Consider the following 50,174-nt stretch of genomic DNA (forward strand, 5'->3'; position numbering starts at 1 on the left):
AGCTTGATGGTGATGGGGTAGCACCACATCTCCATCAAGCTAATAAGAAGAAACTACCCCAAAACGATAAAAATATATAATAAATTTTTCAATTTAATACAAATTTATTTTAGAATCCAATAGAGTGCCTCTCAATTTAAGCGGATTTTAAGTGTTAATATTTACCTGGTAATATTATAATTTATATATCGAAAATATATAAGAAACGGAGAATTATCATGCTGAATATAGATATTAATCGTTTAACTGATATTTGTTTAGAATATCAGCAGTCTAGATTTTATGTTACTAGAATACCTGAAGATTTCTTATCAATTGCAAAAAAACGTTTCTCTATACCAACGGATGATCGAATTATTGCTTTTTTAAGTTGCAATTTATTTGGCTCAGGAAAATATGGTGTTTATTTTACAAGTTCGGGTTTATATTGGAAAAATTGGTTATTAGGTAAAAGAAATATGAAATGGGATAAATTAAATGAAGTGCAACAAATCGAAATTGATAAAGATGGTTTTTTATCTTTTGATGCACAAAAAAGTTTTAATATTAACGGCAGTGATTATCCACCGCAGTTATTTAAAGAATTACTTATAGCTCTTACAAATTCGTTCCATAATTCAAAGCAAAATGATATACATCCAGTTATAAAAATTGACGAGATAAAATCAACCTGCTCTTTGTTTGAGACGTACGATGAATTATTAGAACCTGATAATGGATTATTTGTAGACACTCATATTTCAGACAAAAAGCTAAAGGAAATTTGGGCACGATATATTGTTTCAAAAGAAGAAGAAATCATTGCTTTTTTAGATACCTCTGTTCTTGGTAATTTGAGTAAAGGATCGGATGGCGTATTAATTTGTCAATCGGGTATATATTTTAGAGAAACTTTTGTACACTTGTATTTTCCATGGCATATCTTTAGGAATATCCCTATTACATTGAATTCAAACGAGTTAGAAATCGGAAAAGGCAACATATTTCATCTTCAACATGCTAGAATGTCTAGTCAAGAGATTCTATTATTCATCAAAAATATAAAACAGCATATTAATACGCTATATGAGGAAAATAAGTGTTCACCCAACGCATAAGGATCTTAATATAATTTAATATTTCATTTAATCTAATATAAAAAAACGCTATACTTTTTGTAGGCATATATAGAAAGGATGGCGTTTTTTTATGTCTATTTCTGTGTCTGACGAATTACAACTATTTGCTCAAGAGATTCAAAGTTTTTTATCTCCAAATACCTTACGCGATCTTGCTAGAGATGTTGGTTTTGTACAACGAACCAGTAAGTACCAAGCAAAAGATTTAATAGCTTTATGTGTATGGATGAGCCAAAATGTAGCTATGACTTCTTTAACTCAGTTATCTAGCTGTTTAGAAGCATCAACAGCAGTACTTATCAGTCCTGAGGGACTGAATCAACGATTTAATAAGGCGGCCGTCCAACTTTTACAACGCCTACTAGCCGAACTACTAAGCAAAAAATTGGCCGCATCTATGCCGATTTCTTCTCCATACACTTCTATTTTCAAGCGTATTCGTATTTTAGATTCAACTGCATTTCAACTTCCAGATGTATTTTCATCGGTTTATCCAGGTGCAGGAGGATGCAGCCATACAGCTGGGATAAAAATTCAACTTGAGTATGATTTGTTAAGTGGACAGTTCCTACATATTCATACAGGTCCAGGTAAACAACATGATCGTACTTACGGCCCACTGTGTGCCCCAACTGTGACAGCGAATGATTTATGTATCCGAGATTTAGGTTATTTTCATTTAAAAGACCTTCAATATATCCAAGATAAAGAGGCCTACTATATCTCTCGTATCAAGTCGAATACACGTATTTATCAAAAAAACCCTAACCCTGATTATTTTCAAGATGGAAGAATTAAGAAAGGTACAGAGTATATACAGATAGATATGGAGACGGTAATGAACTCCCTTCAACCAGGACAAACATGTGAAATAGCTGATGCTTATGTAGGAATGATTGATAAAGTGCCAGCTCGTGTAATTGTTCATCGATTAACAAGACAACAGCAACAAAAACGATTACAAGATCAAGCTGTAAGAGAAAAAAAGAAAGGAATGAAGTATTCTCCTCGTAGTAAAAGACTCAGTGGTATCAATGTATATATGACAAACACCCCTACAGATATTGTCCCGATGGGACAGGTACATGACTGGTATTCTTTGCGTTGGCAAATCGAAATTTTATTTAAAACGTGGAAGTCATTCTTTCAAGTTCATCATTGTAAAAAAATAAAACCAGAACGATTAGAGTGCCATTTATATGGTCAATTGATTGCCATTCTACTCTGTTCCTCTATCATGTTTCAAATGCGCCAATTGCTCCTCATGAAGAAAAAATGAGAGCTTAGTGAGTATAAAGCCATATATATGATTAAAGACTATTTTCTTCTTCTATTCCAAACTATACAAAAAAACACCCAAGAGCTATCAAAGGTGTTACTTCGCCTGTTCAATCTCCTACAGCAAAACGGGCGGAAATCTCATCGATATGAGAAAAAAACGGTCTTTGATATATTAGGTGTCGTTTACAATTGTACCATGTCTGATAATCAAGCCGCTTAATTCAAAAAAGTGAAACCCGTTAGGGTTTATTTCGTATGCAAATCTTTCAATCATCTACACTTGCCCTTTAGAAAAAGAAACAATCTCGCCTAAAATTGACTTTGCATAAGCTTAGCTTGATAGCGATGGGGTAGCACCACATTACTATCAACCTAAGGTTTTAATATATCTCCTAAATGAACATTTTCTTTTTCTACAGGTAGTTACTTTGAGAATGTAGTTTATTTTTTCGTTTTGAGGGCGTTTATTTTTCTTAAGCTGATGGATATGGAGTATCTGCCCTAAGTTAAATAAATTTTGACTTAAAAACAAGTGATTTTAACAACGGTAGGAGTGTTTCATGTAGCACAATTTCATTTGTGTTGTATTGCAAGAAGAAAAATTACATTAGAAAAGAGCCAGAATTCATCCTGTTAAGGGTAAATCGACTCTTAATATTTAAAAGGATGGAAAAAAGAAACACAGAAGTAAAAAACCTCTGTGTTTCTTTTTGATTAATATATTTACTGACCCTTACGGCACAGATGCTCCTTCTACCCTATTATAAAAGCGATTTTGAATGTAAGTAATTTGTAAGAAATGGGTAAGAAAAAAGAAATTTTCATTGTGTATGATAAAAATATAAAGAGGCGTGAAAGGCGGAACAGATATGACTTATATATGAAAAACAGACCAGTAACAAGAGTATTTCAAAGAAAAGAAGTAATTTCTGTGGTTAACATATATGTGGAAAAAGAGGGATTTACCCAGGACAGAATGGCGTTTGTAAAAATAATAATTATGAAGATGATTACGAATTCAATGTTGACCTTTTTTCATTGGTGGAGATGGTAGCTGTGTGGTTAATACGAAATAGCAAGAAACCACCTATACAATATGAATAGAGGAGAGGAATGCCCTATGAAAACACATAGTCAAATTACATGTGCAAGTCTTGCCCTTTTAATAGCTGGAAGTGCCCTGTTATACACAACGCCAACCTTAATTGTAAAAGCAGAACCTACTCAAAGTGTATCTAGTTCGTTACAAACAAGTACTCAACGAGATCGTAATTCTGTCAAGCAAGCAGTGCGGGATACATTACAACTTGGATTCCCGGGGGTACTTGCTAAAACTTCTGAGGGTGGAAAAACATGGAGTTATGCCGCTGGGGTAGCGAATCTGAGCAGCAAGAAACCAATGAAAACAGATTTTCGCTTTCGCATTGGTAGCGTGACGAAGACGTTCACGGCAACAGTTGTACTTCAATTAGCCGAAGAGAACAGCTTGAGTCTAGACGACTCTATTGAAAAATGGTTGCCTGGTGTCATTCAAGGAAACGGGTATGATGATAAACAGATTACTATCCGGCAATTATTGAACCACACAAGTGGTATCGCTGAATACACAAGGTCAAAAGGCTTTAATCTTATGGATACTAAAAAATCGTATAGGGCTGAAGAATTAGTAAAGATGGGGATTTCGATGCCCCCAGATTTTGCTCCAGGAAAGAGCTGGTCTTATTCAAATACAGGATACGTATTACTAGGGATCCTTATTGAAACAGTAACCGGGAACAGCTATGCGGAAGAGATTGAAAATCGGATTATTGAACCGCTTGAATTATCGAATACATTCTTACCAGGCAATTCAAGCGTGATTCCAGGAACCAAGCATGCCCGTGGATATATCCAACTAGACGGAGCAAGTGAGCCAAAAGATGTTACTTATTATAACCCAAGTATGGGAAGCTCGGCTGGAGATATGATTTCTACTGCTGATGATTTAAACAAATTCTTCTCTTACTTACTTGGGGGTAAATTACTAAAAGAACAGCAACTAAAACAAATGCTTACTACAGTTCCAACAGGAGAAGATGCACTTGGCAGAAATGGTCTTGGAATCTATGAAACTAACCTTCCAAACGGTGTCTCAATATGGGGACACGGAGGTAGCATTCCAGGGTTTGTTACTTTTGCTGGAGGCAAGCATACATTAGCTGTCAATTTGAACAGCCTTAATGCTGATAGTCCTGATCCTTTTAAAAATATTTTACTTGCTGAATTTAGCAAGTAGGCCAAAAGGAAGAACGGATAAATTTTATCATATTTTCATAGTTAAACAAATAAATGATGAAATTGATCATTTATCTAAGGAGGCAATTCCCTCATGAAAAATAAACTAACTGGTGTATTAGCCGCTACATTAGCGCTAACTATGATTCTACCAACAGGGGCGAAAGCATTTTCTGACGGTAAGACTACAGTTGTATCTAACGCAGAAGTAGCTAGCCAAGAACTGAAGAAGATTGCAGCAGAAAAGGCTGCGCTACTCACGAAGTCCCATGGGACGACTAGCGTGCAGTATGCACTAATTGATAATGGCAAGCTTACTTTGTCGGGGCAGGCTGGAAAGAACGATATGGAAGGGGAACCGCCGCTAACCAAAGATACTCTATACGGGATTGGTTCAGTCAGTAAAATGTATACAACAGCGGCTGTAATGAAATTGGTCGACGAAGGAAAAGTCGATTTGGATGCTCCTGTGGTCAACTATGTTCCTGATTTTAAGATGAAAGATGGGCGGTACAAACGCATTACCCCACGTATGTTGTTGAATCACTCTTCCGGCTTTCAAGGTTCCACGTTAAGTAATGCATTTTTATTTAACGATAATGATACCTATTCCCATGATTTCTTGTTGCAGCAATTGTCCACCCAGAGCCTGAAAGCAGACCCTGGCGCGTTCTCGGTATACTGCAACGATGGCTTTACGCTGGCCGAAATTTTGGTGGAAAGAGTCAGCGGTATGAGCTTTACCGAATTTCTACATCAACGGTTTACAGAACCCTTAAAGATGAATCATACAAAAACGCCGCAGGACAAATGGAGAGACGAAAAGCGGGCTGGACTTTATTTTCCGGCGTACCAAGGGCAGCTTCCAATTGAATCGGTGAATGTGATTGGTACGGGAGGGGTCTCTTCCACGGCAGAAGATATGGTACGATTCTCACAATTATTTATGGGACAGGGAAAAGGGATCCTCTCTGATAAGGTAGTCAAGGCGATGGAGCAAGAGGAATATAAAAAAGGAATGTGGCCGGGGGATGGAGATAATATTTTTAACTATGGTCTTGGCTGGGATAGTGTGAAACTATACCCATTTAGTGAATATGGGATAAAAGGCTTGGCTAAGGGCGGCGACACGGCACTGCAACATGCTATACTGGTCGTGCTTCCGGAACAGAAAATGGCAGCGGCTGTGTTGTCATCCGGTGGACGAAGCGCTACAAATCAACTGCTGGCAACTGAATTGCTGCTCGCCGTGCTTAAAGAGAAGGGTACAATTAAGAACATCAAGCCGAACAAATCTTTTGGCAAGCCGGTCAAGGTCAAGATGCCTCAAGACGTGGCAAAGAAAGCGGGCTTTTATGGCAATAGCGAAACTCATTTCAAAATTGAAATTACGAAGAATGGAGAACTGTTCTTACCATCTAATCGAGAAGAAAAATATGTATATACTGCGGATGGAAGCTTTATTAATGAGAAGGGTACTTCTAAGCTCAACTTTGTCACCGAGAAGAATGGAAGAACTTATTTGAGGGAGAGCACATATAAATCGACACCAGACTTAGGGCAAGGTGCGATGACTCACTATTTAGCCGAGAAACTAGAAGACAATGTGCTATCAAAGAAAACCGCTGCCGCATGGGCGAAGCGGGAAGGTGTCAAGTTCTATCTCGTGAATGAGAAATTTAGTTCTATTGAATATCTCGTACAACCGAAACTTATTACCACACAAATTACTCGTAAGGAAGGCCTGGCGGGCTATTGGGAGGGCAGAAAAATTACAGGTCCGAACACCGCGACGCATCAGCTACAGATCCCCGTGATGAATGGCCGTGATACGACGGAAACGCATTTCTATACAGAAGGCGGCAATGAATATATGGAAATGGCCGGGTTGTTATACGTAAGTGGAACCAACGTAAAACCACTTGATGCTAGCCAATCATCCAAAGTTACGCTGCAAGCAAATGGGCATGCTAAATGGTTTACGATCCCGCAAGCGGCAGCAGGAAAAAGGATGACCGTGACATTGCCATCGAAGGGTGCGTTCGCGGTGTATGATGAGGATGGAGTATGCGTCAACTTTACCATCGTGAGCGGCAATAACAAAGTAAAACTGCCGAAGAATGGAACGGTTGTAATTGCTGGGGCACCGAACTCAGAATTTGCAATTACGTTGAACTAGCTACAATTCAAGATGGACATCAACAAAACCAGTACGACATAGGAACGGTGTTTTGCTGGTTTTGTTTGTATTTACGTATTATCTTTAAGAAGAGAATTTCAACGAATAATATCACGCTCAAACTCTGCAAAAACAGCTATCATACCAATTCAGGGCAATCATCATTTGCTCCATTAATCTTCTTGATGTAAATACGTTCGCAGCCGGTATTATGATGTACAAGCCCTATACGATACAGGAATTATCCGAGGTGTTTCAGCTACTAAGTTTACGCCATATGGCACACTCACACGTCAACAGGCTGCACTTATGTTAGAACGAACTCTAGAATATCTAGGTGTAGAAAAAGAGTCAAATATAGGGCCCTACCACATCGCTATCAAGCTAAGAAAAGTAAATACCCCCAAAACAAAAAAGCTCATTTTTTGTTTTGGGGTAATTCTGAATTCTTAAGTTAATGGGCATGTGTAGAGAAGGCCATTTTGATTAATCTTTATTCGAGATGCCTTCTTTTTGTTTGTAAAGAACCCCTTTATAAATAGTTTTTATTTTCATGCATCTTAAGATAAAAAGAATTCTCAATACGTCTGTGAAGTGTTTCGAAAGATACAAATTTTAAAACATGTATAACTTTCATATAGTGAAAATTAGTTTTTTAAAAGTATGAAAATAACAAATTATTATTATATATTTGTGTTTTCCTGTTGCAGAATCCTTATTATAAGGGTTCTTTTTTGTATTAAAGGTCTACAGCTCTCGATAAACTCCCGATTATCTCCATGTACACTCCAGATGCAGGACTTATAGTGAAAATATAAAGATGGAAATATCCAAGTGATATTAAGGGAGAAAGGAGTGTTCAAAATGGGACACTATGATACAAATCAAACAAGAAAAAACATGAATAGAGACGGTAAAAAAACAGGTTATTTTTTTACTGGAATGATTGGTGCAATTACAATCAGCTTGACCACTCCTTATATAGATGAAATTAAAGGAGGTGCAGGTCAATTCACTAAAAATAACGAGGTGAATCAGGTTACTCCTGTCTCGCACAAACCAGATGGTATGAGTAGTCTTCAAAATATGATTGAAGATGCAAAAGAAGTTGTAGTAGGTGTCATTAACTATCAAAAAAATTCAGATCCATTTGCTATGCAAGCACAATCAGAAGAAGCTGGTTCAGGATCAGGCGTCATATATAAAAAAGCAGGTAATAAGGTTTTCATTGTCACAAATAATCATGTGATAGACGGTGCAAGTAAAATAGAAGTGAAATTGAATAATGGTAAAAATCTTATTGCTAAAGTAGTAGGGAAAGATCCATTATTAGATTTAGCTGTATTAGAAATTGATGGAACAGATGTGAAAAAAGTAGCAACTCTAGGAGATTCAGAAAAAATTCGTACGGGGGAATCTGTGATAGCTATTGGTAATCCATTAGGGTTAGAAGGAAGTGTAACAAAGGGGATTATTAGTAGCAAGGATCGAGTAATACCTGTTAGTACACTTGGAAATCAGCAAGTGGATTGGCAGGCACAGGTGATTCAAACAGATGCAGCTATTAATCCTGGGAATAGCGGCGGAGCTTTGTTTAATGAGCAGGGTGAGGTCATTGGAATTAATTCAAGTAAAATTGCACAACAAGCAGTTGAAGGAATCGGATTCGCAATTCCGATTAATATAGCTAAAACAGTTCTAGAGTCTCTTGAAAAAGAGGGGATAGTTAAACGTCCAATGATAGGTGTACAACTATTTGATGTAGAGAAAATTACAAATTCTGCACGTGATCAATTAAAATTGCCAAAAGAGATAACAAATGGTGTTGTTTTGGGGAATATCTCAAATCAGTCACCAGCAGAAAAAGGAGGATTACAACAGCATGATGTTGTGATTGCATTGGATGAACAACAAATAGAAAATGTTGTTCAATTCCGCAAGTATTTATATGGAAAGAAAAAATCGGGGGACACAATTAAAGTAACAGTTTATCGTAATGGTGAAAAAATAACAAAAATGGTGAAATTAACGGATCAAAAATAGTCTGATTTTGAACAGACTAATCAGGTAAATTGATTAAACCCTTTTTGATTATATACAAATGAATTCAATTCTAGTTCAAACTATTTTAGGATCATCTGAATCTGGTAAAGTTAAAACTCATAGCTAAGTTTGTAAGTGGGATACATCTAAAAATGGGTATTCGTGTTTTTCCAATCGTGTAATCTATTCATCTGAAAAATGTTCTTCAGAATGTACTAATAGAAATGGGAATTACAGGTGTAAAGGGTACAAAATAAAAAGGTAAGCGCACTAAAATTGTTAGAGAAACTAGTAGTAAGAGATGTTAGTAAACTCTAATAAACAACCTCCCGAATTGGTAGGGGAGGTTGTTTATTGTTCAGATATTGGAATGCTAAAAACAAATTGTACACCTTGTTCTACATTATTAATAACGTACTCTAAACCTAGTGCTTCAAAAATTTGTTTTACAATATATAATCCTAAGCCACTCCCACCAGTATTTCGATTTCTTGACTTTTCAATTCGATAAAATGGTTCGAAGACATGTTGTATATCATTTTCTTTAATTTGTACACCTGTATTGATAATTTGAATTAAGATACAATTTTGTTTTGAGTCCTGAGTTAGCTGTATATATACCTTCTCATTATTCGGTGAATACATAATTGCATTATGAATAATATTTTTACAGGCTTTTTCTAAAAGAGCCCGATCTGTATAGACAGAAAGATTAGAATCAATCTGTTTTATGATTTGAATGTCTTTTTGAGAAGCAAAAAAACTGAGATCTTTTGTGATTATATCCATTAACTCGGAGAGATTTATTTCTTTTAATTGTAGTTTAAATGTATGTTGTTCTAATTTAGACATACTTAAAATCTCGCGAACTAGATCTTCCATCTTTTCGATAATTTGGTGGTTTTTCTTTAAGTATTGGTCACGATCTTGATAAGGACCAATATTATATATCATCCCCTCTAAGTATCCTTTCATAATAGTGAGAGGGGTTTTTAATTCATGTGATACAGTTGCAAAAAATTCTCTGCGTTTTGTTTCTATTTCTCTTTCTTTTTCAATATCACTTTTTAATTGCTGATTTGCTTTTTGTAAATCAAACATAGTTTGTTGTAAATTAATGGACATATCATTCAAGCTATTAGATAGTTCCCCTAATTCATCCATAGAACGAATCTCAATTTTTTCGGAAAAGTCTAAGTCCGCCATTTTTTGTGCCCCTCGATTAATATAAATGAGTGGCTTTGTAATGAACCTTGAAAATAAATAAGCACTTCCTATCCCAATAACAACTACAATAATACTGATATAGGGAAGGAAACGTACCAAAACTTTGGAAGCCTCATCAATAGGTTGAAATGTTGCGTATACTATGACGGTTTGGTTACCATCCTGAAATGGAATATCATATGATTTGTTCAGGCTATTTGAACTCCCTATTCGTGCTGTTTGAGTAACACTTCCTTGAATAAATGTATAAGGAGTAGAATAAACGTTTACTCTTTCGTAATCTGGAAATCTGAGTATTGCATTATTTTTTTGCATATACTCCTCAAAAAGCGGTTGTGCATTTTGAAAAGTAAGATTCTTAGATTTATCAATTATTTCTTCCATTCCGTTTTCAAGCTGCTCTGTTTTATATTGCTCATAAAATGTAGGAAGAAAGAAGTATAAAGTTAAATAAATTAGGACTGCAAAGGCTAACAAAATGAGGGATGTAGTCATAAAGAGTTTATAAGTAATTCGCTTCATCTTCATGATTTTTACGATCCTATTCATCGATTTTATAACCTATACCCTTTATGGTTTTAATATAAGGGATATCTAATTTCTTTCGTATGTTTTTAATATGCGTATCGATTATTCGGGATTCCCCAATATAATCGTAGCCCCAAACTTTTTCTACGATGCTTTCTCTTAGGAGTACTTTTCTCTCATTTTGTAGTAGTAGTTGCAGAATTTCGAATTCTTTCGTTGTTAAGGAGATTTCAACTTCATTTACATATACTTTATAGGCGTCGACATCGACACGCAATTCTTTAAAGACGAAATGATTATCTAAGCTTTTATCATTGCTTCTTCTTAGTACTGCTTCGACTCGTCTAATCAAAACATGAAAAGAGAATGGTTTTGTAATATAATCATCGATTCCAAGATCAAATCCTTTCATTTGATCTTGTTCTTCTTCTAACGCAGTCAGCATAATAACTGGCACATTTGATTGACTTCGAATCATTTTCGCAACTTCAAATCCGTTAAGGTTTGGCATCATCACATCCAAAAGAATCAAATCAAAGGATTGCTTATTAAATTGTGTCATTCCTTCTAATCCATCTGATGCAACTTCAACTGTATACTGTTGTGTCAATAAAAATTGTTTAATTAATTCCTGAATTTCTTGGTCGTCTTCTATTACAAGAATATGATGGTTGATCATTATATCACCTCTAGTAGCCATTATAACTTTACTATCTGGAGTTTGTATGGAGAATTACTAGAAAACAATTTGAACTACCCCCACTTTCACTTCGTTTAGAAGTGAGGGATTCCTAAGTAAAGAGTTCTAACGAACTCTAATTGATTAGGCTAGCTCCACAGTCCTTGTGGTTAGAAGCCTTATCGCTTCATTCTTTAGATTAATACTTGCGTTAATATCCCTATCATGGTGTGTACGACAAGAAGGGCAGTCCCATTTACGTAGGTTTAGATTTTTAACGTCTTTGTTTTGATATCCACAACAAGAACATAATTGGCTGGAAGCAAATGTTTTCGATACGACAATGACTTGTTTGCCATACCATTTTGCTTTGTATTCTAACATGGATCGAAATTGCGACCATGATACTTCACTAATGGCTTTTGCTAACTTATGATTCTTTAACATATTTGATACTTGCAAATCCTCTATACCGATAACATCGTGGTTTTTGATGATTTCAGTTGAGACTTTGTCCAAGTAATCTTTTCTAGCATTCGTCATGTATTCATGAATTCTAGCTACTTTTACTCGCTGTTTATTCCAGCGAGAAGATCCTTTTATTCTTCTAGAAAGAACACGCTGCGCTTTCGCCAACTTCTCTTCTAATGACCGAAAAAACTTCGGATTTTTATAGGTTGTTCCATCTGACAAAATGGCGAAATCTTTTAGTCCCACATCCATTCCGATGTAAGATTGTGTTTTTGGAAGTTCTTGCACTTCTGTTTCAACTAACAATGATACAAAGTATCTGCCAGAAGGGTTCCGTCTAACTGTAGCATTTACAATACGTCCCTTTACTTCGCGACTCTTGGCAAATCGAACAAGACCTAGTTTCGGCAACTTTATCTTTTTTCCTACAATGGCAATGTTTTTATTTGTTTGTTTTGTGGTGTAAGATTGTACGTTGTTTTTCTTAGATTTGAAACGCGGGGCACTAGTTTGTTTTTTGAAAAAGCGTGTATAAGCATCCGCAAGGTTGCGAACAGACGACTGAATCGCAATACTATCCACTTCTTTGAGCCAAACAAACTCTTTCTTCATGGCAGGAAGTTTGGCAGAGCATGTACCATATGTCAAACCTTTCCCTGTCTCTTTGTATGCGTTATCCCATAGAGATAGGAAATGATTGAATACAAAACGAGAACAGCCAATCGTTTTATTAATTAGGGTTGCTTGTGTTTTATTTGGATAGATACGAAATTTATATGCTTTATTAATCATCATTCATTTCACCTCCATTTCGGCATGTGTCTATTATATAACAAACATACATTCGGTAGATAGTGAAGTAACAGTTTATGTATGTCGAACAATTAAGATGGCTTCCTGCCATCTCTTGTCCGAAGCCAATTCATCTCCCACCTACTCACTTCGCGTTCCTTGAGGAAGGAGTCTTCTTGGCTAAAATGATAAAAATAAAAATAAAAAAACAAAAAGTAAAATCATCACCGTATCTATATAAGTACGCAAGTGTAAATAAAAGAAACCTATATAAACCGAGTTAACAAAAATCCAGAAATTAGTTCCTTATCTCTATCAGATGTGAGTTAAACGTTAAAATACTTTTCAAAAGGAATGAAGCCAGAGTAAGAACAGATATCGTTTTTGTAAGAGGGATTAACTTAATTCAAATGGGTAAAGAAACTTTTGAAAGGCCAGAGAGGAATAGCTGAGAAATATCATCCAACGTTAAATATGATGATAAAAAACATATATTGGAAGACCCTATATATACAGGATATAGGGTCTTTTCATTATAAGAATACCTTTAAATTTGTGTATATAGTTTAGATTGAAGAAAATGAAATTTATGAAATCGGAAAATAGTCCATTTTCCCTAAAATTTGTTCATATTGTATATATTCCTGAGTGGCATTGATTTCTGGACTATTTTTTAAAGTTGTTAAAGCACTTTCAATTAAAAATTTTCTTGAATCTGCTTTATTATACATAATCTCTTCTTGAATAAAGTACAACAGGTTTAAACATGTTGTCATTTTCTGCTTTTCGAAACCATTTTTTTTCTCAATCACTTTTTTTAAGTTTAGCGTAGCAATTGAAAATTCATTGTTAAAAAAACCATTATAATCTGATTGAGGTAAAAATTCATTTATATATGCGGGTGTAAATAATTGAATGCTCTTTTCACTAATATCTTCCAAAATTATAATTATCCGATCCATACAATAAGTTACAATTTGCTTTATGGTAATTGTTTGATTCCATGCATTACTGGTATGAAGAATATTCTGCATCATACCTATGAAAATAACCGCACAATCCACTAAATAATTTGATTTATCCTCGGGGAAAATATTTGTAAAGCGTTTATACACCCAACTTAAAAATAAGTATTTAGAGTGCTTAATAAATTGTATGAGATCTGGATCGTTTGATACAAGCACATCTTCAATTAATTGCATTAACTTGTTTTTTTTATTAAGTTCCATCATGAGGCTGACTTGTTCTATATAGATAGCAATATCTTTACAATCTTCTCCAATAAGTAATTTGTCTCTTTCCACTTGCATCTCTTCTTGGATAAGTTTAAATACAGCTTTGAATAGTTCGCCTTTGGAAGAAAAATAATTATAAAAAGAACCTTTGGAAATATTGCTATGATTTAAAATATCTTGAATAGATGTCGCGTGATATCCCTGTTCTATAAATAGCGCATGTGCTTTATCTAAAACGTCTCTTTTCTTCTTATTCATATTCTAAGCTCCTTTAGAGGTAATGCTCTTATATTAATAAATATATTGTAACAAAGAAAAAACAACTAGTACAATTTTGGACAACCGGTACATTTTTGTTGATAATTAATTGCTAATGAGATATCATTAACCTTGTTGGACTTGAGGTATAAAAATAAACCGATAGTACAGAAGGGGGCATATACATGAAAGAAAAACAAACAAAAGCTTCTTTTAGCTTATTAGCGATTTTAATGATAGGAGCATTTGTAGCGTTATTAAGTAATACATTGCTCAATATAGCTTTACCATCTATCATGAAGGATTTTGATGTGAGTGCTTCAACCGTACAATGGTTATCGACAGGATATATGCTAGTAAATGGAATTTTAATTCCCACTACTGCATTTTTAATAAAAAAATATACGGCTAGACGATTATTTTTAACCTCTATGGGGTTGTTTACAATTGGTACATTAATAGGTGGATTTGCACCAAGTTTTTCAGTCTTACTTTCGGCTCGTATGATTCAAGCTTCAGGAGCGGCTTTAATTATGCCACTACTAATGAATGTTTTATATACAACATTTCCACCTGAAAAACGTGGCTCAGCAATGGGGATTTTTGGTTTAGTAATGATTTTTGCACCTGCTATTGGACCAACATTATCGGGATGGGTTATCCAACATTATGATTGGTCGGTACTTTTCTTAATGATGGCTCCTATAATGGCTTTAGTCTGGATTTTGGGTTACTTTAAATTACATGATCACAAAGAAAAAAGCAATGACAATATTGATGGATTATCTGTTGTCTTATCAGCCTTGGCTTTTGGTGGTATTTTATATGGATTCAGCTCTGCTGGTAACAGTGGATGGAGTGCACCTAATGTTTATTTAACCATTATTATTGGACTAGCATCGTTGGTAGGGTTAATTGTTCGTCAATTTAATCTTGAGGAGCCTATGCTCGACTTTAGAGTATATAAATACCCAATGTTTGCTTTATCGTCAATTATTTCAGTGGCTTTAAACATGGCGATGTTCTCTGCCATGCTGTTATTACCGATTTATTTACAAAATATCCGTGGTATTTCCGCAATGGATTCTGGTTTACTAATGTTACCTGGCGCATTAATCATGGGGATTATGATGCCTATTACAGGAAAATTATTCGATAAATATGGTCCGAAATTGTTGGCGTTTATTGGCTTAGCTATTGTAATCGTTACAACATTTTTATTTAGTCAACTAACGGGATCCACTGAGTATACACATTTAGTTGTGTTATATGCAACTCGTATGCTTGGTATCTCAATGGTTATGATGCCGATTATGACGAATGGTTTAAATCAATTACCACCAGAATTCACACCACACGGAACAGCAATGAATAGTACGATTCAACAGGTTTCAGGAGCAATCGGTGGTAGCCTACTCGTTACAATTATGTCTAATCGAACAGCAATACATGTAGAAGAAATGATGTCTAATGCTATAAATAAGCTAACAAATGCACCTACTGGTGAAGCCTTAGCAAAAATACAGCAGCAGATCTCCATGGAAGCAACTATTTCAGGAATCAATGATGCATTTTTAGTATCAGCTGTTATTGCTGGTGTAGCATTTATTCTATCGTTCTTTCTTAAAAGAACAACAGTTCCAATTTCAAATCAAGTAGATGATCGACTTGAGAACATAAATTAGTTGTTTAAAAAATGAAGAATTTTTAGAGTTAAGGCATCTTCTTTCTGTCTATCTGATGAACGTTTTTAATGTGATTGATTCAATTGAACAATACATGTGAAAAGTTGAAATAAGAGGGGGATTAACATGGAAGATGTAAGAAAATGGGGTCAATTTTTACTACCATATAAGTTTGCTTTAGATGAAATGACAACCAAAATTAATATAATAGCTGAAGAAGCAAAGTATTTAAAAAACCATAATCAAATTGAGCATATTAAGACGAGACTTAAATCATTCGAAAGTATTCAACTAAAACTTGATAGAAAAGGAATTTCTCCTACAATGTCAAACTCAAGAGAAAAGTTGTATGATATTGCAGGTATGAGAATCATTTGTTCTTTTGTAAATGACATTTATGATATATATTCTCAGCTATCCAAACGAAATGATATTAAAATTGTACAGGTGAAAGACTATATTGAAAATCCAAAATCAAATGGGTATCAGAGTTTACATGTAATTGTACAAATACCTGTAACACTATCCCAAAAAGTAGAGACTGTTTATGTTGAAATACAGCTTCGAACCTTAGCGATGGATTTTTGGGCTAGCCTAGAACATAAAATTTATTATAAGTATGACAAAAAAATCCCTTTCTATCTGGAGCAAGAGCTTATTGACGCGGCCAAAACTGCAAAATCTTTGGATGAAAAGATGAGGGACATTCATGTAAGAGTGGAAGGTTTGAAAGGTTAAAGAGGCATGTTAAGAATAAATAGGATCGCATGAAACAACTTGTTATATAAAAAGGACGCATATGCTTGATTGCAGCTGAGGAAATAAAGATTCAACACCAATGATTATCAATAATTGAAATACTAATGATTAAAATAAAAAAGAACCTTCAGTAGGTTCTTTTTTATAGTTGGTAAATATGTGATCAACAATAGATAGTAATTTAGATGCTTTTTATTAATTGGCTCAGTTTTCTTAGGGAAGAAATCATTTTCTCATGACTTATTACTAGATATAACCAGACATTTCATTTATTAATTTGGGTGGGTGATTTAGTTTTTTGGGTTTACCACGCTAAAATGTAAATTTTGCTTAGGGACAAAATGTTAAAGTTCTACATTCTGAATTAACAGAAAATTTAGGTGATAAAAATCCCTTTGAATATTTTATCAGGTAGTTCATATTTCTTTGACCATAATTTCATGTTGTTACCGAACGTTTATATGTATCTAATGGAAAGAAATATTTTAAGTTTGTTACCATCTATTGTTTGATTAAGATGGTAACACGAAAATAAAACGTTTACAACAAAAAGATAAAGAAAAAATATGAAAATTCGACTTTTTTCGACAAAATGATTGAGAGAGAAAAAATCTAAATTAAGTAAATCTTATATGTAGAGAGATTCTTTATCTCATAAATAACAGTTATAACATATGTAAATGTTCTATAAGTAATTAAAACGTCGAAGATAAAATTATATTGTGACAATTATAAACAAAACATACTTAATAATTCATACTTAGACTAACAAATCAATTCATAATAAGTTAAATACGCTATATTTAATAGAGTATAATATGGAATATTTAACTATAATATTCCATATTATATATAATTATAAATCATTTAACATATTAGTTGCGGGAAATTTTGACATAAGATATTTTAAATATTAAGCACAGAAACATTCTAAAGAAAAAGAGCTATTTTAAAATGTACCCTAAAAACGTTTTTCCTAAAAAGTAGTAAGAATTTTTAAATTGTTTCTGTGCCTAATTAGATGAAAATAATACAATAAATTGTTTAAAAAAGATAAAAGCAAGTTACTTTTACGGAGAAATATACATTCCATACAATTAGAATTATGTCAGATCGTAGCATACAAATTACATTCTTCTATCTCACAAACTGCACAACTACCATTATAGGTAGCTTGTCTTAGTTTTAACATCACATTCATCATTTTTTTGTCCAATAAGATTAATATGGTTAGAAAAACGTGTCGCCATCTACTATGAAAATATTAGCAATTAGAAAGAATTATTTATAAAGTAATATAGAAATAAAATTATCCGGTTGTTTATAAGTGAATTTTTAATATTTTTGGCGTTTTTCAAAGGGCTTTCACTTATATTTCATATCATGAGGACAATTGTTGTGTTGTTTGAAGGGTAGGGTATAGGTGTTAACAGTTCATTTGTATATAAAAAATAAACAACCTGTTGAGTGTATAATAAAAGATTTTTTAAAATAATTTATGAATACACACAAGTGATGTTGAGTTATTTATTCAAAGTAGAACCTTTAAAAATCTATAAATTGTTATATAAAGAAATAAGAACAGAGGTATTCATTATGAAATTTATAAAAAGGATATTCGTTTCTACGATTGCACTTACGGCCTTTACAGGATTAGAGCTAATTAAGTTTCATGAAAATCCCAATGTAGTGTATGCAGATTCGAAAGGTCCTGTAAAAAATATAAGTCAATCTGAGGCAGATATTAAAGAAGAAGATCAAATTATTGTAAAGTTTAAAAGTGAAGTGAATTTCCCGTATAAGGATGGACTTGAGAAACAAATAAAAAACGAAGATAGCGATCTGGAATTAGTAAAAATCTTTTCTGAATTTCCACAGCTAACATTAAAACGTTTATTTACATCTGTGGACCCAAAAGAGATTGAAAATATTGATAAAGATACGAGGGAAACTGAAAAAAAATCATCTTCTAATTTACTAGATTATTATATTGTAGAAGTACCTAATAAAGTAACAGCTGAAACATTGATGGACAAGTTTAAGAAATCTTATCTTGTTGAAGAAGTATATATGCAAGAAAAACCAACTCTTTTACCAGAAGTACAATTACCTACTGTATCGCTTAACCCTTACGACGATCCAAGATTTTTAAACCAGGGATATCTTAAGGAAGCACCATATGGGATTAATGCATCTTATGCATGGAGCATTAAAGGTGGAGATGGAAAAGGAACTACTTTTGTAGATATGGAGTATGGGTGGTTATTAGACCATGAAGATTTAGTAAATCAAAAAGTTGAGCTTATATCTGGTAGAAATATAGATCAACACGTTGGTCATGGAACATCTGTTCTTGGGATTGTTTCTGCTGAAGATAATAAGATTGGTAATATAGGAATTGCACCAAAGGCTAAGGTCAAAGTAGTATCCCAAATAAGAGGTGATGGGTCGTATAATACGGCTGATGCGATAATAAATGCTGTACATAATTTACAAGCTGGGGATATTTTATTATTAGAGGCACAAGCTTCATATGATGGATATGGAGATAAATATTTACCTGTTGAAGTACAGCCAGATATCTTTGATGCAATACGAGCTGGAACGGATAAAGGAATTATTGTGATAGAAGCCGGGGCAAATGGTTCTAATGACCTTGATCAATTTAGAGATCGGAATGGAAAACAGGTATTAAATCGCAATAGTCCGGACTTTAAAGATTCAGGAGCTATAATGATTGGAGCCGCATCGTCAACTGTTCCTCATAAACGTTTATGGTTTTCAAATTATGGTAGTAGAATTGATGTTTATGGTTGGGGAGAAAACGTAGATACAACTCGTGCTGAGCCTAATAGGATTACTAAAAATCTCTATACAACAGGCTTTAGTGGTACATCTAGTGCTTCTCCAATTATTGCTGGAGCAGCGACTTCAATACAAGGTGTGGCTAAAGAACATTTAGGTCGTCCATATAAACCAGCTGAATTAAGAAATATACTAAGTAATCAAAATACAGGTACCAAATCCCAAAATCCGTTAACAGATAAAATCGGTGTTTTGCCAGATTTAAAGTCAATCCTGTCAAATTTGGGATATAGTCCAGATATATCAAATAATGTTTTAGAGGGAAACCAATTTGTATGGTCAATGAAAGGAATAGGAGATTTTGAGTTTGCAAAATTGGATTTTAATAAGACAAAAGAAGAAATGCAAATTCAATTAAAAGCAGGTGTACCACATCATTACTTTGATAGTACATATGCGAGTGTGAAAGTCCAAAATTCATCTGGAAAAGTGGTATATAATAAAGATATTTATGGAAACAGGCAACAAAATGTTGAAACACAAAAAATTTCGATGAAAGTCGGAGACTATATTGAGTTTACACATTTAGAGGGTGGAAACCGGGCGACTCTTATAAATGTGGATAAAAATATACAGGAGAGCTTTGGTAGGAAGATAGTGTATCAAGTTACAGTTAATGGTCTTAAGAAAGTTGATCAAATTATTAACCCTAGCCCAGATACGGAAGCTCCTACACGGCCTGAAGGATTACAAGCAGCCAACATTACTACAAATAGCGTAGAGTTAAAATGGAATTCATCAACAGATAACGTAGGTGTGAAAGAATATCAAATATTACGTGACGGAAGATTCATTCAAACGGTACAGGGAACCACATTTACTGATAGTAAACTGACTGCTAACATGGAATACAAATATACTGTGAAGGCTATAGATGCAGCTGGAAATCAGTCTATTCAAAGTAGTGTTCTTAGTATAAAAACAAAAGAGCAAAATACCTCTTATGAAAAATGGGATCCGAGGAAAGCATATACAAAAGGGGATAGAGTAGAGTATCAAGGGAAAATCTATGAAGCTGTTCAAAGTTACCAAGGAAATGGAGATTCGAATTGGATATTCTCGTTATCCTTATGGAAAACAATTTCAATAAGTTGATGATATCGTCTATTTGAGAGAATAATTATTTCATAACTAGCTAAATAATTTTTATCTCATAAGAAGAAGGCGCCTTTTAGGTGCCTTTTTCTGGTTCTGGTGCGAAAACTTCAAGATAATTTCAAGTAATCTCTAAATCTTGGACATACTGATACGATTACTCTAAAAAGGTGCGTGATCAGTATGGAAAAGCGAAATTTATTCAAGTGGAAGCATTATCATCATGATATTATTTTGCAAACAGTAAGATGGTACCTACGGTACAACTTGAGATTTCGTGATTTGGTGGAAATGATGGAGGAACGGGGCTTATCCGTTGCTCATACAACGATTATGCGTTGGGTTCATCAGTATGGTCCTGAATTAGACAAAAGAATCCGTCGTCATCTCAAGCAAACCAATGACTCTTGGAGAGTTGATGAAACATATATCAAATTAAAAAGTCAATGGATGTTACCTGTATCGTGCTGTCGATTCGAAAGGAAATACCATCGATTTTTACCTAAGCAAAGCAAGAAACCACAAGACTGCAAAGCGATTCTTCAAGAAAGCTTTGCAGTCTTTTCATATTTCTGAGCCTCGTGTCGAGACAGTCGATAAGAACCCAGCTTATCCTATAGCAGTTGAAGAATTGAGAAAAGAAAAAAAGATGCCATTAGGCATCCAACTAAGGCAAGTGAAATATCTCAATAACATAGTGGAACAAGATCATCGATTTATTAAAAAGCGAGTTCGTTCGATGCTAGGATTGAAATCCTTTCGTACAGCTACAGCCATTATTTCTGGAATAGAAGCTATGCATATGGTAAAAAAAGGTAACTTATTTTACTGGACAAGTCTGCCCAAAATCAAGTGGAGTTCATCCATCAACTATTTGGAATTGTTGCTTAAGACTAGATTCCACTAGGAAACTTTTCGCCTCTTTATATCTTTCCCAAGTATTTGCACCAGAACCACTAACGTTAACGCAGCGTGAAGGAATCTTAATTGCAAGCTTGCACGTATTGGAGGGGAAAAGCAATGCCAAAGCAGTTAACAATCTTTGATGTTGAACCAGTTGTATCATTTGATTTTAAGAAGGCTCATGATCATCGATTAAATTCTAAACTACGTTTTGCCGACGTTGTTGTACAAATACCACGTCAAGCCAAAGCGATTGATGAATTAAAACCAACGACAGCGCCTGATGAGCGTTATGAGTTATTTGAAGATTACACAATTGGAATTTGGCGTTATAAGCGAGTGGAGGGTAAACAATTTGATTGGGAAGAAGCAGAGGAAATGTGTAAGCGAGCACGGGATGAAAAAAAGCCTATTCCAATACGGCTTCATTTATCACTTGAACAATCATTTGTTCCAGAAAATGTTGTGCGATATTTGTAGACAAACAAAAAAGCCGAGATTGCTCTCGACATAATTATTCGAAAAAGTAATTATAACATATGGGAGTGATCTTGGTGGGAATTAGAAAAGAAAATCTTGTAGAAATGACAGCTGAAATAGATTTGAAAATAAACGGAATATATGTTGTTAAAAATGGTCAGGTCCAACTAATACAACCACCTCAAAGTGGAAAAGTAATCCGTATGGAAGAACGAAAAACACAGTTACTTTAATCAAATTTGAATTTTATTAAGAAATTGGACTGAAAGCATCGATAATTAGATGGGATAAAGAGCATCATCACTGAAATGAAAAAGCCCTGCACACAGGGCATCTAAAAAGATACCTTAGCTATAACAACGATTAGGGGGAGGTATTAGCTAAGGTATCTGGATGGATGATTGCATACTAAGTATGCAATCAAGAGCATTGTTGAATGTATTGGGTTATTCAACAAGTTCAGAATAACACGAAATTTCCGCTAATTCACCCGGTAAATTTGTCCAAAAAAGGTGTTTCTATAAAAGTTTTTCACCTAAGAAATGGATTCATAGATTTTAATCAAAGCGTTATTTTAAAATTAAAGAGCGCCCAAGGGAGCGCTCTTCGATCAAGACAATATTGAAAAATACTCGGTAATATATGTAATCTTTTTAGCTTTGTGAGATTAATCAAAAGTTTTTCGACTTGTTTTTGGAGGGTATTACATTTTGTTCTATTTTTTCGTAAAGATTAAGTAATTGTTTGATGAATGTAATTTTCGGTGTTAACCAATATGAAAATAGTGCTGAAATAATTCCTATTAAAGCTCCTGTTATGACATCAAAAGGATAATGAACTCCTACCCAAATACGAGAAATAGCTACGCAGAATGCAAGTACAAGCCATAACCATCTAGCCTTTTTACGAACAAGCCAGAATGAAAAACAAATTGAAAAAAATAGAATCGTATGGTCGCTAGGAAATGAATTATCTACTGCATGATCGACAAGTTTATTAACATTAGGTAATACTGCAAATGGTTGATAATTCAAATGCAAATTCCCTGCTAATTTTCCAATTATTTCAGCAGTTACGAAAGCAACTATTGCTTGAATAATCATCATTTTGTTTTTTTTAGATTGAGTAAACCAATAAGCAATAATAATTAAACCTAAAAAATACACCATATATTCCGCTAAAAATACCATAGTGGAGTTTAGGGATGAATATTGCTTCCCTAAATTATTGATAGCTCGAAAAGCATCAATATTTAATTGAGAAAAAAACATTTTTAAATCGCTCCTTATTGTTTGTGTATAAGGAAAATTATGGTAAATAGTTTGTAGTGAAAAAATTGATTTTAGTGACAGTAGTCTTACAAAACTGTAAGGATTAGCTCATTAAAGATTTTTAATAAAATAGTTATTTGAAACTATTCACGAAAAAAGAGCACTAAAGAAAGTGCTCTTAGAAAATACATTTTATATTCTGTTTTGAGCTACGATTTTAATATTCTCTGGTGGAATGATATCTCGAATTTTTTCTTTTAAATCTACTTGGACCATTTCTTCAAGATGTTCAAGTGAAACTTCAAAGTTTATGCATTCCGCAGTTGCGATGCTTAATAAAGAATAATTTTCATTCTTTTTAACAACAAGATATTGCGATTGATCTGTTATTACTATACACCCTTGTTGAATGCCTAATTTACGATTGTCTTCAAAAGTCATAAATGTTTCTCCTTTTATATGTATTGCCGATAAATAGTTTACTACATAAATACATTGGTTCATATTGAGAAACCTTACATTATTATTACAATTTCATAAGGTTTCTGAATATTTCGTGGGCTAGTAATATGGAGAGTGTAAAAAGGTTCAATTGTATATTTAACAAAATCCTTATTTAAAAACAAGAGTCCCTAGAGTTAGGGCTCTAGGGATTCTTGTTTTGGTATATCTCACACGGTTTTATAAAAAGGATCGAACGTATTGAAGATAACATGTGAATGTTTCATAAATGTATCAAAAAAGTGAACAAAATTGCTATTGCAGAAGTAGCAGAAATGAAGTTTCTAATAGTTAAGTACGTAAAAGGTGTTATTTCCAGTGGATAAAATGCGCGTGGGGCACCTAATCATTATTTTATCGGAGGAAAAGAATATGTTATGAACTTGGTTGAATGAAAAAATGAAAATTTTACTTTAAGCGAAGTTAATGAAATATATTTTGGGGGTTATATCAATGATTGTTATCTCGATGGACACTTTAACTTTATAAAAGTCCTAGAAGAAAAATACAACTATGAGGAATAGTAAGCTATAAAAGTGAACAAAATCGTTATTTAAATAAAAGAAACCCCGATTGTCTGCGGGGCCTCTAAGGGTAATCGTCAAGTAATGACGTACTCGACTAATTAACCATATCATGAATTTTTTGGTAAAAACACTGGTAAATGTGTCCAAATGGATAGGGCATCATTTTGAACAAAAACGCTGCTTTAACCGAAAGCGGAATGGGGAAATGTTAGAACAAGTGGAGATCGAAGGGCAGTTATCCATGTTCGATATGGATGAAACGAAAAACAAATTGTACGAAGTCTTGGAAGCTAATAACTATCACTACGAGATTAAGAGTTATTACCTACACCATGATTACATCGGATTGGTTAAGTACTTTTATATACGCACGACAGATAATACTATCATCGATTTGTGTTTAAGTGAGTTTCCTGAAGTGTTTGCTGTGTACGAGGGATTCACTGAAGCGCAGATCAAGAAGATATACAGAGGAAGATTACAATAAAAATGCTGGTTTATAAAAAAAGAGAAGCGCTTAATCAGGACGCTCCCCTTAATGCCAATACACAATAACTATCCTATTATACTGTATAAGCGTAAAATATTTAACAATTACATTTATGGTAAAAATTTCATTTTTCATTAGTTTAAAACCCAAAAAGAGAACTTAATAAAGTGCTCTTGTGACGAGATTATCCATTTGTAAAGACTATTTCAATGTATAGAGAGAGGAACACAGAATATTATATGTATGCCCAGTTAATTGAGTGCTTTTTACAAACAAAGAGCAGCTAGCAAAAGCTAACTGCTCGGTTCTCCAAGGGGGAACAAGGAGAAAATCTAATGTCATCTACAGTATTGACGGAATATTGGGTTTTATTCAAGGCTGGTTCCAAAAAAGTGACATACCGCCAAAATATAAAATTATTAAAAGGACAATTACTATGAAAGCAATAAAAGAAACTTTCTTCCATGAATTTTTCATCAGTAGACCTCCTTTATGAAGAATATTAACATTCTTTCAGAATCTGAACAAAATAATCCTTTGAATAGAAAGCGAGGAATAAAAATGGGACAAGGTAACCGTGGAATGGCATTTGAAAAGATTATCAATCTAGCGAATGAAATGTATCAAAGAGGGAGAGTGGCGCTTATAAACAAGCGTCCGACTCCTGTGAAGGTGTTAAAAAGTAAAGGTGGCCGTGTACTAAATGGATTCTATGAAGCTAAAAGTACAGTAGACTATGACGGCGTGTATAAGGGACGAGCTATCGCATTTGAAGCGAAGTCTACAGAAAATGCTAATCGCTTTGATTTAAAGAACATTGCGCAGCACCAGTTGGATTATCTGGAGAAAGCAGAAAAGATGGGAGCAATATGCTTCTTTCTTATAGAGTTTAGTAAGGATAAGTCGGTATTTGTTGTACCACTATCAATCATCCAATCTTATGTAAGGATGTCGCGACAACCAAAGGGCAAGAAGTCTATACCGAGAGCAGACAGAACGAGCGCCAGTTGATTACTTGCAATACATCGATGAACAAGGAATAATTCCAGCGATGTTAGAAGGCATGATTCAAATTGATCAGGACCATACAAGGGTAGCAAATAACATTGAAGCAGCAAAAGAGAAGATGAATAACAAGAAACGTAAATTGCTAAAGGCTTAATGGATAGCGGAACAATGACTAACAGTGTGGTGGGGGCTGTATTGTAGTCATCGTTCCCTTATTCAGTAATTTGATAGTAAAATTTCACGTACCTGATGTGAATGTAAAAACCTAAATTTGAAATAGGGGGATTCCAACTTGGAGAGACAATTATCTTTGTTACCGGATATCGATGATAAGAAAGTACAGAAGGAAGTAGTGAGCATTTTAAAGGAATACAGGGCACTCAAGATGCGATTTAGTAATGAAGTGGAGCAAGAAGGAATCAGCTTGTTTCCGGAAATACGTGATTCAAGGAACACGAGTAAATGGAAGGTGCAGCAGGTTGAAAAGGCACTTAACAATTTATTAGATGAAGATGAGCGTAATATTGTAGAGCGGAAGTTTCTGACAAACGAAAGGGTAAAAGACTCGGATGTTTATCATAATCTACTACTCAAGAAGACATATTTCTATGAGAAGAAGCAAAGTGCGGTTAAATTGATTGCTACGGCATTAGGGATAATCTAAAAATAGCGAACAAAATGCGAACTTTTTGGGGGACTAAATAAAACCGTGAAAATTATAAGCTATTCCTATAAACAGTTCTTTGAAAAGAGAATACGTTTTGGGGATAGCGTTCCCATTATAATAACGTTACTCGGTGACGCGGAGGCTAGAGGGGATAAGAGCTTCCCGAAATTATTTATATTTTACTTCTCATTGAGTGTATAAACGTACCGCCTTTCGTTTGTAAACTCATAGGTAGTAAAATCACACCTGTCATGTGAATTCTTGATTTCTATGTTAAAACTGGATTGTTTTACAAGTGGGGATGTTGGTCTGTTCGATTGAATGGACCGCGTCTCCTAGCAAAAAGAAATAACTCAATTATATTGGTAATTGCTCACGACAGTAACTAGTATAAGTCAGGTTGTTCTTCTTAAACGATTAAACGAGCAGAGAGCTTTCGCTCTTTGTTTGAGCCAATACAGCGGTATATTCCCCTCCGTCCCTCTAGTGTATTGGTTCAAACAAGGCGTCGGAATAAATATACACGTCTTGATATTAATCCTTTAAGCGTTGTGTAAACGAAATTGGTGAAAATGACATTAAGTAGCCGAAGTATTGAGCCGACTCCACGGAGTATAAACGAGAAGATTCTTAGTCTTCTCCCAGTCACCGAACTAACCAAATGTGAAGCATGTAGATGTTATATAGTGTTGCGGTGGCTTGGAGAAGGTTGACAGTTATCTTGACCTTGGAAGAGGAACTTTTGCCATTTTTTTTAATTTCTCTCTATTAAATATGTGAACTATGGGGAGTTTTGTAAAACATAACTTTTGAATTATATAATAAAAGTATATATAATTATACTGATGTTAATGTATTGACTGGTTAAAAATGGGGAAAGAAAAATGAAGATTAAATTTGATGTAGTTAAAGATGAAAATTTTGATTTTACTTTATTAGAAACAAAATTGCTGAAAACTTTTAAAGAAGTAGATAATGTAGCAATAATTGAAAAGGTTGAAGATAAAATTTTTGAAAAAGATGATGTGCAAACCCATTTGGCGGAGATTACTATTAATGTTACAGGAAAGAATATTGGATATAGATCAGCTTCAGCTAGTATATTCATTGTTCTAGAAAGTCTATCAATAGAGCTATTCAATATTTATATTAGTATACATTAAGCATCCAAAACGGGTGCTTTTTTCTTTGTTATATAGAAATTACACATTAAACCAGTAAAACTTTGAATGAGACAAGCATATACTAATAACTGAACACGACGTATTCATTCTTTATAATCGTATCGGACGAGCACCTTATAGGGCTCTTTTTTTATTGCACATAAGGAATTCCCAAACATACAATATCGAGTCAATGCCAACCAACTTATTCCTTTTCCGAGAGCTATATATATTCCGCTATAAAGCTCTTTTATGTTGCGCCATTAGAACGGGCTGGGCATTGTCGTATATTTAATACTCAGAAGCTTAGGGCACTTTATAGTGTTCTTTTTTTATTGAACAAAATGGATATTTAAATAGGAGGATGAACGATGGAATTAACATTAGAAGGTTTAGAAGAGTGTTTTAATGAGGCTGCAAATGCAGATGCTAACTATGTAGCTGTACAGATCGAAATGGACGAATTCCCTAGTTGATGAGTTAATAATTAATGATAAACACAATATTACTTTAAAATTAGAGTATTACAAGAAAACTTACAATGAAGACTTAGAGCATAGATACGCTCCAGGTATTCGTATTGTAGGTTATGCGTATGGACATACGTTATCTGGGATTCAACGTGAATTAGGATTACTACCATAGTAATGATTAAACCAATAGCAATTATCGTAGGCGCTGCCGTTATATTGGTTTAGCGTCTTATTTGTTATTAAGGGATGAAATAGATTTGAAACTTAAAGATTAGATAATAATATTATTACTTTAAAATGCAGAAAGTAGACTAGTAAACAAGCTGCTTTTGTTTTTAAGCATAGAATATGATGAATCTTAAAGTTAAGAGGAGGTAATCATATTTATGGGATGTAATTGTAATTTCAGACATTGCAGAGATTGTAATAGATTTTGGGATGATTTAATGTTTTGCAGACGCAGACATAGAGATTGTGATGACCGTCGTTGTAGACGTGACCGCGACTGTGATTGTGATGAATGTCGTCGCAGACGTAATCATGATCGTGACTGTGATTGTGATAAGCGTAAGGATTGGTAAAGTCCTTTGAATGAGTGTGCTTCTTTACAGCACTCTTTTTTTTATTTATAGGTTTTCTAAATTGCTACTTACTAAATATGAAGAATATAGTTGCGATTCGGTTTAAGGTCTAACAAAACAAACGAACACAGCGAACGAAAATAGAGGATAAAACGTCCAATATGGGTGTACTTATTTTGAATTATGTTTGTTCACAAATTAGACATATTTAGAACCCTTATTTTCCAACAACCTATTTGTTCGGTTTACATGTACGGAAATTAAATGCTGTTATTAAGCTATAGTTAATTTACGGACACTTAAACGGACAAAAGGGGAGAAACGGAATGATTCTCGGATATGCTCGTGTACCAACACAAGATCAGAACTTAGCAAGGTAACTCAAACAATTGAGTGATTATGGATGTGATTATGTGTTTGAAAAAAAAGTTAGTGGAGCTACAACAGACGGACCAGAGTTATTACGCATGTTAGAGAATCTGCGTGAAGGTGATGTAATTGTAGTTACTGAATTAGCACGTATTACAAGAAGTACACAGGACTTATTTAATTAAGCTCGTTTCTAATCAAGACATAAAATACTCATTAAAAAATCGATTTCTTAACGTACAGGAAATCGACTTTTTATTTATAATCCCTTCATCCAATTCTTTCTACATTTTAGGCATCTTTGCAGCAGGACCATCTAGAATTAGAGTGTAAAAAATGTATCTTGAATAGTAGAACGAAAAGATTGGCAACGAATTTGTTTTGCCCAAAATGCCGTTTCTGCTTCTCTTTCTTGTAATGTCATGTTAGTTCTAAAGGGAGAAGGAAGAATAAGAGCAGTTACAGCTGGTATTGAATGAAAAGTTATATTATCTAGCTTTAGAAATTTTCGCCACATATTAAGATCACTCCACACATCCTCTGGTCCAGGGCTCCATCCTTCAAGAAGACGATGGTAGGTATCTATGCGGTGTCCAGCAATCGTAGGACTAAAATTTATATGACTCTTTCAACATACGATCGCGAGTCTCAAGTTCCTCCAATGATCCCTGAATGGCCATCATTTGTTACTTATTCACAATAGCCATATAGCGGCTATGTACAAAATCTGCTTTGGATAAAGCTTGCTCCATGTATTGTAAGTGATCAGGAAACCATGAATCATCGTCACTCAGATAACATACAAATTTTCCTTTTGCCAATTGTAATGCCTCATGTCGATAAATTTCTCCGTTCCTTGCACTTGAGCCTATAAAAACAGAGAAGAAATCTTTAATCAAGCTCCTGCTTTTCAGCATGAAATACACCAAAACAATTACTTGAAATATTATTCATTTATTAATCTGAGTATGCTTTTTTAACTTTGCAACAGCAACCATAAATGCTCCTCATAATAAATATAAGGTTATTTTATATATACATAGATTTTATTCATCGTAAGCCTACTGAAAATAAGAAAAGACGTAAAAAGACAGTGGCTTATATTGTCATGCAATTTAAACTTTTAAAAGGGTGAATGGGGTATCGAAAGCTGTACAGTTATCTTTTAAACAAAGGAGTCAAAGTTAATCTGTCTCAAGTAAGACACGCCTTATGTAAGGTCAGCTCAAAGTGAAAAATTGTCACTTATTATAAGAAACAAAAGCAAGAACTCAATACGTTTCCGAATATATTAGAACGCTCTTTTATACCTAGTACGAAGGAAAGACCAACAGTGGTTGAGGAAATACAAATTATATTAGGTAGATTGGCAATAAATAGTGATTTATCACAGCTAGCAGAGGAAGAAAAGCGGCAATATTATCATTTTGTATGCAGAAAATATGGACTAGATCCATTTACAGAGTCGTTTGCTTTTATTCGGTTTAAGGGAAGTAAGTGAACTACAGCTATAGGTGCAGTTCCTATTAGTACAGAAGTTGGAAGAAAACTTAGTCCCGCTCAGTTAGCTCATACACTGATGACTTGTGCAACCAAAGTAAAGAGACGAGCGACAGTATCACTGTGTTGTTTAGCTATGATGGATGAAACAGAAGTAGGTATACTTTTTGGTGTAAAACGATTTGATATACAATCCGTCATCGAAAATAAAGATTTACCTCTACAATCCAAACAATCTTATGGCGGTTATACATTTATGGTAAAAGAATCAATGGGAAAATCAGAACTATTTGAGAAAGAAAAAATAAAAAAAGAAGTGACTGTTTTGACAGAATTGAGAGAGTCATAATGGTACATCAAAAACTTCATGAATAGAAGAAGTGCACCTATTATCATATAGAATTTGTTGTGAAAGATGAAAGAAACAAGCAAGCATACAATATTGATGAAGTATGGCATTATATATATTTCTTATATTAGCACTTATTTATTTGTCAATTCTCCTTTGTGTGAAAGTAGAGTGCACGAAAATGAAAGCGGAACGAATCTTGAGATTACTATTGAAGAGGGTGTGCTTATTTATTGAGTTGTAGTGCATAGATACTATAAGAGAGCATAGGATACACATATTTTTAGAGGAATTATGTAATAAGTGACATATGAAGAAGACAATGTTGCAAATATGAGAGGTTGAAAAGAAAGCTCTCAAACCAATGTAGTTTTAAGAATAGTAGTAAATAAAAAACTGTATCTAGCCTGAAAAATACATCGAAGGGATAGCAACGGTATTTAAAGTATCTGGGGATATATTGTAAGGAAGGCAGATGTTCAATGAGTATATGCTTATAAAAAATACTGTAAAAAAACTATTGTATGTTAAAAAATTATATGTTACATTGATGTTACAAAATTGTTACTTTATGTTACTTTTGTTTCATTTTGTTTTCTTGTTATTTATTTTTCGTTACAAATCATATACTAAAAGCGTTATTTCTATGTGCGTAAGAGTGTGTGTAGTAAGAAGTCTGAGTTAGAACTTCATACATTATATTAAAAATCCTTTCTGTCTTAAAAGAAGAAGAATACCAACTATATAGGGGTTTTTAGGTAATGAGATTATATAAAATGTACTTCCTTCCCCACATAATTTAGTACATATTTAAGGTTCAGTCTAATTGCTGCACAGCTACTTTTGCATTTGAGTGTATCGAAATAAATGAAGAGATTGGTAATTATAAACAGCATTAAAAAATTAATCTCGAGATGGATTTAAATAGAGTGATTGAGGTATATAAAGTGAAAAATTCTTATAAAGTGTTTATATGTATTTGGATAATTATTTTGTTGTTTTTTGTAATTTATTTTGGATATAAAATGACATCTGATAATAATCAGGTATCAATACAAGAAAAACAGGTAAAACAAGAAGTTCAAAAAATGTAAGAATAATCAAATGAGAGAGAAATAGAATCCTTTGAAATATTCTAAAAGAAATCAGTAATAAAAAGAGGGCAGTTACTTACTAGCGGGTTCCCTTTTGAGGTGCAAACATTGCAAATCACATCACATTTTTGTCACTAATATCAATGGGATTCTCTAATTAAGTAACAATAATAAATGCAGAGGAGGGATAGCTTAATAGCTATCCCTTCATCATAATATCATTTAAATAAATCTTCTATTATATTAGCAGGGGATAGTGATAGAAAAGTGGGTTCTGGTGCAAAGATTGTATTTATTTGAAAGAGGTATATAGATTCCTAATGGAATCTATTCTTATGCAACCATTCCGAATAGTTGATGAATAAACTTCACTTCATTTTTGACAGACTTGTCCCGTAAAATAAGTTGGCCTTTTTTAATGATATGCATCGCTTCTATTCCTGAAAGAATAGATTTAGCTGTACGAAAAGATTTCAATCCTAGCATTGAACGAACTCTCTTTTTAATAAAACGATGATCTTGCTCTACAATGTTATTAAGGTATTTTACCTGCCTTATTTGGATGCCCACAGGCATCTTTTTCTCTGTCTTCAACTCTTCAATCGCTATAGGAAAGGCCGGGTTTTTGTCCACTGTAATCACACGGGGCTTTGAAACATGAAAAGACTGCAAAGCTTTCTTGAAAAAACGCTTTGCAGCCCTATGATCTCTTGTTTTACTTAAATGAAAATCAATTGTATATCCTTTTGAATCAACAGCACGATATAGGTACATCCATTGACCTTTGACTTTCACATACGTCTCATCGACTCGCCAAGAATCGTTGGTTGACTTAAGATGACGTCGTACTCGCTTATCTAATTCGGGACCATATTGATGAACCCATCGCATGATAGTTGTATGAGCCAGGGATAGCCCGCGTTCTTCTATCATTTCGACTAAATCACGAAAACTGAGGTTGTACCGTAGGTACCATCTCACGGTTAATAAAATAATATCCGGTTGATAATGTTTCCACTTGAATATAATAAAAAGAAAGAGAAATGATTATATGAAAACATCACTTCTCTTTCTTTGTATTTACGAGTGGCTCCAAAAAGAAGGAATGGTTGCCGTACCCCATAAATGATTACTTTTTCATCCATGTATCTACTAATTTTTTATTCTTTTTTATCCATTTTTCAGCGGCCTGTTCAGGGTCATTCGATTCATTAATCATGGTCATCAACGTTCCGAGTTGCTCATCGGTCATGTTCCAGTTATCAAAATACTTTATAAGCTCTGGATAATCTTTTTCAAATCCTTTACGAACAGAGTAATAAATATCATCTTTTTCTCCATACACCTTTTTAGGATCTTTTAAATATTTAAGATCAAACTCTGAAAAAGCCCAATGTGGATTCCATAATGTTACTGCAATGGGTTTCTTTTGAGTATATGCTTTTTTTAATTCACTCATCATAGCGGCTTCTGAAGATTGAACAAGATTTAGCTCTATCCCATATTTGTGTATCGCTTTATCTGTTAAGCCCATTAAACTGCTGCCAGGTTCAATACCAATGATTTTATTGTTAAATTTATCCTTATTCGCATTCAAATCCTCAATACTATTGATATCTGTCATGTATGAAGGAACAACTAAACCAAGACCAGTACCTTTATACCACGCTGACTTTATTACAACATCATCCTTATATTTTTCATATAATGGCTTATCAGTAATTGGTAGCCAGACCTCTAAGTTGGCGTCCACATCTCCTCGTGCTACCCCGGTCCAAACGGCTGCCTTTTCTAAATATAACAATTCAACTTTATAACCTTTTTCCTCAAGTAATACTTTCCACATATTTGCGGTAGCTATGTTTTCTTTCCAACTCGTTACACCAATTTTAATTTTTCCCTTTGCATTACTGTTCGCGCCACTACAAGAAGTAGTAATTATGCTAATTAATAATAGTATGCACAGAAGCCATATTTTTTTCTTCATCAAGCTCCTCCTAGTCTCTATGATTAGATATTTCTTCTTTAACTAACGTAGAAAATTATTTCAGTAAAGCTAAATACTTTATAATTATAAATAAATATTTTATAATTATAACTATGAATAATATAAACTAACTATTAATAGCTTAACAAAAAAATAAAAAAAAGTCTTTGATGAACTATTGTAATGTACTATTTGGTTTAGAAATAGTTACAGTATTTGTTTAGAGTCAAAGAAAAGGAGTGAAAGAATGAAGGAAACGAAATTACGTGTTGAAAACGTTACAAAAGTATTTGGAAAGAATCCTTCTAAAGGAATCGCTTTACTAAAAGAGGGAAAAAGCAAAGCTGCTATATTAAAAGAAACTGGTATGAATATTGGCGTGAACCAGGCAAAATTCGATGTTTATGCTGGTGAAATATTTGTCATTATGGGATTATCCGGTAGTGGGAAATCTACACTTGTTCGTATGTTAAATCAGTTAATCAAACCGACTTCTGGCCATATATATATTGATGGTGAAGATATCGCAACAATGGGAAAAGAATCTCTTCGAAAAGTAAGAAGAAACAAAATGAGTATGGTATTTCAAAAATTCGCCTTATTCCCTCATCGAACGGTTTTACAAAATGTTGCATATGGTTTAGAAATACAAAAAGTATCAAAAGAAGAACGAGAAACAAAAGCGTTAGAATCTCTAAAATTAGTAGGTCTAGAAAACAATAAAGATAGTTATCCGGAACAACTTAGCGGTGGTATGCAGCAGCGTGTTGGTATCGCAAGAGCACTAACAAATAATCCAGATGTCCTACTGATGGATGAATCATTTAGTGCTTTAGATCCGATTATTCGAAAAGAAATGCAAAATGAATTATTAGAACTGCAAGATAAAATGAAAAAAACGATTATTTTTATTACACACGATCTAGATGAAGCACTCCGAATTGGTGATCGTATTGCTTTAATGAAAGACGGAGAAATTGTTCAAATTGGAACACCAGAAGAAATTATGGTGAGCCCTGCAAATGAATTTGTAGAGCAATTTGTTGCTGATGTAAATTTAGGAAAAGTTTTAACCTCTGAATCCATTATGAAAAGACCGGAAACCTTATTAATTGATCGCGGTCCACGTGTTGCACTCCAAATCATGAAAAATGCTAGTGTTTCTAGCGTATATGTAGTGAATAAGAAACATGAGTTTTTAGGTGTCTTAACTGCTGATAATGCTAGTAAAGCTGTTAAAAGACAGGTTCCGATAGCGGATTTATTAGTAACAGACATTCCTCCTGTTTATTTAGATACTCTATTAGAAGAAATGTATATAAAAATGGTTAAGGCAAAGTTACCTCTTCCTGTTCTAGATGATAAACATAGATTACGAGGGATAATAAAGCGTGAAAGTATTATTCAAGCTTTAGCAGGAAATATAGAGGAAGAGGTGAATGATAATGAATAGTATTCCACGGATTCCTTTAGGAGAATGGGTTGATACACTTGTTACAAGTTTGTATCAGCATTTTGAAGGGTTTTTCAAAGGATTTTCTTTTATTATCGGAGGATTTGTTGATTTATTAACAAATCTATTAATATTTATCCCAGCCATTATTTTTATTACAATCACATGCCTATTAGTTTGGTACACCTCCCGTAAAACTTCACTGATAGTATTTTCTTTAATTGGATTTCTGTTTATCCTTAACGTTAACTATTGGGAACAGACCATGCAAACACTAGCGCTTGTCTTGACGTCTGTTATTATCTCTATCATTATAGGTATACCAATTGGGATTTTGGCATCTCAGAACGAAAGGTTTTCCAAATTTTTAAAACCAACTCTTGATTTTATGCAAACAATGCCTGCATTTGTTTATCTTATTCCGGCAATTACATTCTTTGGTGTTGGAGTAGTACCAGGTATTATTGCATCTGTTATTTTTGCAATGCCACCTACTATTCGCTTTACTGAGTTAGGGATTAGGCAAGTACCAGAAGATTTAATTGAAGCAGCTAATGCCTTTGGTTCAACATCGTCACAGAAACTATTCAAAGTACAGCTTCCACTTGCAACTGGAACAATCATGGCTGGTGTAAATCAGAGTATTATGCTTTCTCTATCAATGGTTGTCACTGCATCTCTTGTCGGTGCACCAGGTCTTGGCGTAGACGTTTATCGGTCGGTTACACAAGTTAATATAGGTATGGGCTTTGAAGCAGGCCTTGCTATTGTAGTAATTGCAATTATATTAGATCGAATTACACAAGGTTTTCATAAAAAATAATTATAATGTACATACTAAAAGTTATCATTTGAAACCGCTAGAAATTTATTGCTTAAAGCTGGTGTAAGTAAGGTAATATTAGTTGGTATTATCCCTTTTAAGTAGACAGTGTAAAAAGACTACATTCTTAATGTGGAATGTTACACTATACTTGAAGGGATATTTTAATGGCAAAAAAAGAACAACATTTCAAAAATATGCAGAGACATTTAAATTGAAAGCTGTACATTTGTATAAAAATGATGGACGGAGCTATGATGCAATTGCTAAAGAACTAAGAATGCCAATTGCTACTCCATTGAAAATGTGGGTAAAACAAATTCCCAATGGTAACGCACTTTCTCCATATTCACTTATCCAATGATAAAGAGCATTCGAATGGATAGATAATTCTTTTGAAACCTCTTTCACAAATATATTCTCTTCCAATAGTAATTGGACTGCAGCCAATTTAAATTGACGATTATAGACTTTTCTACTCATAAACTGAATCACCTTTTTCTTTTAACTTAGTGTGCAATTTATTGTAGCATCTCCAATCCTTTTTAATTCCAGTGATATCTATAATAATTAAGGTATGTCATATATCTCTTTATCTCTTGTTTCAACTCAGTAAAACACTCGTAAGGTTTTATATATGCTTTATCTTTCAGATAGCCCAAAAACGATTCTTGTGGTGCTTTATCCCAACAGTTTCCTCTTTTTCACTAATTTCTGGTGGGTAGGACTTGTGTAGTGAGAATCTTAATCAGATTACCATATTCATGAACAGATACATCCAATTATTAATATCTTAATGAATACGAGATAGACGAAGAATAATTTCAATTTCTATTAATGTTTCATGAAGTACTGGATATCTAACTACATTAGTATGGCGAGGATTTAGTTTTTTAAGAATTAAGAATAGTCAGTCTTAATTCTATCAATTCACTATATATTACATTTATGTAAGTATTGTTATAAGAGCATTTTTCAAAACTTTCCCCTAATAAAGTTTTGAAAGAGTTGTCTCAGTATTCTCCATGTTGTAAATATGCCAAGAAAAGAGAATCCATTTGGGTTCTCTTTTTCTTTTAAATTTGAGTCCTTAACCTCAAATTTAAAAGACGCATTAATAATTGTGATAATTTAACAGAAAAATCACCTTAATATACAGCAAATACAAAAAAGACCGGATATAATATCCGGTCTTTACTTATTATTGATTAACTGGATTTTCACAATATTTCTTTGCAATTGCACTTGCCATATCAATTGCCCTTTGTAGAGTAGCGTGTTTAGAACTAAAATCATAAGGCTCAAATCCAAATTCTTCATAAATTTCAAAGGAGATGCTTGTTACAAGTCTATACTTTGAAGGGATAGCTTCATTATCAATTGTTAAATGGAAATCATAACGATCATCAAAACATAATAGTTCAACTTTGAATGTATTATGTGTGCTTGCTTGGCGAAATTGATAATACTCAACTGGATATAAATAATCACCTTCATTTTTGTAGCTAAAGTCTTTAAAAAAAATCTTAATCAACGCCCCTCGTGTGTTTTTTGGGATATTTCCTATTTTTATCATAAACTCTTACCTATTACAAAGTACATAATTATTAGATTTATTATTTATAAGTGTTTCAAAAACGATGGTTTTTGATAAATGTAAAGTGAGAGAAATTTAACCCTTCTAAATCGCTTAAATACGTTATCAAAACTATTGTCAAAATCAAATTAACTTTAACGACCCTTTATGATAAAATCATCGTATAAAGGGTTGGTGAGAACAGTATTATATATATCGAGAAAAAATAAAAGACAACTCTAATTAAGAGCTGTCTTTTTGTGTAATAAATTTCACAAAATCTGAAGATATACAAACGACTATAATACGTTATGGTTATTATTATAACAAAAACGAATAGTATTTTGAATAAAAAATATTTGAATGAGTTTTTGAGTTTTTTGTTAACAATGTTCAAAAATAAACTTTTTGTAAAGGTTTTCTTTGAATATAATTATTTATTTTAAAAATATAATCATTTTTATTGTATTTCAATGGTTTTCTTATAAACCTTAGCTATATATTTAATAAAATCAATGACGGGATAGTGTATGAGTGAACGGTGCTGCGCAAATAGAATCCCTTCTTTTTCCATTTCGAAAATGAGTTGTTCCATTTTCAACTCTTTTTGTTGTATCTTATTAAAATTTTGGTATACAATGTTTTTCCATTGATAGGAGGAACCATGAAAATAACTCTCTCCTTTTACCCTGTGACTAAATATTATTTCTATTTTTTCTCTACGTTGTTTTTCCTTCATATGAGCTTCCGTTGACTGCATGTTTATCGCCTCTTCCCTTTGAGCTGTATACTGTTTCCAAAAATAAGGTCTAACTCATCATAGCTAATGTACAGTAATCTTGTTGGGAATTGTCGTTTAAGGCTATCTCATCAACTGTATTTGTTTTTCAAGCGCTTAATCTAATAAATTGGATCTTACGTCTAAATAAGTTGATAATGTGTATAAAATACTATCAATCTTTATTTAACAATAAATAGAAAAACTCCATTTTGAAAAAAGAGTGATCAAAATGGAGTTTCTTTTATAGCTAGGTACGAGTTTTTTTAAAAAAAGTTTGATTATTTTAATACTCCTTATTGTACTAACGCACCTGTAATAAATAGTTTCTCAATACATTAATGCTCCTTATGTCTTTTCAATGAAAATTCATAGCGCATTGTATGTCTTACATCTTTGAATCCTTGCTTTTCATATAAAGTAATAGCGCCAATATTTTCAGACAGTACATTTAACTCTAAGTAATCTAAATTTCGATTTTCAGCCCATTTTTTTGCTTCTAATAACAAAGCGGAACCAATTCCTTGATTTTGATATTTGGTTCCAACAATTATATCAGTAATAAAAGCGTATTTATGTTCAACCAAACACTTATAGGATGGTGTGATTAGTTCTTGAATAAGTAAAAAACCTACTGTACCGTTATCGATTTCAGCTATTAAAATATCCGAATCCTTTTCATTGATTGTCTTCCTGATAAACTCTACATCCTGCTTAGCAGGCTTTATATATTTCGGCTGAAAGTTTGACATTTTAAAAAAAAGTTCTTGATATAAAATTTCTATTTGATTAACTTCATCTAGCGTAGCTAACTTTATTTTCATATTATTCCTCCAAATAATTTTTAAAATTAGATAAGCAATATACTCTTGGACTACATTATAACATGTTTCAAAATATTAAATTAACTATTCGGAATCTGATATTTAATGAGCTAATCTGTACCGTTAGTGAAATAAGAAATCCTATTAATTCTTAAAGCTAATAGGATTTCTTATCAATCTTTTTTATAAATAATCAGTCTTTTTTAAAATTATCAAGCTTCATTTTAAAACCACAATAAAACGATTCTTTATAGGCATGCACCTTTTTACACTCACCAAGATTTAAAACATGACGAGTATCTTCATCCATGAATGTTATCCTCAGTATCCCTTTTTATATGAAAAAATCCTATAAAAACATAGCGCTCTTAAGGAGTTTTTTTACAAAATTATTATGTTGGACTTAAAAAAAGGAAAGTAATATTTATTTGTAGAAAATTTTTAAGGATAAAAATGAATGTAAAAATAGGATGATTATCTATGATAAGAAAAGGGGGTACTTATATATGCTAACAAATGATTTAGATTTCCGATTAGAACCACGTTTAAAAGAACTGTATGAACAACATAAAATAAGAGCGCAGAAGATAGACTGGGGTTATCATGAGTTTTTACCATGGGATAAGGGAATGGACTTTAAAAGAGTTCCTTGGGATGAAAGTCAAGTTACTCTTCCTTCTGGTGTAATTACGGCCATTGAAACAGCTTTATTAACAGAAGTGAATTTACCATGGTTTACAACGTATTTATCTGCGACTTTTAAAGGGTCCCTTTCTGTTATTACAGACTTTATTCATACTTGGACTTCAGAAGAGGATCAACATTCGAATTTATTGGAGACATATTTACTACTCACTCGAAGTGTGAACCCTAAACGATTACATGAATTAAGAAAGTCAGTCGTTGAGGGTGGATTTGAGCCCGATTTTCACACACCAATCGAAGCAATGACATATACGACGCTACAAGAACTTGCAACGATGGTGTTTTACAATAATGTAGCTAAGATTGCAAGTAAGCACGATCCAGATCTTGCTACATTATTACGCCGTCTTGCCAAAGATGAGACTCTTCATTATGCGTTTTATCGAGACGTCATTCGAACACATTTGGAATTAGAACCTAATTATTGCTATCATATTGCCAATGTGATTAGGAATTTTAAAATGCCAGGTGCTGTCATGCCTGATTTTGAAAATAGAATGACTGTAATTGCAAAAGAAGCGAATTATGGACCACTACAATATTTTGATCAAGTACTTGATGTAGTGGTTGATTATTGGGGGTTAAAAGACTTACGACCCATTGCACCTCTAACTGAAAAAGCAAGAATTGAGATTTTGGAGTACCACACAAGATTGAAAAAAATACGGGATCGATTTGGTCGTTTTCAAGGGAAAACGGATCTATGTTAATTAATCGATATTTTAGGATGCATATGGGCAAATTGACCGTCCTTTTATTGAGAATCTGACACACTCCCTATTGTTTTGGGGGTGTTTTTTATTTAATTTAATTTTTAAAGAAAAAAGTAGTTGACACTAAAAATAATTTTATGATATTATAAAATATTTGATAAAAAATCACATATATGTTAAGGTTAAGAAGGTTACCATATATGGAGGTGGATTATATGTTTCAAATTGGCGATAACATTGTTTATCCAATGCACGGAGCAGGTATAATTGAAGCCATAGAAGAAAAAGAATTCTCAGGGAAAAAACAACAGTATTTTGTTATAAAAATGTCAATCAGTAATATGCAAGTCATGATTCCTATGGGTAAAATATTAAGTTCGAGTATACGCCCAGTTACTGATATACTTGCATTAAAACACATTATACACATTTTTCAGCATGGAGAATCAGATGAATTACTGCCGTGGAAACAAAGGTATAAAGTGAACACGGACAAAATAAAAACGGGTGAAATACAAGAAGGTGCTGAAGTTGTACGTGATCTAATGCGTATGAAAAAAGAAAAAGCACTGAATACAAGCGAAAAAAAAATGTTGGATAACGCACATGAATTTTTGATTAGTGAACTGGGATTAATTAAAGGGATCACTGAAAATCAATTAAAAAGTTTCTGTTAAGGTTCATTATAGATAATGTATTACATCCCCCGAAAATATCTTGAATTTTTCGGGAATATGATGATTATTAAAAGTAAATCATTTCAAAGACATTCAACTTCTTCAACTCACTTTTAGAGTAGGAACCTCTTTTGTTATTACTTCAATCTAATCCATTTTTATTTTTATATTTCTTTTACGAACGTTCGAAGTTTCATCAAATAACTCGATCAAATAGTCACTTGATTTTTGCAATCCTGATTCACACTGGCACGGACAAGGAGCCGTAAGGATGAAAGAGAGGTAGGGCTTTCATTGTTTTAGGTATATATATCTAAGTCATTATTTCTAGAAGAAAAAATAATCAATCTCATCTCTATCTTTAAGAATTTTCTACATTTACTGAGACAGTGAATAGTAATTGTTTATCTTCTTTTCATAAAAGAGATACGCGAGTTGGTAACATCTAAATATATGGTCAACGATAAAAATTGATGGAATTTCTAGAACTAGAAACCATTTTTATAATTCATTTAACATAATAAAATGATATGAAACAATAAGAAGGAGTGAAGATATGAAACACATGCCGACGCAAGAATTAAGTAACGAGTTAAAGAAGCGGAAAGGGATTACTTCTATTAAGATTGAGGCCTATGAAAAAATTGAAGTTGGTGGAATTCTTGTAGATGGACCGGCTGTTATTTTAATTAATCAAGAATACCTAAAAATTGTTGAATGAACGAAGAAAAGGATGATCCTTTACGAAAAGGGAGGATCCTTTTTGTTTTCTGTTGATAATAATAGGATATACATATCATCTGATGCGATGGGATTAAAAGAAAGGAGAGGGTCGGGATTATCATAGCGGAAAGCTTAATATTGGTAGTATTTCTTTTTACGTTATATAAATTAGTTGCTTAAAAAAATTAATTATTTGAACCGATAGATTGTTTTCTTTTTAAGGGCGAGATTTATTTTATAGGAAAATTGATAATTTTAAGGAGGAATTTAGATGGATGCAAGGAAACAACGCATAAAATACGAGAAGATGTCAAAGAACTATGAACGGATTTCTTTAGTTTCGTTGCTCCTATTAATTGTACTTGTTTGTAGTAGTGTAATTATCATAGGAGCTACAGGGGGGAATATGGAGTGTTTTTGTTGGTAGCGATTTTACTTAACGCACGTATTACGAAAGAATCTCAAAAAAAGTATGAGCAGTATTCTAATAAAGGGCATATTTAAAATGATACATGTCTTGAAAGGAACACCCTGGATGTACATTCAAAATACCCCTATATCATTGCCTATTAATGAGTTATTTGGAGGGCAATTACTGTAGTGAATAAAATATGGTAAGTGTACCGAATCCCTCCGTATTATCAGGCATTACAATCAGCAATTCGTAAATATGTAGTTATTGAAACTGTAAGAGGAAAGTTAAAAGATGTGAAACCAGATTATTTGCTCATTGAAGATACGGTGCCGTATATTGTACGCATTCAAAAAAATGTATGGATTATGCCAAAACAATAATCAAATTACATCTAATTTGATTAATACCAGATTGACGTCATAGACGAACAAATAAAAACACAGGGTTTTATCTCTGTGTTTCTTCAAATTTCCGTTTTTGAATATATGCTTGAGCATGAATAATTTCTTCCTGAAGTTCTTTTAATTCTTCCATAGATCCTGATTCAATAGCCATGTAAGTAGTAACTAAACTAATCATCATATCCATCTTCTCTACTATATTTTGAATGACCTGTTCAGATTGCTCTTTTTTAGGGTGTTGTATTGCTATTAATACATTTTCCATATAATTGTTCTTTCCTATGAAAATCACAAAAGTTTTGAAGAGTAAGCCTTCATCTTTTGTTCTATAATATGTAGACTTATATTTTTACTCCGAAATTTTTTGGAATATATGTGGTAACTTTTCGGACAGTGATTTGTAAAACTGCATGAACGGATAGAGAAGGTCATACAAAGGGAAATGCGATCATCCGAAAAACTAAACAAAAATTTCATTTTGTAGAAAAGAGGAATGGATATAAAAACCTATAACGATCTAGTTAATAAATGTGAGTATACCATTAATAGAGGATGGACACCACGAGCTGTATATAGTTTTATGGAGGCGCATTCGGGTTGGAGACCTGACAGTATCACTTATACGCTTGATGAAGCGACTAAAAGAGCAGCTAGCCAAAGCTAACTGCTCATAAAATCCGAAACCAGCAAATGAAGGAAACTGTATTAAGTGATTGGAAGAAGAATAAAACTTCATTTACTGTAATTGAATTACAAATTAACAAATGATAAGAAAGCATCGATTCGAGTGCTTTTTATTTCGGAGGAGGATGAAGAATGATTATAGTCGCTTGTGTAGGGATAGTGGGCGAGGTATTTAACGAACTAAAGTAAGGTAAGCCTAAACACATTAGAGCAAGAAAGGTTTGCTAAAAGGGGTGAATTTAGATGAATAGAGATAATTTGGATTTATTTAGATAGATTATTAAAAGAAGATAATAAACCGATGGAATTGAAAGAAAAGTATGAGATTCATGAACGGTATAAATATGCTATTGAGACGATAATGGAAATCTAACACGGAGAACATGGACAACATATCATACCCAGTCAAGATTATATGCATTTTTTTAGATCAGAATGTTATATAGCAGACACAATTCAAAATTATAAAGTAGTCATGGGTGGGAGAGTTGCAGGCAATTAATCATCAAATGAAAAAATCAGTAAAAGCGATATATTTTGCGACGACAAGAGAAGAATTAGAAAGGGTAAAAGCAGAAATTGGAGCAAGACTTAAACTACTTGAAGAACAATTAGTGGCACAAAAGTCGGTCAATCGAAAACGAATAAACCAAAGATGGGCAATTTAATATGTCGGTCTTTTGTATTTTGTATTAATTACGGCTTAGGTAAAGAAATATCTTTTATAAATTCACACTGAATAGGGTTGTCTCATAATATATAAAGATTGTTGTATTATTTTTTTAGAACAGGATGTGAATGTATGGAAGATGTATATGCAAAAATCGACAGCCTAAAAGCAGAGCAAAAAGAAATCATGCGAGATATTCGTAACTTGGAAACTCGTACAACTATAAATGAAAAAGATATTTCTACAATCAATAAGCAATTAGAAAAAATCAGTCTGAATACCACATAGATTTTACGAATTGTTATTAGCGCAATAGTTATGGCAGTTCTAGGGTTAATAATAAAAGGTGGTATTTAGGTTGTTTGTATAAAAGTATTTGCTATAGAGGGACAAGCGTCTCTCTTTTTATTTTGAAATGAGGTGGCCAAAGTGGAAGAATGATAGGAAGTAAGAAGCGATGTTCAACAAGTTCTCAGTGTTATCAGCTTTGATGAGAAATATCATCTTGGGCATTTAACAAAGCCTCTTAATCAGTTATGATTCTGATTCTTACAATGGTCTTAATTAGATTACAAAACGGAGTAATTGGAAAACAGGCGCGAATAGAGAGGGTAACTACAATTGAAGAGTTCAGAGGTAAGGGCTTTAATAGATAAATGTATTTATTTTATTCAAATCAAACTGAAGTTGAAGTAATGAACAGAGGTTTAGATAATTTTGTGGCAATTCCAATTAATGAAACAGTAGAAAAAATAAAATGGGACATGTTCAGATCCTCTTTTGTCAACATCTCCCCCCCTTAAAAAGTGAGGGAGGAGTTTTTCTGTACAGTTTAAAAATAATTAAAAACAAGAGGATGGTTAATAAAGTGGAATTGTTGTAAAAATAGTAGGATATATACTTTGAGGTGTATATCCTATAGAGGGATGATATTGTATGGTTTCATAATAAGGTATAGCGGGATGTTGATAGTATGGCATATGCTGCATTGCATGATATACTGCATGCATTGTTGATTGAGCTCCATGGGTTGTATAGACTGAGCCAATTGCCCTGTTTTTAATACAGTAAGGATTTATCATAATAATTCACCTCAGTTAATAATTAAATTGATATTTATATAATATGTCTAAAAACTAAACGCGGTCACATCAGGATTATGCAGATTTATAACGATAGTGAGATAAACCTAGTCATATCAAGTATTATCAATACAGGTATACTCTTTTGATAATATTGTTGTTTGACACATTATAAGGCTTTTGAATGTCTCATATACACTTATCAAAATTAAAAAACATCTTAACGTTGTTAAAATATGAGTATTCTCTAAACTAGAATCCTTTAAACGGGCCATTGAGCATTTTGGAGAATCTGAATTAGTATATAGGTTTTGGAACGATAAGTCCGGAAAAGGTAACTTGATTTCAAAGCATCCAGAATCCACTTAAAAAAGTAATAAAAAACACTCCTGAAAATTTTGTAATGCAGTTATAACTGGATAGCAATGGGTGCTACCCCATTATAAAATAAGAAAGAGTCCTGGATGTTCAGGACTCTTCACTACTTTAATTACTATTATGTATATATTTTTTTATTTCTCTCATGATCCTCCGCTGTAGTAACAACCCCTTCACGCAATGATGATTGCATGAAGATTTTTTGCAAGTTTACTTATTTTTTTGTCTCATTGACCCAGTTAATAATGTCCTGAATGACGTACTCGGGAACATTTGCAGGGATTTCATACTCACTAGGAAGACTTAAATCACCATCTCCTTCTGTAAAGGCATGGTTCAATTTCGGATATGTTTTGAACTGAATATTCCCGCGGTTTGAGAGTCCTTCTTGCCATCTTGTAAATTCATCTTTTACTGTTACTTGATAATCGCGTGCTCCTTGCAGAATCAATAATGATTCTTTAAGTGTTTTTGCTTCCTCAACAGGACGCCAGCGAGCAACATCATACATGAAATGCGGGGATGGATAATTGTAACCGGCTGGTGGGTGGTCTGGATCAAAAGTAGGATCCTGGTAATAGGCGAATTGTCTTTTTAGTTCATTGATTACTTCCTTTGGTGCCCCGAGGTATTGATACTGATCAATGAGCACATCAGTTATAGGTCGTGCGGGTGGTGCTAGTAATATACTGCCTCGAACAAGTGAAGAAGGTGCTTTGCTCAGTATACGCGGCATCGCGCCACCTCCTTGGCTATGTCCGAGAATGAAAATGTTACTTGGGTCAACGCCTTCCTGCTGCGCTGCTGATTTTGCTGCGTATATGGCATCTTCTGTTGTATCTCGGTCTAAGGTAATAGGTTCTTCACTCATCTTTAATGTGTGTTCTAAGGAACGTTTTTCATAGCGTAAGACTGCAATTCCGTTAGATGAAAGGCCCGCTGCAAGGTCTCTAAACAATTTTGTCCCCATGTTTGTACTATCACGATCATTCATACCAGAACCATGAACAAGAACAACAACGGGCACCTTTTCACCAGGCTTATGTTTCGGAATCGTTAACGTGGCTGGTAAAGGGTATGTAGAATTTCCAATTACGATTTCTCGTTCTTGATAGGAGTCAGGTCGATCATAGATAGGATGCGGTATGGCATATGTTTTTTTAGGTGTCCTTTGCCCAACTTCATCTACTTTCCCGCCTGGTGTGAATTTAAGCAAAACTGGAATCGTAGTTCCTTCGAACTCTATTGGAATCTCAACTGTCTGATGAACCAAGTTACGTTCTTTTACTTCTGCTGTTCCTATGTTTTTAATCCCACCACCACTACTTTGTGTCCACCAATCTTGCAATTTTTGTGCAGTAAACTTCGATTGAAAAGCAGCGGATGTTAATTGCAGGGCTCCTGCATATTTACCATGCTGGAGATATTCAAAAAATAATGTTGTACGATCGGTTAAAGTGATTTGTTTCTTTTCTATAGATTGTTCCGCGCGTGTATCCGCGTGAATAGGCGATGTAATTGGAAAAGATGAAACCCCTAAAGATAAGAGAAGGGTAATGGAAAGTGCTGATTTTTGTATGTTCCGTTTTTTTGTCATGTTTTAACCTCCAAAATGCGATAGTAAGAAATTGGGGTGGTAATTAGTGGAATGGTTCCCTCTTGGAGTTTCGGTACATGTAAGGGGGAATCCTGCATAAATATCATAAAAAGCACGTTTGAAATAGTAGGGGATTATAGCAACGTATAGATACACGAACCCGCGATATACCATAGAAATCAATAGTTTTTCAGACAACTATTACAACCTCGTTATGATGTAGGGGAAGAAAAGCAATAAGAGATGGAGGAATAAGATGAAGAAATTTTTGTGGATGATTTCTACAATGTGTATCGCTTTAGGATTGGTAACAGGGTGTAGCAGCAAAGGTCACGTTTATACTCAAATAACATACGAGGATAAGGAGTTTGACCAGAAGATAGGAAGCGAAACAAAGGGAAATAATAATGAACAGGATAATTATGAAACCATATCCGTGCCTGTAAAAAAAGAAGAGTATACGGGTAAAATACAGCAACCAGAATTGATTGAGCAAACGATGAGTCCAGTACCAGGGGAAAATAAGAAGCAATACAAGAACAAAATCGTTAAAGCGACGATATCATTTGGTGGGAACTATGGTTAGTTATGTTGATACATACGAGTCATGTGGTGTGAGTTTTTAGTGTAATCGTGTAATAGTAGAGAAAGGTAGGTTGCTGGAAGCCCGCTGATATAAAGGTATCCACAATCAATTACTTATATTCAGTTTACATAACATATCTTATCAGAAGTTGTGGAAATTAAAGCGAAGTCTGTCTCAAAATGAAAAGAATTCTTATCTTATTGAGACAGTTAAAAGAATTTCAAAGCTATGTTTTCAATTCTGTATTATAATTAAATTGGGCTCAACTTTTACATAAAACAAGAGTAATAAAGAACATTTTTGAAGTAAAAAGCAATAAAAGAAACCATCTCTTTCGATATTATAAACACCTCAGTTTCGAGTATAATACAGCCGATTTAGCCCTAAGGGCTTAACTGAGCTGTTTTGTCTTAAATTTATCTAATTTTGAGTTTTTATGTTGTTTACACTCTATTAGTAAACGTACAATAAACAAAGATATGTAAAAGCGGACAGAGCTGGAATCAAAAAATATTACTTACTGATGAAAAGTGAATAATGAATTCTGTTGGATGAACATAAAAGAATGGAAAGAAGGGAGAAAAAACATACCTCAATAACTTCGCACGAAATACCAATTTTACGAACAATAAGAGAGTCTTTTAAAAATATAATATAGCATCTAGGGATTTCGAGCCTATATCCATGAATTTTAGTGTATTGCTTTGAAGTTATATAATAATAATCAAATGCCGATCTACACATAAAGAATCTATATAAACAATTACATATTAATTTACACAAGTTTATCTTACGTTGACCTGATTAACTATAAGTAATTTAAGCAATTCACATTTTATAACGCTCTGTAAACAATTTTTAATGTGCTCTGTATATGTTTAATCAATTTCATTGTATATACAGTTATACGTAGATTCTTCACCTGTTTTTATAGCGTAATACAAATTTATAGTTTGGTTCTCTATAATTAATACTAGAACAATTACAATATCACCTATTTATTTTTGCACGCATTTTAGTAATCCATAATTTAATTATGTAAATAAGTCTGTGTAAAAATTGAATTTAACGCGAACTTGTGTTCGTGTCATTTTTCTGTTATAGTATATATGAGGTGATTTTTATGGATTACAGCAAGCAACGTCAAAAATCCGTACATCGTAAAAAATTATACGAGAATCTAAATGAAATGCCCTTTTATATAGAAGAATTTGTGGAGTACAAAGAATTGCATGATGCCTCTCCCTCCACCCTACTGAATTATGTATATGATTTTAGAGTCTTCTTTAATTGGCTACTATCTGAACAAATTATAGATTTTAAGCCCATTAAAGACATATCCTTCTCTGATTTGGAGAATTTAAAGAAAAAAGATGTTGAGAACTTTATGCGGTTTCTAAAACTGCAACAAAACATGCAGAATTCCTCTGTTAACAGAAAAATTTCAGCCTTAAAGTCTTTATTTAAGTACCTTACCGCCCTATCAGAGAATGATGATGGAGAATGTTATTTCTATAGAAATGTAATGGCTAAGATTGAAATACATAAAGATAAAGAAACATTAAATGCCCGTGCAAAACGTATGCGGTCTAAAATATTTCATAATGATGATGATCAAGAATTTTTAAATTACGTAAAGTATGAACATGAAAAATCTTTAACGAAACATCAGTTGTTCTATTTTTTAAGAGATAAGGAGCGCGATGTAGCTATTCTTTCTCTCTTTCTTGGTAGTGGTATTCGTGTAAGTGAATTAGCCGATCTTCGTATGGAAGATATAAACTTAAAGGAAAGACTAATTGATGTGATCCGCAAAGGAAATAAAGAAGATTCAGTATGGATTACCCCCGTCGCATTGAATGATCTAGAAAAGTATATGGAAATTAGAAATAACAAATATGCTCCAGGGAAAGAATTAAAAAATGTATTTTTATCGAAATATAAACATACTGCACAGCCTCTTTCAGTTAGAGCTATCCAAGATATTGTAGAAAAATATACTAAAGCATATGGAAAAAGAATGTCTCCCCATAAATTAAGACATACATTAGCGAATAAATTATATATGGAAGAAAAAGACTCGTTACAAGTGATGCAACAACTTGGGCATACCAGTCAAGATACAGCTTTGCTATATACACAACTTGGGGAAACAACTATTAAAGATAGTTTAGGCAGAATAGGAAAGAATAAAGAATAAAAGTTCAGCAATGCAAAATTGCTGAACTTTTATTCTT

Annotated in this window: 40 protein-coding genes and 12 pseudogenes; 33 read left to right on the forward strand and 19 right to left on the reverse strand. The window is 33.4% G+C overall.

Annotation, left to right across the window (positions count from 1 at the left end; translation table 11 throughout):
• Nucleotides 1-218 precede the first annotated feature (218 nt).
• From DN408_RS00745 to DN408_RS00775, 7 genes and pseudogenes are all read left to right on the forward strand, one after another.
• On the forward strand, nt 219-1,097 hold the full coding sequence (locus DN408_RS00745) for a hypothetical protein (protein WP_078178839.1): 879 nt from the start codon (nt 219-221) through the stop codon (nt 1,095-1,097).
• 91 nt (nt 1,098-1,188) lie between these two features.
• Nucleotides 1,189-2,619, forward strand: a pseudogene (locus DN408_RS00750) (IS4 family transposase).
• 579 nt (nt 2,620-3,198) lie between these two features.
• Nucleotides 3,199-3,453, forward strand: coding sequence for a hypothetical protein (locus DN408_RS00755; RefSeq protein WP_033707390.1), 255 nt, complete (start codon nt 3,199-3,201; stop codon nt 3,451-3,453).
• Between the two features lie 66 nt (nt 3,454-3,519).
• Complete coding sequence (locus DN408_RS00760) at nt 3,520-4,674, forward strand: serine hydrolase domain-containing protein (RefSeq protein WP_147739917.1); 1,155 nt, start codon at nt 3,520-3,522, stop codon at nt 4,672-4,674.
• Nucleotides 4,675-4,767: 93 nt separating this feature from the next.
• Nucleotides 4,768-6,852, forward strand: coding sequence for a serine hydrolase domain-containing protein (locus tag DN408_RS00765; RefSeq protein ID WP_078178837.1), 2,085 nt, complete (start codon nt 4,768-4,770; stop codon nt 6,850-6,852).
• A 222-nt stretch (nt 6,853-7,074) separates the two neighbouring features.
• Nucleotides 7,075-7,305: pseudogene (locus DN408_RS32365) on the forward strand (S-layer homology domain-containing protein); the annotation flags it as partial.
• A 402-nt stretch (nt 7,306-7,707) separates the two neighbouring features.
• Nucleotides 7,708-8,895 (forward strand): S1C family serine protease, encoded by a 1,188-nt coding sequence (locus DN408_RS00775; protein ID WP_179957866.1) that lies wholly within the window; start codon nt 7,708-7,710, stop codon nt 8,893-8,895.
• A gap of 351 nt (nt 8,896-9,246) precedes the next feature.
• Here the strand turns inward: DN408_RS00775 and DN408_RS00780 are convergent.
• The 5 genes and pseudogenes from DN408_RS00780 to DN408_RS00795 form a co-directional block, all read right to left on the reverse strand.
• Nucleotides 9,247-10,296: pseudogene (locus DN408_RS00780) on the reverse strand (sensor histidine kinase); the annotation flags it as partial.
• A gap of 116 nt (nt 10,297-10,412) precedes the next feature.
• Nucleotides 10,413-10,671: pseudogene (locus DN408_RS32370) on the reverse strand (two-component sensor histidine kinase); the annotation flags it as partial.
• Nucleotides 10,664-11,329 carry a response regulator transcription factor gene (locus DN408_RS00785; RefSeq protein ID WP_078178834.1) on the reverse strand — a complete coding sequence of 222 codons (666 nt, stop codon included), beginning with the start codon at nt 11,327-11,329 and terminating at the stop codon, nt 10,664-10,666. The pseudogene DN408_RS32370 and the gene DN408_RS00785, both read right to left, overlap by 8 nt.
• Before the next feature lie 144 nt (nt 11,330-11,473).
• Nucleotides 11,474-12,595: an IS200/IS605 family element RNA-guided endonuclease TnpB gene (tnpB, locus tag DN408_RS00790; RefSeq protein WP_078178833.1), complete on the reverse strand. Its 1,122-nt coding sequence runs from the start codon at nt 12,593-12,595 to the stop codon at nt 11,474-11,476.
• Nucleotides 12,596-13,179: 584 nt separating this feature from the next.
• Entirely contained in the window at nt 13,180-14,085 is a 906-nt protein-coding gene (locus DN408_RS00795; protein ID WP_078178832.1) for a TetR/AcrR family transcriptional regulator, read from the reverse strand.
• Between the two features lie 185 nt (nt 14,086-14,270).
• Between DN408_RS00795 and DN408_RS00800 the strand changes: the two genes are divergently transcribed.
• The 6 genes and pseudogenes from DN408_RS00800 to DN408_RS00825 all read left to right on the forward strand — a co-directional run bounded on the left by DN408_RS00800 (nt 14,271) and on the right by DN408_RS00825 (nt 22,105).
• Complete coding sequence (locus tag DN408_RS00800) at nt 14,271-15,770, forward strand: DHA2 family efflux MFS transporter permease subunit (protein WP_078178831.1); 1,500 nt, start codon at nt 14,271-14,273, stop codon at nt 15,768-15,770.
• Nucleotides 15,771-15,896: 126 nt separating this feature from the next.
• A complete protein-coding gene (locus tag DN408_RS00805) occupies nt 15,897-16,508 on the forward strand; it encodes a GTP pyrophosphokinase (protein WP_033728681.1) in 612 nt (203 codons plus the stop codon).
• 1,617 nt (nt 16,509-18,125) lie between these two features.
• Complete coding sequence (locus DN408_RS00810; protein ID WP_078179030.1) at nt 18,126-20,489, forward strand: putative mucin/carbohydrate-binding domain-containing protein; 2,364 nt, start codon at nt 18,126-18,128, stop codon at nt 20,487-20,489.
• Between the two features lie 183 nt (nt 20,490-20,672).
• Nucleotides 20,673-21,380 (forward strand): annotated as a pseudogene (locus DN408_RS00815) (IS6 family transposase).
• A 129-nt stretch (nt 21,381-21,509) separates the two neighbouring features.
• Complete coding sequence (locus DN408_RS00820; RefSeq protein ID WP_078179031.1) at nt 21,510-21,872, forward strand: cell division protein SepF; 363 nt, start codon at nt 21,510-21,512, stop codon at nt 21,870-21,872.
• A 74-nt stretch (nt 21,873-21,946) separates the two neighbouring features.
• Complete coding sequence (locus DN408_RS00825; protein WP_002204060.1) at nt 21,947-22,105, forward strand: DUF3954 domain-containing protein; 159 nt, start codon at nt 21,947-21,949, stop codon at nt 22,103-22,105.
• Nucleotides 22,106-22,543: 438 nt separating this feature from the next.
• Here the strand turns inward: DN408_RS00825 and DN408_RS00830 are convergent, their stop codons facing one another.
• Both DN408_RS00830 and DN408_RS00835 read right to left on the reverse strand, forming a co-directional pair.
• Complete coding sequence (locus tag DN408_RS00830) at nt 22,544-23,143, reverse strand: undecaprenyl-diphosphatase (protein ID WP_078179032.1); 600 nt, start codon at nt 23,141-23,143, stop codon at nt 22,544-22,546.
• Between the two features lie 192 nt (nt 23,144-23,335).
• Nucleotides 23,336-23,584: a hypothetical protein gene (locus DN408_RS00835; protein WP_033728672.1), complete on the reverse strand. Its 249-nt coding sequence runs from the start codon at nt 23,582-23,584 to the stop codon at nt 23,336-23,338.
• A gap of 792 nt (nt 23,585-24,376) precedes the next feature.
• Here DN408_RS00835 and DN408_RS31730 point away from each other — a divergent pair.
• The 7 genes and pseudogenes from DN408_RS31730 to DN408_RS00880 all read left to right on the forward strand — a co-directional run.
• Nucleotides 24,377-24,658 (forward strand): hypothetical protein, encoded by a 282-nt coding sequence (locus DN408_RS31730; protein WP_033728670.1) that lies wholly within the window; start codon nt 24,377-24,379, stop codon nt 24,656-24,658.
• Between the two features lie 564 nt (nt 24,659-25,222).
• Nucleotides 25,223-25,823: pseudogene (locus DN408_RS00850) on the forward strand (Holliday junction resolvase RecU).
• Nucleotides 25,824-25,961: 138 nt separating this feature from the next.
• A complete protein-coding gene (locus DN408_RS00855) occupies nt 25,962-26,333 on the forward strand; it encodes an ArpU family phage packaging/lysis transcriptional regulator (protein ID WP_078179034.1) in 372 nt (123 codons plus the stop codon).
• 887 nt (nt 26,334-27,220) lie between these two features.
• Nucleotides 27,221-27,499, forward strand: a complete 279-nt coding sequence (locus DN408_RS00865) for a hypothetical protein (protein WP_033729712.1) — start codon at nt 27,221-27,223, stop codon at nt 27,497-27,499.
• A 371-nt stretch (nt 27,500-27,870) separates the two neighbouring features.
• Nucleotides 27,871-28,144: pseudogene (locus tag DN408_RS00870) on the forward strand (hypothetical protein).
• A 214-nt stretch (nt 28,145-28,358) separates the two neighbouring features.
• Nucleotides 28,359-28,553, forward strand: a complete 195-nt coding sequence (locus DN408_RS00875; RefSeq protein ID WP_071748230.1) for a hypothetical protein — start codon at nt 28,359-28,361, stop codon at nt 28,551-28,553.
• Nucleotides 28,554-28,879: 326 nt separating this feature from the next.
• A pseudogene (locus DN408_RS00880) lies at nt 28,880-29,101 on the forward strand (recombinase family protein); the annotation flags it as partial.
• Nucleotides 29,102-29,244: 143 nt separating this feature from the next.
• Here the strand turns inward: DN408_RS00880 and DN408_RS00885 are convergent.
• Nucleotides 29,245-29,439, reverse strand: coding sequence for a hypothetical protein (locus DN408_RS00885; protein ID WP_016096711.1), 195 nt, complete (start codon nt 29,437-29,439; stop codon nt 29,245-29,247).
• 169 nt (nt 29,440-29,608) lie between these two features.
• On the reverse strand, nt 29,609-29,839 hold the full coding sequence (locus tag DN408_RS00890) for a glycosyltransferase family A protein (RefSeq protein ID WP_142333467.1): 231 nt from the start codon (nt 29,837-29,839) through the stop codon (nt 29,609-29,611).
• Nucleotides 29,840-30,255: 416 nt separating this feature from the next.
• Between DN408_RS00890 and DN408_RS31175 the strand changes: the two genes are divergently transcribed.
• Together DN408_RS31175 and DN408_RS00895 are read left to right on the forward strand one after the other, a co-directional pair.
• Nucleotides 30,256-30,423 (forward strand): hypothetical protein, encoded by a 168-nt coding sequence (locus DN408_RS31175; RefSeq protein ID WP_158080635.1) that lies wholly within the window; start codon nt 30,256-30,258, stop codon nt 30,421-30,423.
• 78 nt (nt 30,424-30,501) lie between these two features.
• On the forward strand, nt 30,502-30,771 hold the full coding sequence (locus DN408_RS00895) for a hypothetical protein (protein WP_078178982.1): 270 nt from the start codon (nt 30,502-30,504) through the stop codon (nt 30,769-30,771).
• A gap of 1,427 nt (nt 30,772-32,198) precedes the next feature.
• Here the strand turns inward: DN408_RS00895 and DN408_RS00900 are convergent.
• On the reverse strand, nt 32,199-32,894 hold the full coding sequence (locus DN408_RS00900; protein ID WP_078178983.1) for an IS6 family transposase: 696 nt from the start codon (nt 32,892-32,894) through the stop codon (nt 32,199-32,201).
• A 100-nt stretch (nt 32,895-32,994) separates the two neighbouring features.
• Nucleotides 32,995-33,852 (reverse strand): glycine betaine ABC transporter substrate-binding protein, encoded by an 858-nt coding sequence (locus DN408_RS00905; protein ID WP_078178984.1) that lies wholly within the window; start codon nt 33,850-33,852, stop codon nt 32,995-32,997.
• Between the two features lie 247 nt (nt 33,853-34,099).
• Between DN408_RS00905 and DN408_RS00910 the strand changes: the two genes are divergently transcribed.
• Together DN408_RS00910 and DN408_RS00915 are read left to right on the forward strand one after the other, a co-directional pair.
• Nucleotides 34,100-35,305, forward strand: a complete 1,206-nt coding sequence (locus tag DN408_RS00910) for a quaternary amine ABC transporter ATP-binding protein (RefSeq protein WP_016093744.1) — start codon at nt 34,100-34,102, stop codon at nt 35,303-35,305.
• Entirely contained in the window at nt 35,298-36,128 is an 831-nt protein-coding gene (locus DN408_RS00915; RefSeq protein WP_002169659.1) for an ABC transporter permease, read from the forward strand. The genes DN408_RS00910 and DN408_RS00915 overlap by 8 nt, the downstream gene beginning before the upstream one ends.
• Before the next feature lie 252 nt (nt 36,129-36,380).
• Here the strand turns inward: DN408_RS00915 and DN408_RS00925 are convergent, their stop codons facing one another.
• From DN408_RS00925 to DN408_RS00945, 5 genes and pseudogenes are all read right to left on the reverse strand, one after another.
• Nucleotides 36,381-36,611: a transposase gene (locus DN408_RS00925; protein WP_002204047.1), complete on the reverse strand. Its 231-nt coding sequence runs from the start codon at nt 36,609-36,611 to the stop codon at nt 36,381-36,383.
• 62 nt (nt 36,612-36,673) lie between these two features.
• Nucleotides 36,674-36,869 (reverse strand): annotated as a pseudogene (locus tag DN408_RS00930) (IS3 family transposase); the annotation flags it as partial.
• Nucleotides 36,870-37,329: 460 nt separating this feature from the next.
• Nucleotides 37,330-37,704 carry a hypothetical protein gene (locus tag DN408_RS00935; protein WP_078178985.1) on the reverse strand — a complete coding sequence of 125 codons (375 nt, stop codon included), beginning with the start codon at nt 37,702-37,704 and terminating at the stop codon, nt 37,330-37,332.
• A 460-nt stretch (nt 37,705-38,164) separates the two neighbouring features.
• Nucleotides 38,165-38,464, reverse strand: a complete 300-nt coding sequence (locus tag DN408_RS00940) for a hypothetical protein (RefSeq protein ID WP_002204046.1) — start codon at nt 38,462-38,464, stop codon at nt 38,165-38,167.
• Nucleotides 38,465-38,820: 356 nt separating this feature from the next.
• The gene (locus tag DN408_RS00945) at nt 38,821-39,306 is read right to left on the reverse strand and encodes a GNAT family N-acetyltransferase (RefSeq protein ID WP_002204045.1); all 486 of its coding nucleotides are present in this window, start codon (nt 39,304-39,306) and stop codon (nt 38,821-38,823) included.
• 506 nt (nt 39,307-39,812) lie between these two features.
• Between DN408_RS00945 and DN408_RS00950 the strand changes: the two genes are divergently transcribed.
• From DN408_RS00950 to DN408_RS00970, 5 genes and pseudogenes are all read left to right on the forward strand, one after another.
• Nucleotides 39,813-40,721, forward strand: a complete 909-nt coding sequence (locus tag DN408_RS00950; protein ID WP_147739919.1) for an acyl-ACP desaturase — start codon at nt 39,813-39,815, stop codon at nt 40,719-40,721.
• Nucleotides 40,722-40,939: 218 nt separating this feature from the next.
• Nucleotides 40,940-41,401 (forward strand): CarD family transcriptional regulator, encoded by a 462-nt coding sequence (locus tag DN408_RS00955; protein ID WP_002169666.1) that lies wholly within the window; start codon nt 40,940-40,942, stop codon nt 41,399-41,401.
• A 556-nt stretch (nt 41,402-41,957) separates the two neighbouring features.
• Nucleotides 41,958-42,122, forward strand: a complete 165-nt coding sequence (locus tag DN408_RS00960; RefSeq protein WP_002187312.1) for a BC1881 family protein — start codon at nt 41,958-41,960, stop codon at nt 42,120-42,122.
• A 273-nt stretch (nt 42,123-42,395) separates the two neighbouring features.
• A pseudogene (locus DN408_RS00965) lies at nt 42,396-42,628 on the forward strand (hypothetical protein).
• A gap of 107 nt (nt 42,629-42,735) precedes the next feature.
• Nucleotides 42,736-42,919 (forward strand): annotated as a pseudogene (locus DN408_RS00970) (DUF2642 domain-containing protein).
• 67 nt (nt 42,920-42,986) lie between these two features.
• Here the strand turns inward: DN408_RS00970 and DN408_RS00975 are convergent.
• Entirely contained in the window at nt 42,987-43,205 is a 219-nt protein-coding gene (locus tag DN408_RS00975; RefSeq protein ID WP_078178979.1) for a hypothetical protein, read from the reverse strand.
• 898 nt (nt 43,206-44,103) lie between these two features.
• Here DN408_RS00975 and DN408_RS32375 point away from each other — a divergent pair.
• Both DN408_RS32375 and DN408_RS00985 read left to right on the forward strand, forming a co-directional pair.
• A complete protein-coding gene (locus DN408_RS32375) occupies nt 44,104-44,292 on the forward strand; it encodes a glutathione S-transferase family protein (RefSeq protein ID WP_321147130.1) in 189 nt (62 codons plus the stop codon).
• Between the two features lie 134 nt (nt 44,293-44,426).
• Nucleotides 44,427-44,651 (forward strand): annotated as a pseudogene (locus tag DN408_RS00985) (hypothetical protein).
• A 503-nt stretch (nt 44,652-45,154) separates the two neighbouring features.
• On the opposite strand, the gene DN408_RS31785 reads toward DN408_RS00985, so the two are convergent.
• Together DN408_RS31785 and DN408_RS01000 are read right to left on the reverse strand one after the other, a co-directional pair.
• The gene (locus tag DN408_RS31785; RefSeq protein WP_078178978.1) at nt 45,155-45,376 is read right to left on the reverse strand and encodes a hypothetical protein; all 222 of its coding nucleotides are present in this window, start codon (nt 45,374-45,376) and stop codon (nt 45,155-45,157) included.
• 592 nt (nt 45,377-45,968) lie between these two features.
• On the reverse strand, nt 45,969-47,351 hold the full coding sequence (locus DN408_RS01000; protein ID WP_078178977.1) for an alpha/beta hydrolase: 1,383 nt from the start codon (nt 47,349-47,351) through the stop codon (nt 45,969-45,971).
• A 256-nt stretch (nt 47,352-47,607) separates the two neighbouring features.
• Between DN408_RS01000 and DN408_RS01005 the strand changes: the two genes are divergently transcribed.
• Together DN408_RS01005 and xerS are read left to right on the forward strand one after the other, a co-directional pair.
• Nucleotides 47,608-47,937 (forward strand): hypothetical protein, encoded by a 330-nt coding sequence (locus DN408_RS01005; protein WP_078178976.1) that lies wholly within the window; start codon nt 47,608-47,610, stop codon nt 47,935-47,937.
• 1,123 nt (nt 47,938-49,060) lie between these two features.
• Entirely contained in the window at nt 49,061-50,137 is a 1,077-nt protein-coding gene (gene xerS, locus DN408_RS01015) for a tyrosine recombinase XerS (protein WP_033729101.1), read from the forward strand.
• The last annotated feature ends 37 nt before the right edge of the window (nt 50,138-50,174 follow it).

This window comes from Bacillus sp. AR13-1 (assembly GCF_008042285.1).
GTDB classification, from domain to species: domain Bacteria; phylum Bacillota; class Bacilli; order Bacillales; family Bacillaceae_G; genus Bacillus_A; species Bacillus_A mycoides.

Coding starts and splice junctions, on each gene's coding strand:
- DN408_RS00745 (WP_078178839.1), top strand. CDS start 219: ATGCTGAATATAGATATTAATCGTTTAACTGATATTTGTTTAGAATAT.
- DN408_RS00755 (WP_033707390.1), top strand. CDS start 3,199: ATGGGTAAGAAAAAAGAAATTTTCATTGTGTATGATAAAAATATAAAG.
- DN408_RS00760 (WP_147739917.1), top strand. CDS start 3,520: ATGAAAACACATAGTCAAATTACATGTGCAAGTCTTGCCCTTTTAATA.
- DN408_RS00765 (WP_078178837.1), top strand. CDS start 4,768: ATGAAAAATAAACTAACTGGTGTATTAGCCGCTACATTAGCGCTAACT.
- DN408_RS00785 (WP_078178834.1), bottom strand. CDS start 11,329: ATGATCAACCATCATATTCTTGTAATAGAAGACGACCAAGAAATTCAG.
- tnpB (WP_078178833.1), bottom strand. CDS start 12,595: ATGATGATTAATAAAGCATATAAATTTCGTATCTATCCAAATAAAACA.
- DN408_RS00795 (WP_078178832.1), bottom strand. CDS start 14,085: ATGAATAAGAAGAAAAGAGACGTTTTAGATAAAGCACATGCGCTATTT.
- DN408_RS00800 (WP_078178831.1), top strand. CDS start 14,271: ATGAAAGAAAAACAAACAAAAGCTTCTTTTAGCTTATTAGCGATTTTA.
- DN408_RS00805 (WP_033728681.1), top strand. CDS start 15,897: ATGGAAGATGTAAGAAAATGGGGTCAATTTTTACTACCATATAAGTTT.
- DN408_RS00810 (WP_078179030.1), top strand. CDS start 18,126: ATGAAATTTATAAAAAGGATATTCGTTTCTACGATTGCACTTACGGCC.
- DN408_RS00820 (WP_078179031.1), top strand. CDS start 21,510: ATGCCAAAGCAGTTAACAATCTTTGATGTTGAACCAGTTGTATCATTT.
- DN408_RS00830 (WP_078179032.1), bottom strand. CDS start 23,143: ATGTTTTTTTCTCAATTAAATATTGATGCTTTTCGAGCTATCAATAAT.
- DN408_RS00835 (WP_033728672.1), bottom strand. CDS start 23,584: ATGACTTTTGAAGACAATCGTAAATTAGGCATTCAACAAGGGTGTATA.
- DN408_RS31730 (WP_033728670.1), top strand. CDS start 24,377: ATGTTAGAACAAGTGGAGATCGAAGGGCAGTTATCCATGTTCGATATG.
- DN408_RS00865 (WP_033729712.1), top strand. CDS start 27,221: ATGAAGATTAAATTTGATGTAGTTAAAGATGAAAATTTTGATTTTACT.
- DN408_RS00875 (WP_071748230.1), top strand. CDS start 28,359: ATGGGATGTAATTGTAATTTCAGACATTGCAGAGATTGTAATAGATTT.
- DN408_RS00885 (WP_016096711.1), bottom strand. CDS start 29,439: ATGTGGCGAAAATTTCTAAAGCTAGATAATATAACTTTTCATTCAATA.
- DN408_RS00890 (WP_142333467.1), bottom strand. CDS start 29,839: ATGCTGAAAAGCAGGAGCTTGATTAAAGATTTCTTCTCTGTTTTTATA.
- DN408_RS00895 (WP_078178982.1), top strand. CDS start 30,502: ATGACTTGTGCAACCAAAGTAAAGAGACGAGCGACAGTATCACTGTGT.
- DN408_RS00905 (WP_078178984.1), bottom strand. CDS start 33,852: ATGAAGAAAAAAATATGGCTTCTGTGCATACTATTATTAATTAGCATA.
- DN408_RS00910 (WP_016093744.1), top strand. CDS start 34,100: ATGAAGGAAACGAAATTACGTGTTGAAAACGTTACAAAAGTATTTGGA.
- DN408_RS00915 (WP_002169659.1), top strand. CDS start 35,298: ATGAATAGTATTCCACGGATTCCTTTAGGAGAATGGGTTGATACACTT.
- DN408_RS00925 (WP_002204047.1), bottom strand. CDS start 36,611: ATGAGTAGAAAAGTCTATAATCGTCAATTTAAATTGGCTGCAGTCCAA.
- DN408_RS00935 (WP_078178985.1), bottom strand. CDS start 37,704: ATGATAAAAATAGGAAATATCCCAAAAAACACACGAGGGGCGTTGATT.
- DN408_RS00940 (WP_002204046.1), bottom strand. CDS start 38,464: ATGCAGTCAACGGAAGCTCATATGAAGGAAAAACAACGTAGAGAAAAA.
- DN408_RS00945 (WP_002204045.1), bottom strand. CDS start 39,306: ATGAAAATAAAGTTAGCTACGCTAGATGAAGTTAATCAAATAGAAATT.
- DN408_RS00950 (WP_147739919.1), top strand. CDS start 39,813: ATGCTAACAAATGATTTAGATTTCCGATTAGAACCACGTTTAAAAGAA.
- DN408_RS00955 (WP_002169666.1), top strand. CDS start 40,940: ATGTTTCAAATTGGCGATAACATTGTTTATCCAATGCACGGAGCAGGT.
- DN408_RS00960 (WP_002187312.1), top strand. CDS start 41,958: ATGAAACACATGCCGACGCAAGAATTAAGTAACGAGTTAAAGAAGCGG.
- DN408_RS00975 (WP_078178979.1), bottom strand. CDS start 43,205: ATGGAAAATGTATTAATAGCAATACAACACCCTAAAAAAGAGCAATCT.
- DN408_RS31785 (WP_078178978.1), bottom strand. CDS start 45,376: ATGATAAATCCTTACTGTATTAAAAACAGGGCAATTGGCTCAGTCTAT.
- DN408_RS01000 (WP_078178977.1), bottom strand. CDS start 47,351: ATGACAAAAAAACGGAACATACAAAAATCAGCACTTTCCATTACCCTT.
- DN408_RS01005 (WP_078178976.1), top strand. CDS start 47,608: ATGAAGAAATTTTTGTGGATGATTTCTACAATGTGTATCGCTTTAGGA.
- xerS (WP_033729101.1), top strand. CDS start 49,061: ATGGATTACAGCAAGCAACGTCAAAAATCCGTACATCGTAAAAAATTA.